General features: G+C 45.2%; 58 protein-coding genes (2 of these 58 running past the window's edge). 48 read left to right on the forward strand and 10 right to left on the reverse strand.

Features of this window, described 5'->3' with window-relative positions; genetic code table 11:
- The 30 genes from OO016_RS00730 to OO016_RS00875 form a co-directional block, all read left to right on the forward strand.
- On the forward strand, positions 1 to 48 hold the 3' portion of the coding sequence (locus OO016_RS00730; protein ID WP_266010107.1) for a hypothetical protein. Its footprint begins 135 nt before the window's first position; 48 of the gene's 183 nt are visible here — the last part of the coding sequence; its start codon lies off the left edge, out of view; it ends in the stop codon at positions 46 to 48.
- Between the two features lie 126 nt (positions 49 to 174).
- Positions 175 to 825 carry a hypothetical protein gene (locus OO016_RS00735; RefSeq protein WP_266010108.1) on the forward strand — a complete coding sequence of 217 codons (651 nt, stop codon included), beginning with the start codon at positions 175 to 177 and terminating at the stop codon, positions 823 to 825.
- 23 nt (positions 826 to 848) lie between these two features.
- Positions 849 to 1,724 (forward strand): DUF5694 domain-containing protein, encoded by an 876-nt coding sequence (locus OO016_RS00740; protein WP_266010109.1) that lies wholly within the window; start codon positions 849 to 851, stop codon positions 1,722 to 1,724.
- 102 nt (positions 1,725 to 1,826) lie between these two features.
- The gene (locus OO016_RS00745; protein ID WP_266010110.1) at positions 1,827 to 2,666 is read left to right on the forward strand and encodes a formylglycine-generating enzyme family protein; all 840 of its coding nucleotides are present in this window, start codon (positions 1,827 to 1,829) and stop codon (positions 2,664 to 2,666) included.
- 39 nt (positions 2,667 to 2,705) lie between these two features.
- Complete coding sequence (locus OO016_RS00750) at positions 2,706 to 3,566, forward strand: NmrA/HSCARG family protein (protein WP_266010111.1); 861 nt, start codon at positions 2,706 to 2,708, stop codon at positions 3,564 to 3,566.
- A 315-nt stretch (positions 3,567 to 3,881) separates the two neighbouring features.
- Positions 3,882 to 5,456: a TPR end-of-group domain-containing protein gene (locus OO016_RS14450; protein WP_266010112.1), complete on the forward strand. Its 1,575-nt coding sequence runs from the start codon at positions 3,882 to 3,884 to the stop codon at positions 5,454 to 5,456.
- Between the two features lie 139 nt (positions 5,457 to 5,595).
- Positions 5,596 to 6,297, forward strand: a complete 702-nt coding sequence (locus OO016_RS00760) for a hypothetical protein (RefSeq protein WP_266010113.1) — start codon at positions 5,596 to 5,598, stop codon at positions 6,295 to 6,297.
- A 46-nt stretch (positions 6,298 to 6,343) separates the two neighbouring features.
- Positions 6,344 to 6,916, forward strand: coding sequence for a sugar O-acetyltransferase (locus OO016_RS00765; RefSeq protein ID WP_266010114.1), 573 nt, complete (start codon positions 6,344 to 6,346; stop codon positions 6,914 to 6,916).
- An 11-nt stretch (positions 6,917 to 6,927) separates the two neighbouring features.
- The gene (locus OO016_RS00770) at positions 6,928 to 7,896 is read left to right on the forward strand and encodes an amidohydrolase family protein (protein WP_266010115.1); all 969 of its coding nucleotides are present in this window, start codon (positions 6,928 to 6,930) and stop codon (positions 7,894 to 7,896) included.
- Between the two features lie 12 nt (positions 7,897 to 7,908).
- Entirely contained in the window at positions 7,909 to 8,730 is an 822-nt protein-coding gene (locus OO016_RS00775) for a DUF3179 domain-containing (seleno)protein (protein WP_266010116.1), read from the forward strand.
- A 14-nt stretch (positions 8,731 to 8,744) separates the two neighbouring features.
- Positions 8,745 to 9,626 (forward strand): glycoside hydrolase family 16 protein, encoded by an 882-nt coding sequence (locus OO016_RS00780; protein WP_266010117.1) that lies wholly within the window; start codon positions 8,745 to 8,747, stop codon positions 9,624 to 9,626.
- A gap of 17 nt (positions 9,627 to 9,643) precedes the next feature.
- Positions 9,644 to 11,371 carry an amidohydrolase gene (locus tag OO016_RS00785; RefSeq protein ID WP_266010118.1) on the forward strand — a complete coding sequence of 576 codons (1,728 nt, stop codon included), beginning with the start codon at positions 9,644 to 9,646 and terminating at the stop codon, positions 11,369 to 11,371.
- Positions 11,372 to 11,515: 144 nt separating this feature from the next.
- Positions 11,516 to 12,172 carry a hypothetical protein gene (locus OO016_RS00790; RefSeq protein WP_266010119.1) on the forward strand — a complete coding sequence of 219 codons (657 nt, stop codon included), beginning with the start codon at positions 11,516 to 11,518 and terminating at the stop codon, positions 12,170 to 12,172.
- Between the two features lie 59 nt (positions 12,173 to 12,231).
- Positions 12,232 to 13,179 (forward strand): alpha/beta hydrolase family protein, encoded by a 948-nt coding sequence (locus tag OO016_RS00795; RefSeq protein WP_266010120.1) that lies wholly within the window; start codon positions 12,232 to 12,234, stop codon positions 13,177 to 13,179.
- 123 nt (positions 13,180 to 13,302) lie between these two features.
- The gene (locus tag OO016_RS00800; RefSeq protein ID WP_266010121.1) at positions 13,303 to 14,592 is read left to right on the forward strand and encodes a phosphatidylserine decarboxylase; all 1,290 of its coding nucleotides are present in this window, start codon (positions 13,303 to 13,305) and stop codon (positions 14,590 to 14,592) included.
- Between the two features lie 30 nt (positions 14,593 to 14,622).
- Positions 14,623 to 15,213, forward strand: a complete 591-nt coding sequence (locus OO016_RS00805; protein ID WP_266010122.1) for a hypothetical protein — start codon at positions 14,623 to 14,625, stop codon at positions 15,211 to 15,213.
- A 12-nt stretch (positions 15,214 to 15,225) separates the two neighbouring features.
- Positions 15,226 to 15,558 carry an antibiotic biosynthesis monooxygenase gene (locus tag OO016_RS00810; protein ID WP_266010123.1) on the forward strand — a complete coding sequence of 111 codons (333 nt, stop codon included), beginning with the start codon at positions 15,226 to 15,228 and terminating at the stop codon, positions 15,556 to 15,558.
- Positions 15,559 to 15,698: 140 nt separating this feature from the next.
- On the forward strand, positions 15,699 to 18,038 hold the full coding sequence (locus tag OO016_RS00815; protein WP_266010124.1) for a TonB-dependent receptor domain-containing protein: 2,340 nt from the start codon (positions 15,699 to 15,701) through the stop codon (positions 18,036 to 18,038).
- A gap of 179 nt (positions 18,039 to 18,217) precedes the next feature.
- Entirely contained in the window at positions 18,218 to 18,796 is a 579-nt protein-coding gene (locus OO016_RS00820) for a gluconate 2-dehydrogenase subunit 3 family protein (RefSeq protein WP_266010125.1), read from the forward strand.
- Positions 18,797 to 18,801: 5 nt separating this feature from the next.
- Complete coding sequence (locus OO016_RS00825; protein WP_266010126.1) at positions 18,802 to 20,385, forward strand: GMC family oxidoreductase; 1,584 nt, start codon at positions 18,802 to 18,804, stop codon at positions 20,383 to 20,385.
- A 15-nt stretch (positions 20,386 to 20,400) separates the two neighbouring features.
- Positions 20,401 to 20,838: a nucleotidyltransferase domain-containing protein gene (locus OO016_RS00830; RefSeq protein WP_266010127.1), complete on the forward strand. Its 438-nt coding sequence runs from the start codon at positions 20,401 to 20,403 to the stop codon at positions 20,836 to 20,838.
- Between the two features lie 33 nt (positions 20,839 to 20,871).
- The gene (locus OO016_RS00835) at positions 20,872 to 21,330 is read left to right on the forward strand and encodes a hypothetical protein (protein WP_266010128.1); all 459 of its coding nucleotides are present in this window, start codon (positions 20,872 to 20,874) and stop codon (positions 21,328 to 21,330) included.
- Positions 21,331 to 21,421: 91 nt separating this feature from the next.
- A complete protein-coding gene (locus OO016_RS00840; protein ID WP_266010129.1) occupies positions 21,422 to 22,138 on the forward strand; it encodes a class I SAM-dependent methyltransferase in 717 nt (238 codons plus the stop codon).
- Positions 22,139 to 22,200: 62 nt separating this feature from the next.
- Entirely contained in the window at positions 22,201 to 22,926 is a 726-nt protein-coding gene (locus OO016_RS00845; RefSeq protein ID WP_266010130.1) for a glutamine amidotransferase, read from the forward strand.
- 69 nt (positions 22,927 to 22,995) lie between these two features.
- Positions 22,996 to 23,490 (forward strand): rhodanese-like domain-containing protein, encoded by a 495-nt coding sequence (locus tag OO016_RS00850; protein ID WP_266010131.1) that lies wholly within the window; start codon positions 22,996 to 22,998, stop codon positions 23,488 to 23,490.
- Between the two features lie 10 nt (positions 23,491 to 23,500).
- A complete protein-coding gene (locus OO016_RS00855; RefSeq protein WP_369413816.1) occupies positions 23,501 to 24,121 on the forward strand; it encodes a TIGR04282 family arsenosugar biosynthesis glycosyltransferase in 621 nt (206 codons plus the stop codon).
- On the forward strand, positions 24,111 to 24,926 hold the full coding sequence (locus tag OO016_RS00860) for a purine-nucleoside phosphorylase (RefSeq protein ID WP_266010133.1): 816 nt from the start codon (positions 24,111 to 24,113) through the stop codon (positions 24,924 to 24,926). The genes OO016_RS00855 and OO016_RS00860 overlap by 11 nt, the downstream gene beginning before the upstream one ends.
- A complete protein-coding gene (gene arsM / locus OO016_RS00865; protein ID WP_266010134.1) occupies positions 24,923 to 25,888 on the forward strand; it encodes an arsenosugar biosynthesis arsenite methyltransferase ArsM in 966 nt (321 codons plus the stop codon). The genes OO016_RS00860 and arsM overlap by 4 nt, the downstream gene beginning before the upstream one ends.
- Before the next feature lie 46 nt (positions 25,889 to 25,934).
- The gene (locus tag OO016_RS00870) at positions 25,935 to 26,678 is read left to right on the forward strand and encodes a DUF547 domain-containing protein (protein ID WP_266010135.1); all 744 of its coding nucleotides are present in this window, start codon (positions 25,935 to 25,937) and stop codon (positions 26,676 to 26,678) included.
- Positions 26,668 to 27,372, forward strand: a complete 705-nt coding sequence (locus OO016_RS00875; RefSeq protein ID WP_266010136.1) for a TIGR04283 family arsenosugar biosynthesis glycosyltransferase — start codon at positions 26,668 to 26,670, stop codon at positions 27,370 to 27,372. The genes OO016_RS00870 and OO016_RS00875 overlap by 11 nt, the downstream gene beginning before the upstream one ends.
- Before the next feature lie 16 nt (positions 27,373 to 27,388).
- Here OO016_RS00875 and OO016_RS00880 read toward each other — a convergent pair whose 3' ends face one another.
- Positions 27,389 to 28,390 (reverse strand): glycoside hydrolase family 113, encoded by a 1,002-nt coding sequence (locus OO016_RS00880; RefSeq protein WP_266010137.1) that lies wholly within the window; start codon positions 28,388 to 28,390, stop codon positions 27,389 to 27,391.
- A gap of 121 nt (positions 28,391 to 28,511) precedes the next feature.
- Between OO016_RS00880 and OO016_RS00885 the strand changes: the two genes are divergently transcribed.
- From OO016_RS00885 to OO016_RS00955, 15 genes are all read left to right on the forward strand, one after another.
- A complete protein-coding gene (locus OO016_RS00885) occupies positions 28,512 to 29,858 on the forward strand; it encodes an NAD(P)/FAD-dependent oxidoreductase (protein WP_266010138.1) in 1,347 nt (448 codons plus the stop codon).
- A gap of 28 nt (positions 29,859 to 29,886) precedes the next feature.
- Positions 29,887 to 31,470: a 4Fe-4S binding protein gene (locus tag OO016_RS00890; RefSeq protein WP_266010139.1), complete on the forward strand. Its 1,584-nt coding sequence runs from the start codon at positions 29,887 to 29,889 to the stop codon at positions 31,468 to 31,470.
- Between the two features lie 80 nt (positions 31,471 to 31,550).
- Positions 31,551 to 32,240, forward strand: coding sequence for a glycosyltransferase family 2 protein (locus OO016_RS00895; RefSeq protein ID WP_266011912.1), 690 nt, complete (start codon positions 31,551 to 31,553; stop codon positions 32,238 to 32,240).
- Between the two features lies 1 nt (position 32,241).
- Positions 32,242 to 33,726, forward strand: coding sequence for a cellulose synthase family protein (locus OO016_RS00900; RefSeq protein ID WP_266010140.1), 1,485 nt, complete (start codon positions 32,242 to 32,244; stop codon positions 33,724 to 33,726).
- 90 nt (positions 33,727 to 33,816) lie between these two features.
- The gene (locus tag OO016_RS00905; protein ID WP_266010141.1) at positions 33,817 to 35,175 is read left to right on the forward strand and encodes an MptA/MptB family glycosyltransferase; all 1,359 of its coding nucleotides are present in this window, start codon (positions 33,817 to 33,819) and stop codon (positions 35,173 to 35,175) included.
- A 214-nt stretch (positions 35,176 to 35,389) separates the two neighbouring features.
- Positions 35,390 to 36,007: a GNAT family N-acetyltransferase gene (locus OO016_RS00910; protein WP_266010142.1), complete on the forward strand. Its 618-nt coding sequence runs from the start codon at positions 35,390 to 35,392 to the stop codon at positions 36,005 to 36,007.
- A complete protein-coding gene (argG, locus tag OO016_RS00915; protein WP_266010143.1) occupies positions 36,004 to 37,194 on the forward strand; it encodes an argininosuccinate synthase in 1,191 nt (396 codons plus the stop codon). The genes OO016_RS00910 and argG overlap by 4 nt, the downstream gene beginning before the upstream one ends.
- Positions 37,187 to 38,161, forward strand: a complete 975-nt coding sequence (argC, locus tag OO016_RS00920) for an N-acetyl-gamma-glutamyl-phosphate reductase (protein ID WP_266010144.1) — start codon at positions 37,187 to 37,189, stop codon at positions 38,159 to 38,161. Before argG ends, argC begins: the two co-directional genes overlap by 8 nt.
- Positions 38,162 to 38,192: 31 nt before the next feature.
- Positions 38,193 to 38,990 (forward strand): pyrroline-5-carboxylate reductase, encoded by a 798-nt coding sequence (gene proC / locus OO016_RS00925; protein ID WP_266010145.1) that lies wholly within the window; start codon positions 38,193 to 38,195, stop codon positions 38,988 to 38,990.
- Positions 38,991 to 39,013: 23 nt separating this feature from the next.
- The gene (locus OO016_RS00930; protein WP_266010146.1) at positions 39,014 to 40,141 is read left to right on the forward strand and encodes an aspartate aminotransferase family protein; all 1,128 of its coding nucleotides are present in this window, start codon (positions 39,014 to 39,016) and stop codon (positions 40,139 to 40,141) included.
- Positions 40,138 to 41,082, forward strand: coding sequence for an N-acetylornithine carbamoyltransferase (locus OO016_RS00935; RefSeq protein WP_266010147.1), 945 nt, complete (start codon positions 40,138 to 40,140; stop codon positions 41,080 to 41,082). Before OO016_RS00930 ends, OO016_RS00935 begins: the two co-directional genes overlap by 4 nt.
- A gap of 10 nt (positions 41,083 to 41,092) precedes the next feature.
- Positions 41,093 to 41,872: an acetylglutamate kinase gene (gene argB, locus OO016_RS00940; protein ID WP_266010148.1), complete on the forward strand. Its 780-nt coding sequence runs from the start codon at positions 41,093 to 41,095 to the stop codon at positions 41,870 to 41,872.
- The gene (locus tag OO016_RS00945; protein ID WP_266010149.1) at positions 41,869 to 42,963 is read left to right on the forward strand and encodes a M20 family metallo-hydrolase; all 1,095 of its coding nucleotides are present in this window, start codon (positions 41,869 to 41,871) and stop codon (positions 42,961 to 42,963) included. Before argB ends, OO016_RS00945 begins: the two co-directional genes overlap by 4 nt.
- Positions 42,964 to 42,993: 30 nt before the next feature.
- Positions 42,994 to 44,280 (forward strand): argininosuccinate lyase, encoded by a 1,287-nt coding sequence (gene argH / locus OO016_RS00950; protein WP_266010150.1) that lies wholly within the window; start codon positions 42,994 to 42,996, stop codon positions 44,278 to 44,280.
- 68 nt (positions 44,281 to 44,348) lie between these two features.
- Complete coding sequence (locus OO016_RS00955; protein ID WP_266010151.1) at positions 44,349 to 44,786, forward strand: BLUF domain-containing protein; 438 nt, start codon at positions 44,349 to 44,351, stop codon at positions 44,784 to 44,786.
- Position 44,787: 1 nt separating this feature from the next.
- Here OO016_RS00955 and OO016_RS00960 read toward each other — a convergent pair whose 3' ends face one another.
- Genes OO016_RS00960 through OO016_RS00980 form a run of 5 tightly spaced genes read right to left on the reverse strand, consistent with a single transcriptional unit; the run spans position 44,788 to position 49,627 of the window.
- Positions 44,788 to 45,615, reverse strand: coding sequence for a pseudouridine synthase (locus OO016_RS00960; protein ID WP_266010152.1), 828 nt, complete (start codon positions 45,613 to 45,615; stop codon positions 44,788 to 44,790).
- 51 nt (positions 45,616 to 45,666) lie between these two features.
- Positions 45,667 to 46,629, reverse strand: a complete 963-nt coding sequence (locus OO016_RS00965) for a carbon-nitrogen hydrolase family protein (RefSeq protein WP_266010153.1) — start codon at positions 46,627 to 46,629, stop codon at positions 45,667 to 45,669.
- On the reverse strand, positions 46,629 to 47,534 hold the full coding sequence (locus OO016_RS00970) for a geranylgeranylglycerol-phosphate geranylgeranyltransferase (protein WP_266010154.1): 906 nt from the start codon (positions 47,532 to 47,534) through the stop codon (positions 46,629 to 46,631). Before OO016_RS00970 ends, OO016_RS00965 begins: the two co-directional genes overlap by 1 nt.
- A 12-nt stretch (positions 47,535 to 47,546) precedes the next feature.
- Entirely contained in the window at positions 47,547 to 48,485 is a 939-nt protein-coding gene (locus tag OO016_RS00975; protein ID WP_266010155.1) for a mevalonate kinase family protein, read from the reverse strand.
- Between the two features lie 59 nt (positions 48,486 to 48,544).
- On the reverse strand, positions 48,545 to 49,627 hold the full coding sequence (locus OO016_RS00980; protein ID WP_266010156.1) for a diphosphomevalonate decarboxylase: 1,083 nt from the start codon (positions 49,625 to 49,627) through the stop codon (positions 48,545 to 48,547).
- Positions 49,628 to 49,722: 95 nt separating this feature from the next.
- Here OO016_RS00980 and OO016_RS00985 point away from each other — a divergent pair, with 95 nt between their 5' ends.
- From OO016_RS00985 to OO016_RS00995, 3 genes are all read left to right on the forward strand, one after another.
- On the forward strand, positions 49,723 to 50,196 hold the full coding sequence (locus OO016_RS00985) for a TspO/MBR family protein (protein WP_266010157.1): 474 nt from the start codon (positions 49,723 to 49,725) through the stop codon (positions 50,194 to 50,196).
- 137 nt (positions 50,197 to 50,333) lie between these two features.
- Complete coding sequence (glpK, locus tag OO016_RS00990; RefSeq protein WP_266010158.1) at positions 50,334 to 51,830, forward strand: glycerol kinase GlpK; 1,497 nt, start codon at positions 50,334 to 50,336, stop codon at positions 51,828 to 51,830.
- An 11-nt stretch (positions 51,831 to 51,841) separates the two neighbouring features.
- A complete protein-coding gene (locus OO016_RS00995; protein ID WP_266010159.1) occupies positions 51,842 to 52,570 on the forward strand; it encodes an MIP/aquaporin family protein in 729 nt (242 codons plus the stop codon).
- Positions 52,571 to 52,582: 12 nt separating this feature from the next.
- Here the strand turns inward: OO016_RS00995 and OO016_RS01000 are convergent, their stop codons facing one another.
- The 4 genes from OO016_RS01000 to OO016_RS01015 form a co-directional block, all read right to left on the reverse strand.
- A complete protein-coding gene (locus OO016_RS01000) occupies positions 52,583 to 53,332 on the reverse strand; it encodes a glycerophosphodiester phosphodiesterase (RefSeq protein ID WP_266010160.1) in 750 nt (249 codons plus the stop codon).
- 94 nt (positions 53,333 to 53,426) lie between these two features.
- Positions 53,427 to 55,298: an alpha-amylase family protein gene (locus tag OO016_RS01005; protein WP_439649294.1), complete on the reverse strand. Its 1,872-nt coding sequence runs from the start codon at positions 55,296 to 55,298 to the stop codon at positions 53,427 to 53,429.
- Positions 55,299 to 55,305: 7 nt separating this feature from the next.
- The gene (locus tag OO016_RS01010; RefSeq protein ID WP_266010161.1) at positions 55,306 to 57,210 is read right to left on the reverse strand and encodes a glycoside hydrolase family 13 protein; all 1,905 of its coding nucleotides are present in this window, start codon (positions 57,208 to 57,210) and stop codon (positions 55,306 to 55,308) included.
- Position 57,211: 1 nt separating this feature from the next.
- On the reverse strand, positions 57,212 to 57,671 hold the final stretch of the coding sequence (locus tag OO016_RS01015; RefSeq protein WP_266010162.1) for a glycoside hydrolase family 65 protein. The gene runs 1,847 nt beyond the window's last position; the window shows 460 of its 2,307 coding nt (coding positions 1,848–2,307); the start codon falls outside the window, past its right edge; its stop codon occupies positions 57,212 to 57,214.

Below are 57,671 nucleotides of genomic sequence, written 5' to 3' on the forward strand. Positions count from 1 at the left end.
GCTACCGCAAAGATTGATTTTCTGCTGGTTGTGGAAAAGACAGGATAGTCCTTTAATTCGGATTTGTTAACCATGGTGTAACAAATCATGGGGTTACTTGTCTTTATTTAAGTGGTGGGGTTGGCCTGTCCAATTCTCACTATTGTACTGATAACCAATTAAAACCACTACAGCATGTCATCTACTAAAAACGAGATCCACCAGATAGAAAAAATTGGGGCCATATCCGGAATTTTGTCAATTCTTATGTACTTCAGCGTTGCAGCCCTTTCATTTCTGCCTGACCCCCTCGCCAGGCTCATTGGATTTACCTTTCCCCTGCTCTGGATTATTTCATTCATGGGATTATACCATTTTCTAAAAAAGGAAGCCCACACGGCAACACTTGAGATAGCTTATATTTTTGGGATTATAGGGGGAGCTCTGGTATTGTCCTTAATAGTCGTACAGGTAGCCAACGGTATGTGGCATCAGGAAGCTTTGGAAACTGCCAGTTCGGAAGAGTCGAAAAAGTTCCTCAGGGCAACTTTCAGGGGTGCAAACAGGGTTCAGGCGGGGCTGGATGTTGCTTTCGACATATTCATTACCATTTCCTGGTTTTTGTTTGGAATTAACATTATGAGAAGCAAGAGCTTTAGTCTTGTCCTGGGCCTAGCTGGATGCCTACTTTCTGCGGGCTTGCTAGTTCTCAACATGATTACCTTCCCCACTGCGCCAGCGGAAGCCGGATTGTTTGACCTGGGGCCTTTTTTTGGTATTTGGGTACTGGTATTCTTCATTTGGTTTACGGTGGTTCTATATAAAAAGAAAAACAATACAGCCTAGACAAACACCAACCTCTATTCATTATGTTCAATATATCAAACAAAAGAATTTTTAATCTAAACAACATTTATAGTCTTTTCCTGCTATTTCTAATTGCGGCTTGTCAGCCCCAATCAAAAAAAGAAAAAACAAGGGAAATCAGCGAAACCATAACAGAAAGTGACGCCGCCAAGGTTACTGTCCTTGGCGTCTTTCACTTTGGAGGAAGTACGGGGGATATGGCTGCCATGCATATGGCCGATCCTTTTGGTAAACGCAGGCAGGATGATATTAAGGAAGTGGTTGCCCAGCTGGCCGAATTTAAACCTACCAAAATATTGGTCGAATACCCTAAAGAAAGACAGGCGCGTTTGGATGAACGTTATCATAATTACCTCTCAGGTAAGGATACCCTTAGGGTAAGTGAAACCCAACAACTGGGATTCCGACTGGCCAAACAATTGGGCCACCCTCAATTGTTTGCCATTGACTACAATGTTGATTTACCTTTTGAAGAGATCGTAGAATACTGCCAGCGGACTGGAAAAATGGGTGAGTTTGAGGAATTTGTTACCCAGATCAAAGATTATGTTGCAAAGGAGAATACCGTCCTGGACACCATGCGGATCGCCTCGTATTTCGCCCGAACAAATACACCAGCCATAGACCAGTTCACGAATGACGTCTATATAGGTAAGGCCTTGAGTTGGGGTGATAGTATCAACGAAGCTGGTGCCAGGGTTGCCTCCACTTGGTGGGAACGGAATTTTATAATTCTTAAAAACATGGCCGAAACTATTGAAAGCAAGGAAGACCGTATTTTAGTTATTATCGGCGCTGGCCATCGGGCCGTTTTACGAAATGCAATTATTGACCGCAGCGATATGGAATATGTGGAGGTTGCAGATTATTTGCACTGACCAATAACTCCTGCTACATGATTGCCATAAATACCCCACCACCGGTAATCATAAAACTTATACACTTATCTCAAAATAAGTCTGGCTTTATGTAAATTGTAAATGACAATATTACATGAAGTGGGTATTCACCGAATTAGCTTATCGATCATGGTACTGCTATTCTGTAATGGATGTAGTTATCAGGAAAGAACTCTGCCTGAACTGAAAGAGCCTGTTCTGGGCATGGAGTTCATTCTTATACCTAAAGGGGAGTTTCTGATGGGGGCCAATGAGTGGAGTGATGACACCTCTTCAACTCCAGTACATGAAGTCATCATTTCAGGTGATTTTTGGATGGGGAAAAAGGAGGTCACCCAAAGACAATGGCAACAAATAATGGGGGATAATGAATTACATCCGGAAAAGCCCTCACCTTTCCGAAATGAAGACCCTAATTATCCCGTGGTCTCTGTCTCTTACCTGGATGTGCAAACATTTCTGGGACGGCTTAATGATTTATCAGATAAATTTCACTTTCGTCTCCCTACAGAAGCCGAATGGGAATATGCCTGCAGGGCGGGAACAACAACACCATTTTCATATGGTATGCAGTTATCGGATACATTGGCAAATTTTAATGCCACAGTAGCGTCCGTATACTCAGCTTTTGGAAAATTTACAGGGCATCCTCAACCTGTGGGAAGTTATGCCCCAAATGACTGGGGTTTACATGATATGCATGGTAATGTTTGGGAATGGGTCAGCGACTGGTACGCTCCATACCCAGAGGAAGCCCTGACAGACCCTAAAGGCCCAGCAGACGGGACAGAAAAAATAATCAGGGGAGGCAGCTGGTATTTTGGAGCGGATAATGCAACGTCCTTTAAAAGAAAGACCCATGAACCCGGATTATGGGGGTTTTCAATAGGATTCAGGATTGTATGCGAAAAAAAGGATTGAATAATAAAATTCAATAAACCCACACTTAAACAACCAACCATGGAAAACAAAAAACGCGTCTTTGTAACTGGCATCACTGGCAATCAGGGCTCTGCCCTTACCCGGCACCTCCTCGATATGGGCCATAAAGTTATTGGCTTAACTCGAAATGTGAACTCAGAAAAGGCCCGGAACTGGAAAAAGCAGGGGGTTACTCTTGTTCAAGGCGATTTGGACTATCCTGCCTCCTTTGCCCAGGAAATGAACCAGGCCGATGCCATCTACTTTTTTCAGGCCTTGCAAAAAAAGAAGAGTGAAATACAACAGGCCAAACGGTTTATTGATGCATTGGAACAAGAGAAAAGCAACCACCTGGTGTACTCCTCGGTTGCCGGAGCAGATTTAAAAACAGGAATCCCCCATTTTGAAAGCAAGAACGAAATAGAGCATTACATCAAAGCAACTGGATTAAACCATACAGTCCTGCGCCCTGTATCTTTTTTCGAGAACGACCTTATCCCGCAGGCCGCCAGCAGTATCAGAAAAGGGAAGTTTACAACACCCCTGAAAAGATCCTGCAAACAGCAACTCATTGGGGTAGATCATATCGGAAAGATCGCCGCACAGGTAATTTCTCAGCCTGAGAAGTATTCAGGTAAAACACTGACTATAGCCACAGACCAGTATCAGATTTCAGATATCCCCAAGCTATATGCGGAAGCCATGAACAAACCCGTCAAGTACAAAAAGCTACCTGGTCTCATTGTTCGGTTGGCCATGGGTGCCGATTTGCATAAAATGTTTAGCTATATGAATAAGCATAATTTTTGTCCGACTGAGGACATAAATGCGGTTCGGAAAGAATTTGGTATTGAAGGGGATTATAAGAGCTGGGCTAAGCAACATTTTGGTAAGGGATAAGATTGATTTATCTTCGGAAAAGATCCTGTTTTTAAGCGTATATGACCCTTAAAACTTGAATTATGAGACCATCGCGGCTAATCGTAATTTAAGGCATATCCGTTTGCTTATTTTCCTAACTAAGCCTACCCACATCCGCGCTTTTCTATATCATTCCCATGGAAAATTATGCGTATCTTTAAGTGTAAAATAGGTGGAAAGGTTCAGGCTGCTCTTTTTCCCACATTAACCTCTTTAAGGCATCCTCTGCAAAAGGCACACCTGCGGTTTTCCTGACCTCAGACCTTATGTTCTGTTCATTAACTCGCTGGTTTCGTGAATTACAAAAAGTTCATAGGAGAGCTCAAAAGGCGGAAAGTTTTCAGATCTGCAATTACGTATTTGTTGGCAGCATGGGTTATTGCCCAGGTATCAGATGTGGTACTTCCTACCTTCAATGTTCCGCCTTATTTTATGAAGGTTTTGCTCTTTGGTTTGATTATTGGCTTTCCAGTCATCCTGGTGTTTTCATGGGTATATGAGATTTCCCCTAAAGGAATTAGAAAAACAAAGAATCTTCCCTCTGAGGAAACGGATACTAAGACATCAGGACCAGCAACCCTACATGCCAAAAAAAAGCTGGCAGTATTGCCCTTTCAGAACATAAGCCCCGGCGGAGACACCGATTATTTTAGTGATGGGTTGACGGAAGAGATCATTGTACGCCTGTCCGGAATTAAAGAGCTTGATATCGCTTCAAGGCGTACCTCCATGCAGTACAGAGATTCCGATCTGGACATTCACTCCCTGGGCATGGATTTAAACGCAAGATATATCCTGCATGGCACCGTACGCAAGAATAAGGACGACATAAAAATATCCACAGAGTTAATTGATGTTGAAAAGGATGCAGAGCTATGGGCGGAGATATACAGTGGCAAAATGACCGATGTGTTTGCCATCCAGGAAAAAGTAGCTAAAAAAATTGTGGCATCATTGCAACTAAAGCTGAGCCCGAAGGAAAAAAAAGCGCTGAACAAAAGAGCAACATTAAACAGCAAAGCCCACGATGCAAACCTCAGGGCCCGAGAGTTTCTCCTCAAATACACCAGGAGCTATCTCCTGCTGGCTGTTGATCTTTTTCAGGAAGCAATTGAGCAGGATCCTGAGTACGCAGCTCCTTATGCCGGTATGAGCGAAGCATGTGGACTCCTTTATGAAACACATGACCGGAACCCCAAATGGCTTGAGAAAGCAGAAGAATCGGCACTGAAGGCCCTAATTTACGATCCTGCTTCCTCTGAAGCTTACAGTGCGCTGGGATTGGTTTATTATAATAAAAAATTGCTCAATGAGGCTCTCATCGCCACCCAGAAGGCCATTTCCTTTGATACCGATAATTTCTTTGCTTATTGGATTCGGGGACGGCTCTACAGAATAATGGACAGGGACCATGAAGCTATAGCAGACTATAATAAGGTGTTGGAGCTATACAGCGATTTTCATTCCGCCTATGGGGACCTGCAAATGTCCTATGAAAAGTTGCAGGATAAAGAAAATCTGCAGAAAACCATAGAAAGGGCGGCATCATTCTATCCTTCTTATCTCAAGCGCAATCCGGACGACGCCAGGGCACACCAGTTTTATGCTTTTACCTTACAACGACTAGGGCGAGTGGCTGAGGCCAGAGATGAGATGTACAGGGGGATCGAGCAAAACCCGGACGACCCGATCATTGTCTATAATGCCGCATGCTTTTATGCCCTGATTGGCGATTATAAAGCGTCTATTGAAAACCTCAGGAGGGCCATAGATAATGGTTTTGGAAACTATGAATATATCCGGCATGATCCGGATTTATACTGCCTGAAAAACGAGCCGGATTTCATTGCCCTAATACAGGACAAATAGTTTTTTAAAAGGCTGCAAGCGCCACCTCGAATGGTTTCAACAGGTCTTTCCCTGCTACACCATATAAATTTGTTAACTTGAACGGAATAAAACATGGAATATGGCAAGCTGTGCCGTATCCAAGCCGACAACCAACCAAATGAACAAAGCAAAATTTTACGGAAACGCTTACATCTTTCTGGCCATCAGCCTGGTCATTATAGCAGTAGGTTTTAGTCAGTCCTACTTCAGCAAACTGGATGAAATGGCATTCCCCTACCACCTCCATGGGATAAGTGCCTCCCTTTGGATGATCCTGCTGGTAACCCAGCCTTATCTGTATAAAATCGGAAAGATCAAACTCCACCGCAAACTGGGGTGGGTCTCATTGATCCTGGTGCCCCTGATTGTGATAGGAGGAGTGATAATGATAAAATCGATGATAAACAGACAGGCTTTTTACCCTCCTGGTTCTGTCTATAAATTGGCATTTATTGATGTTGTTACACTGTCATCATTCATAGGAATCTATGCCCTGGCTATTTATCATAGGAAAAGGCTGAAGTTACATGCCCGGTTGATGATCATTACTATTTTTGGTCCTCTGTTGCCAGCATTGACCAGGGTTTTCTTTGTATTTGGCCTTGCTGATAATTTCAACTCAGCCCTCACCTACTCTTATTTAATAATTGAACTGGTCCTTCTCTACATAATTTGGCGCGAAAGAGAAGCTAAGGAAATGAGTGTTACCTACCTTCCTTTTCTACTGTTTATAGTGGTACAACACATACTAATGTATTACGCAGGTGGATGGGAATGGTGGGTATCGACCCTTAATTATCTTACCGGTTACTCTGGCTAATGAGGTTAAAATTGAACTTAGTTATACCTGATAGAACTTGATCCAAATGACTGAAAAAGATAAAATGCTCAATGGGGAAAACTACAATTCCAGGGATCCGGAATTGCTGGGTATATACCATAAGACCAGGAAACTCCTGCAGGAATACAATACCCTAGATTCTGAACTGACCGAAGAACGCGGGTACATTCTGAAAAGTTTGCTGGGTCAGGTAGGCAAAGGGGTATGGATTGAAACACCTTTCTTTTGTGACTACGGTGAAAACATCTCCATTGGAGCAAATACTTTTATCAATACCAACTGCATTTTCCTGGACAACAATGCCATTAGCATTGGAAAAAACGGACTTATTGCGCCCTATGTGCAGATCTATACAGCAACCCATCCACTAAAAGCCTCAGAACGGATCCTGAAAGATAAGAATGGATCCCGCTACCTCACTTCAACCAAACCCGTGTCCATTGGAGACAACGTCTGGATTGGAGGCAATACCGTTATCTTTCCCGGGGTGGAAATAGGGAACAATGTAACCATTGGGGCGGGCAGTTTAGTAACAAAAAGCCTGCCGGATAATGTACTGGCCTTTGGGAACCCCTGCCGAATTATAAAACAACTTTAAACCAACACAATATGAGACAGTTTCACTTATTTATAATCCTCGCTATATGCCTTATACTGGGCTGTAAACAAAATGTACCTTCGGAAAACGCTGAAAAGGCTACCAATGAAATCTATACCGGTCCTATTATCGATATGCACTTGCATGCCTATACAGAAGGCGACGGTATGCTGGGGATTACGCACCCCCCTACCCTTCGCAAACAGACTTTCCAGGGAGCAGCCACTGCAGAAGAACTCAAAAAAGAGGTCATGGCAAGATTTGAAAAATACAATATTGTCAAAGCTGTAGTTACTTCAGGAGAGCTCTGGATAAATGATGCCCCGGACAAAATTCTGATTGCGAAAGCCAATCAGCCTGCAGATACGCTTCGCCAGTGGCACGAACAGGGCAAATTGCAAGCCATTGCGGAAATGGCGCCCTTTTACGGTGGTATAAGGGCAGACAATCCCTCTCAACTACCTTATTTCAAACTGGCCGAAGAATTGGGCATCCCGGTGGGGTTCCACATCCTGCCTGGTGGCCCTAATGGCGGCTTCCACCTCATGCCGCAAATGCTCGGGGGCATGCGCGTTTACAATGCAGAACCCGTTCAACTGGAAGAAGTTCTGGTGAGCTACCCCAATCTGAGGATCTATGTAATGCACGGGGGCTGGCCCTATGTGGAAGATATGAAAGCCCTGATGTATGCCCATCCTAATGTATATGCCGATATTGCGGTAGTGAACTGGATACTGCCGGAAGAAGAACTATACGCTTTTCTAAAACCGCTTATCACAGCTGGTTTCGGAGATCGCATCATGCACGGCACAGACCAGATGGTATGGCCGGAAACCATGGATGTGGCCATAGCCTCCATCAACAATGCCGATTTCCTTTCCCTGGAAGAGAAAGAAGATATCTTCTATGACAATGCAGCTACCTTTTTAGGGCTGAGCGAGGAAGAAATTGCTAAACATAAGAGCAAGCAACAGGAGTAAAACAAGCCATTAATGAAATCAACTATATTCATCACATGCCTGCTTCTCATGGCAGGCTGCAAGCAGCAAATCAATACCAAAACAGGAGAGGAAAACAGTGAAAAATCCACAGAGGAGGTTAAAAAAAAGCGACCAGTTTCCATAGAGAATGGTAAATTCTTCGAGCAAAATGGACAGAAAATGCTCTACGGAGGAGAAGATCCGGACCAGCATTTCAACATAAGTGGATATTCCCTAAAAGATGAACAATTTCATTATGGCATAGGCAGGGAAGCCTTTCCGGCTTTACTGCAACCGGAATTCATCACGGTAGAAGAAGCCAATGAGGTCTGGGCAGACAGTACGCGCTTTCTCGTGGCCTATGCGGGAGATGAAGTAAAGGCCTATTCCGTGCCAGACCTGATCCGGCACGAAGTGGTCAATGACGAGTTAAACGGACAACCAATAATGGCCGTGTATTGCATACTGGCCGATCTCGGGGCTATTTATGAGCGTAATTACGGGGATACGGAGCTAACCTTCGCCCTGAGCGGATATACCTATTACGATGAAGAAGTCTGGGATGGCCTGGATGGATTCATCCTCTGGGACCGGGAAACTGAAAGCCTCTGGTGGCCATTAATTGGCAAAGCAGTTTCTGGTCCTTTGAGAGATGTAAGACTCCTTGAAATGGACAACAACAAATGGAAGGACGTAAAATGGAAGGACGTAAAAGAAAATTATCCGACTGCACAGGTCTTGAAATCAGGGCAGGACTTTGAACGGCCCACACAATGGCCTGCCCTGGAAGATGTAACTCAAATCAGGGAAAAGTATATCAGCAATAGTGAATAATTAAGTAAGACATAATGAATAAATATCTTACCTCTTTTGTAATTTGTGCTCTGTTGATCCTTACCTCCTGCAAGGACAACAAAAAAGAAAAACCAGTCGATCAATCAAACCAAATTGATGAAATGACCTATACTTCAGGTGAAGAGAAATACCAACCGGGCGACAATTGGAAGCTAGCCTGGGCCGATGAATTTGAATCTGAAACCATTAACCCTGCGAACTGGACTTTTCAGGTTGAACCGGCCGGCCGTTTTAACGACGAATGGCAACGCTATACAAACAGCAGTGAAAATGCCTACATAGAAAACAATCAGCTGGTGATTAAGGCTATTCACAAAAGCGATGAACACGGTATGGATCAATACACCTCGGCTCGCCTGAACACCGCTAATAAACAATCCTGGAAATACGGAAAGATAGCCGCCCGGATCAAACTTCCTTATGGGGAAGGTATCTGGCCGGCCTTCTGGATGCTGGGAGCAAATATAGATGAGAACGGCGGTGATACCCCCTGGCCACAGTGCGGGGAAATCGACATCCTCGAATTATACGGTTCCAAGGATGACGGCGCTATTGAAGTAAACCTCCACTATGCAAATAAAAAAGGAAGGCACGCCAGTATGGGTGCAGTAACCTACGAACTGCAGGAAGGCCGGTTTGCCGATGATTTCCATATCTTTGAGCTGGAATGGGACCCTAAGAAAATCTCATGGTTTATGGATGGTAAAGAAATCACATCCTTTCCCATTGACTCCGAAGAACTGTCGGAATTCCACAAGGAACACTTCCTGCTACTGAACATCGCCGTAGGCGGAAAATGGTCTGGCAGGCCCGATGATACGACTACCTTTCCGCAATATATGTATGTAGATTGGGTAAGGGTATATCAGAAATAAAATCAAAAACAAAAAAGATGCGATCTCGAAATTCCTTTAAACTGTCGGCTGTACTGGCAGTAATCCTTTTAATAGGTTGTTCAGGACCAGACAAAGAATCTGCAACACTGCTGATTCATGGCGGACCAATCTATACCGTAGATACCACTCAAACCATCGTAGAGGCCGTTGCGGTCAGGGATAACCTTATTCTGTTTGCCGGCAGCCTGGAGGAAGCAGAAATGTATAAGACAGACCAAACCCAGGTGATCGATCTGGAGGGAAAAACCATGACCCCCGGGTTAATTGAAGGCCACGGTCATTTTATGGGGTTAGGCTACAACGAGTTATCGCTGGACCTCATCAATACTACCAGCTATCAGCAAATAATTGATGCCGTTGCTGAGAAAGTGAAAACGGCAGAACCCGGCGAATGGATCACCGGTCGCGGATGGCACCAGAGCAAATGGGATTCTATCCCCGCAGATACGGTTTTAGGTTTCCAGACCCATGACCGGCTCAGCGAGGTTTCCCCGGACAACCCCGTCTACCTGAGGCACGCCAGCGGGCATGCGGGCTTTGCCAATGCCAAGGCTATGGAAATTGCCGGGATACAGGTGCTCCCTCGTGAGGGAATAGACCAGTTTGAGGTAGAAGGTGGAGAAGTCATTCGGGATGCCCTGGGGAGGCCTACAGGAGTATTCAATGAGCGAGCCCAGACACTTATCACCAAGCATATACCCGCCAATACTCCTGAGACCGATAGGCAGGCTTTTGAACTGGCCGTAGCCGCCTGCCATCGACATGGAATAACCGGATTTCACGATGCCGGGATTGGCAGGGGGACTATTGCGCTATACGAAAAAATGAAGGCAGAGGATAAAATGAAGGTACGAATGTATGCCATGCTCACCGGCTGGGATAAAGAACTGCTCAATGAATGGTACGACCGCGGTATGATGGTAGACCCGGATCACGAATTTACCATCCGTTCCGTAAAGCTGAACTGCGATGGCGCCCTGGGGTCCAGAGGAGCCTGGCTGCTGGAGCCATATTCGGATCGTCCCGGTCATTACGGGCATGAAACCCTGCCCATGGAATTCGTAGCAGAAAGTGCCCTGAATGGATTGCAACACGGATTTCAGATCTGTTCCCACGCCATTGGCGACAGGGCTAACAGGGAGATCCTGGATCGTTATGAAGCCGCTTTCGTAGAATTCCCGGAACTGGCCAATGATCACAGGTATCGGATAGAACACGCCCAGCATCTCCACCCCGATGATATTCCAAGATTTGCAGAACTGGGGGTAATCCCAGCCATGCAGGCAGTACACCTCTCATCAGACAGGCCCTGGGCTATTGACCGCCTTGGGGAAAAACGGATCGTAGAGGGGGCCTATATGTGGCAGGCTTTGCTGCGGAGCGGCATTCCCATTGTTAATGGCACCGATGTGCCGGTAGAACCCCTGAATCCCATAGCCAGCTTCTATGCCAGCGTGAGTCGCAAAACATTGAAGGGCACGCCGGAAGGAGGCTACGAACCTGAACAGAAGATGACCCGTGAGCAGGCCCTGCGATCCTACACCCTGGATGCGGCCTATGGGGCATTTGAAGAAGACATCAAAGGTTCTATCGAGCCTGGAAAGCTCGCCGACTTTGCTATTTACAATCAGGACCTCATGCAGGTACCGGAAGACAAGCTGCTGGAAACAGACGTGATTATGACCATTTTTAATGGCGAAGTGGTTTTTGAAAAAGAAGATTAAGCTAGCTGAATACATGGCAAAATCTTAAGGAATAAGGGCCATTATAACTGTAGAATTTCGTAAATTGTATATCTCTTTAAAGACATGGTAATCATGTCTTTAATTCCACAATTAGCACCGGCGATTCCTTAAAATATAAGTATCATGTCTGCAGAAATCGTAATCATTCTAGTAGGTGCCTTGTTAATCCTGCTATCGATCAGCCACAACATTAAGATTAAAGACGCCCCTCTGAACTTGATTAGCCCGAAATTAAGGGTACCCCTTGGCATTATTGGGGTTTTGTTGTTCATCTATGGCGGTTTCTCATATGGCACGGTAAATGTTCCCGGTCCGCTGGAGCAGGCCACGGTAGAAGAAATGAAACCGGTTGAATACCCGGTAAAAAGTGTGCAGGTGCTTTCTCCTATTGCAGGAGATTCCGTCAATTGCCGTATTTTAACCAAAGGGGTCTACCCGGAAGGTCACAATAAAGATATCTGGGTACTTCTCAAACCCTCTGATGGTTTTTATTATCCTCAGTCCGACCATACCAATACCTCCTACAAAAGAGACGGGGAATGGCAGGTAATTACCCGCTTTGGCGGAGATGAAGGCGAGACTTTTGAGGTCATTGTATATGAAACAGATGCCACTGCTACTGAATTCTTCAGTACTACTATTGCAAACTGGAAAGCAGCCAATTCCTATCCGGGTCTGAAACTCGAAGAAATTCCTGCTAGTGCCACCGTACTTGAACGCTTAAAGGTTATACTAAATAAGAACTGCAGGGGTGCTCATGATACCCCTAACACCCTTTGAATCTGCTTATAAATTTGATCCATTAAAGCATACATTGACGTAAATCAAGTTAGCAAAAGATGATAGGAATTGACAAACCTCTAAAGACCTTCCTGTCGTTAATATGCCTTTTCCTTTTAAATACAATTAATTCTCAGAAATACGGGAGTCACCAGCAGGATGTAATATATGGTTATAGAGATGGGATGGCCCTGGTTATGGACATTTACTATCCCGGAGACAATACATCAAAAAGCGGGATAATAGTGCTGATGTGTGGAGGTATGAATTCAAGTCCGTTGTGGTCTCACCAGGCTGGGGAACGACCTGATATTCAGCACCTACTGGAAGAAGGGTTTGTTGTCTTCGCTACCGCCCTTAGTAGTCAGCCTAAGTATACGACAGACGAAAGCAGCTCAGACATACCTCGTGCTGTAAGGTTCATTAGATATAATGCAGTGCGTTTAGGTGTACATCCAGATAGGATTGGCGTAATGGGTTATTCGTCTGGTGCACATGTAGCCCTGATGGCGGGACTGGCTTCTCCTCCCCCAAATCCTGAAGCTAAAGACCCGGTTGATCGGATATCTTCAAAAGTACAGGCAGTGGTAGCCTATTCTCCCTCGACGGACCTTCTTAATTTCGGTAAAACCAATACTTCCATTATAGATCATTTCAGTTCTTTTGGATATTATCTGGTAGCTCCTTTTGACTATCATGAATGGAATCCTGAGTCATATCGCTTTGAGCGCGTGGAAGAACCTCAAAAACTACGGGAATATTTTGAAAAAAATTCTCCAGTGTCCTTCGTTTCTGCGGATGATCCCCCCGTTTTATTAATTCACGGGGAACAAGATAAGTTGGTGCCCATACAGCAATCAGAAATTCTGGTTAAACTCTTGAAAGAAGCTGAGGTGACCCATGAACTTCACGAAATAAAGGGAAGAGGACATGGATTAGCTCCGCAATCGAAAGAGGAATCCCTGAAGGCCCTGGAGTGGTTTAAAAAGTATCTAAACCAGGATTAAGCAATAAACCTCTAACTTTAAACACTGTAAACGCTTTTTAACTTACCCGGTCATTTGGCATATTCCAATTTTCAGAGGATTACACAGTCCTAATTCCAACATTTAATAACTAAACAAGCCGAAATGAAATCTCTGCAAAATAAACTCTTCTACATTCCCCACTTTTTTGTGGGCTGCATCCTAGTTCTAGTAGTCTCCTGTCGCAGCGAAGTAAAAATATCTCAGTATAACCCTGCCACACAGCAATTGATTACACTGGTAGAAAGCGATCCCGAATTGAAGTCGATGCTGGAGGCATCCCTGGAAAAAGCCAAACAGATCAATCCGGATCCCAATACCAATCCGGCACAAAACCTGGAAGAATACTACGCATTTGTTTCCTGGGCCGAAACTTCTATGCCCTGGGCCTTACTGCAAAAAGAGGAATACCCGGAGATTTTTGATAATATCTTCCAAAGCCTATGCGCTTTCTATTTCCTGGTAGACCAGCCCCTGGCCGAACTCGAAGGAAAAGGACTGGTTAACAACTCCCTTCAGTATACAGAACCCTTTGCCTCCTGGTTAATGGAATTCAGCAGATCCTGGGGCAACTTCCTGGATAGTGAAGCTTCATGGAATGAGGAATATTACCAGATGGCCCTGAACGATCCTAATTTCGGCTTACAAAATGGCTGGTACGAAGACCCATCCAACTGGACCACCTTCAACGAATTCTTTTCCCGCTACCTGAAATCACCGGAAATGCGGCCAATTGCCGCTCCGAAAACAGATTCCATTGTTGTTGCCTTTGCGGATTCCGAACCACAGGGAGTATGGGCCATTGACAGCTTGTCCCAGCTGGTTGTTGAGGATGGGGTTCCCGTAAAATCGGCTACCATTAGGTCCATATCCAAATTAATTGGGGAAGATTCCGAATATAAAGATGCCTTTGCTAATGGCACATTCACCCACTCCTTTTTGAATGTAAACGACTATCATCGCTATCATTTCCCTGTGGGGGGAACCATCAAAGAAGCCCGGATCATAAAGGGGATCAATCCCCCTGGTGGCGAACTCAAATGGGATAGTGAAAATAAAAGGTATGCCTTTAACCCGGCAGCTAAAACCGGATGGCAATCCATCGAAACCCGGGGTTGTGTTATTGTGGAAACCCAGGATTACGGATTGGTAGCACTGCTCCCCATAGGCATGGCTGCGGTGAGTTCTGTTAATCTTGAAGATACGGTGGTTCCGGGAGCCAGGGTGAAGAAGGGAGATATGCTGGGTCATTTTGCCTTCGGCGGATCTGATTTTATCGTAATTTTCCAAGAGGGGGTCACCTTTACGCTCGATGCCCCTGTGCAGGAAGGAAGCGAATACTACCAGCATATCCTGATGGGGGAACGCCTGGGCTATCTCAGTAAGGAACAATAAAGTACCGTCAACTTATAAATATGTACCGATATGAAACTAGCAAAAATATTCTGGTCCCTGGGAAGCCTGCTAATTAATGTTACCATCATTATTTATATTGCCCTCTCCAGCAAAGCCCCACAGGACATTGTAGAGCGATATGCCTACATAAACAGCAACTGGGCCTTATACGGGGCGCACTGGAAAGCGGAGTTTTTATTTATGACCCTGATTGCCATCGGGGCTGTATTTTTTGCAGCAAGATTCAGGAAGATAAGCTGGTCAGTCATTGTCGTTGGGCAGCTTATCCTGCTGCTTACCTATCCCATTATGCTCGGAGGGTATCAGAATACACCATTTGAACTGGCCGAGATGGCTAACCAGATGGCTACAGTGGTTTTTGTTTTTGGAAATCTCGTATTCTTTTCCGGTTTGCTGCTGTTGTATCGGGAAGACGGATTGCTAAAAAAGTGGTTACGGATCGTTGCCATGGGGCTGTCGGGGATTGGCGCACTAGTTTTCCTAATCACTTTTGCCGGAGTTATCAGTTGGAAACAGGCAATGATGGCGGGGCCTCTCATAAACATACTCTACCTGATCAATGCCTACTACGGATTAAAAATTGGGGCAGATGAAAAATAAATCGGTAATATAATGGCCACCCACCAAAAAATCATCCGGACCTGGAGTGGATGGACCACACTTGAAAATGCATCGGCTTACGAAAAGTTTCTTGTAGAAGAGGTTTTCCTTGATGTAAAAAAGAAGGGAGTAGACGGACTGGAAAAAGTGAGCATCTCCACCCTTACTCATAATGAGGAAGTACAATTTTTCCTTGTTCTTCAGTTCAGTACCCTTGAAGCTGTAAAGAAATTTGCAGGAGAAAATTATAAAATGGCCTATATCCCTGAAAAAGCAAAGCAGCTTTTAAAACGATATGACCATACAGCCAAACATTTTGAATTAAAGCAGGAGCTATTGCTATAAACCCTATCTTTTCAATATAAAATAACCACCAACCATCCAACCCAATGCCTTGTTTTAAAATACGGTACTTTATTCTTCTGTGCTGCTTTATTTGCCCCCTCGTTGTTCCTGGGCAGAATGCAGTCGATGAAATAAGAGGCGTGGTAAAAAACGGGAATGGGGATTTTATTGAACTGGCCACCATATCACTATTCCGGGAAGACAACCGTTTTGTCAGCAGCACCATTACCGACGTCCAGGGTGAATTTATTCTTGCCGATGTGTCGCCGGGTAGCTACAGCATCCGAATAGATCATTTGCTTTATGCCGCCTATGAGAGTGAAAGTCTGATTAAGATCGCTGGCAGAACCCTGAACCTGCCAGATATAATGCTGACCGAGAACGTCAGTGAACTGGACGAGGTAGTGCTGGTAGATCAAAAGGAGTTTATCCAGGTAAAGGCAGATAAGATTGTCTTTAACGTGGCAAGCAGTCCCAGTGCATCGGGAAGCAATGGGTTGGACTTACTGAAAGTGGCCCCGGGAATTACCGTGGATTTTGATAATTCCATATCGCTTTTGGGTAAAGACAATGTTCAGGTGTATCTGAATGGGGTGCAATCCCGCCTGGCAGGGAGTGACCTCGTCAATTTTCTGCAAAGCCTGACCTCAGATACGGTAGAGTCCATTGAAATCATTTCCAACCCTGGAGCGCAATACGAGGCAGAAGGAACGGGAGGGATTATCAATATCCGACTTAAAAAATCCGTTGCCCGGGGATTAAATGGCAATGTCACTTCCAGTTTTACCAAAGGGGAAGAATACCGGTACAGCAATAATGTTGTGTTGAATCTCGGTGGGAGCAAATTGCAAACCAGGCTGGATGTTACCCAATCCCACAACAATTCACTACGGATCTTTGATGATCGGATACAACAGAACAATGCTGTCCTTTTCGGGCTATCACGCGAAAACCAGATACAGGATGGATTTAATATAGGCTTGGGGCTGGAATCACAGATCAGTGAAAAACACTATGTAGGCCTGGAAGGAAGAGCTATTTTTAATGATACGGAAAACCGACTTGTGAATTTTACCGACATATTCACAGTAGAACCACCTGAATTCACAGAAATTCTCTTTTCCCGGGTACAGGCCAAGGGCAACTCCGCAAACTACCTTTTTAACGGCTTTCATTTATGGAATTTTGAGGACGAAAGCTCCATCACCACCAACATCAGTTTTGGGACATACAACAGCGACCAGATTACCTTGCAGCCCAATACTTATTTCGAAACAGACGGCACCACAGTGATCAACACGGAAGACAGCAGGTTCGATGCCGATACAAAAATTAATTTATGGTCTGTTAAGACCGATTACCAGAAAAGCTGGGAAACCGTAAGTCTCTCAACTGGATTTAAATATGCCCAGGTTAAAACCGACAACAGTTTCAACTTCTTCAATTTTGAAAACAGCACCCCTGTTTTTGACCCCACACAAAGCAATGACTTTACCTATACCGAAAATGTTACGGCAGCCTATGCCAACCTCAACTTTAAGATAAGTGAACATCTCTCCCTCAATACCGGCTTGAGGATGGAACACACGGAATCACGGGGACAACTCTTTTCTGAGGTGGAGACGGCAAATAATGACGTTTCCCGCAGCTATACAGATTTCTTTCCCAGTTTAGGACTGTCCTTTGACGACCAGGAAAAACACAGTTTCAGCCTGGGCATCGGAAGGCGTATAACCCGACCGGTTTACCAGGACCTGAATCCTTTTGAACGCCCCAATAGTCAGCTGGTCATCTGGAAAGGCAACCCTTTCCTGAACCCTAATTACATCATGAATTACCAGGGCTCTTATGCCTATAAACAAAAATTTGTCTTAACGGCCTATTACAGCGAAACCACGGATTTCTTTTCCAGGATCGTGGAAATTACAGGGGAAGAGACCTCTCAAATCATCCCTAGGAACATGGAAAAGGCAACCAACCTGGGTGCATCCCTAAGTGTTCCCCTAAAGCTCACTGAAAAATGGGATGTGCTGTTGTTTGGAAACCTCTTTCAGGAAACCTTTAAGGGCGATGTGGAAAGTACCTTTATTGACCTCTCCAACTGGCAGTGGGATTATCGCATTCAAAATATCATTAGCCTCCCATCAGATTTTCTGCTGGATATTACCTTCACCCAGCGCAGCCGGTGGATCTGGCGGGGTTCCGTTTATATAAAGGGTACGGAAGGACTAAGTTTCGGTATCCGAAAAGACTTCTTTGATAAAAAATTACAACTTCGGATTACCGGGGCCGATATCCTCCGCACAGAAAGCGACCTCCCTTATACATCGGATTACGGTGGGATAGACCTGGATGGTGTCTACACGGCAGACAACAGGCGTTTTGGTATGGGGCTGACCTATAATTTTGGCGGCAGCAAAACCGAAAGTAAAAGGAAAAAAGGCGCACTGGACGAAGAATTAAAACGTATACAGGATTGATATTAGAAATTTTAGCGTTCAATAAAATTTTAATCTTTCAAGATGCGTATTATACCTGATCCCTTACGAACATAATTAACATATTCGATGTGGTCTAAAAACAAGATAAAGTCTTACCTCTATGAAGGAAGAATCCATAATATTCCTAAATTGGAGGACATCACCCAGAAAACCAACCAATGAAAAACGATAAGAACTTGTCCAGAAGGGAGTTCAGCAAGGCGGTAATTTCTGCTCAGCTACTATTAGCCTCCGGATTTTTAACCGTACACCTGGCATGCAAAGGGAATAAGGATTCTAAAGCCGGGGCAATCTTTAATCCTTCACAAAAAGAGACCTTAAGTCTTGCCACGGATGAAATTATCCCGGCAAACAAAAATATGCCTTCGGCCTCCGAGGTTGGAAGCCTTCAATATGTTACCAGTATTATTGAAGAAATGCCGGAGCTCGCCCCATTATTTAATAGCCTGATTGATGAAATTGAAAGTCAGAGTGCAAATACCTATAAGGCAGCCTTCGCAAGTTTAAACCGGGAACAGCGAATCGAAGTTTTGAAAAACCTGGAACAATCTTCCCCTGAACTATTTAACATTCTTAAGGACTTCACCTATGAAAGTTACTACACCAATGAGAAGGTGTACAGCCTGATTAAATACGAGCCGCACCCTACCGGTACCTCCGGACCAGATATGGAACCTTTTGATGAAAAATTATTGGAAAGGGTAAAAAACATACCTCCCATGTACACCAAGATATAGGGATTATGCAAAACAAAGAGATAGATGTATTAGTTATTGGCGCTGGCGCGGCCGGGGCAGCCCTCTCCTGGAGATTAACGGAAAGAGGGGCAAAAGTGGTCTGCCTGGAACAAGGTGGCTGGATAGATCCTTTAACATTCCCCTCCTTAAAACCAGATTACGAAATCCAATTGTCAAGGGGTGATTTTAACTTAAGTCCTAATATTAGAAAGCGTCCCGAGGACTATCCGGTAACAACGGGCGGGGAAAATCCTCCATTTGTAATGATGTTTAATGCAGTGGGAGGTTCTACCATTCACTGGCAGGGACTTTTCCCGAGGTTCCATCCTTCAGACTTTAAGGTTAAAACCCTGGATGGAGTTGCAGATGATTGGCCAATAAGCTACTGGGACCTGGAACCATATTACGATTTGAACGACAGGATGATTGGTGTGTCTGGTGTCTCTGGTGATCCTGCTAACCCTCCGCGATCACCTCGCCAAATGCCTGCATTGCCCATTGGTAAAATGGGGAAAACCCTGGTTAATGGTTTTGAAAAACTGGATTGGCACTGGTGGGTTCAGGACCAGGCCATAAATTCCAAACCTTACAATAACAGGTCTCCATGTATGCTTCATGGTAAATGCATGTTTGGATGTCCGATGGGAGCAAAAGCATCTACAGATAGAACGTATTGGCCCCTGGCTATTCAGAAAGGTGCAGAAATAAGACCCTGGTCCAGGGTTAAAGAAATAACAGTTGACAAAACCGGCAGGGCCAAAGGAGCTATATATTTTGATCAAGACCACAACATCCAGGAAGTCACAGCCAAAGTGGTGGTGGTTTGTTGCAATGGCATTGGAACCCCAAGACTTCTGTTAAACTCAAAGTCCAGCCTGTTCCCGGATGGACTTGGCAATTCCAATGGCCTTGTTGGTAAAAATTTCATGGTGCATCCAACTCACTTTATCTCAGGTATTTTTGATGAAACCCTGGACGGCCATATAGGTCCAATGGGCAGCCCACTGTTTAGTCAGGAATTCTATGAAACGGATGAAAAAAGAGGATTTAAAAGAGGATATATGATGATTGGTGAGCGAACATTTGGCCCTCTTTCACAAACTGCCTCAATCCCATGGGGCAATAAGCATCATGATGAATTCAGCAGGGTATTTCCCCATCAGGCGGGCATAACCATTGTTGCCGATGATCTACCTGAAGAAACCAATACGGTAACCCTGGATGAAAAGGAAACAGATTCTAATGGTATTGCAGCTGCCAAAGTCACCTACTCCCTTTCTGAAAATTCCAAAAAAATGCTGGCCCATGCTGCGCAGAAAGCAACCGAAGTACTGGAAGCGTCCGGAGCCAAAGAAGTCGTGGTACCTCCTCCTACAAATTTAGCACATCTTATGGGTACTGCCCGGATGGGCACCAGTGATAAAAATTCAGTGGTTAATGCTGATAATCAAGCACATCATATAAAGAACCTTTTTATTGTTGATGGAAGTTCTTTTACGACTGGGGCTGGTGTTAATCCCACTTCAACAATTATGGCTCTGGCGTTACGGGCAGCAGATAAGATATGGGAAAGGCGTAGGCAGTGGTAACTCATTTACGGTGTGATGGATTACCAAAAGCTCCATGAAATCCTGAATGTGATCCAGGAATTTGCAGCGGCAAATGAGCAGATCCTGGCCGTTGGATTATGCGGTTCCTGGGCACGGGGAGCAGCCAATAGCGACTCCGATATTGATTTGTCCTTCATTTGCCGGGACAAGGAATTTTTCAAGACTACAGCCTGGCTCCAAAAGATCGATTTTAAAATAATAAACAGCAACATAATACGATTTGAAGACCAGAAATATGGTGTTGTCTGGTCCAGGCACGTTTTCCTTGAGGATGGAACAGAAATTGAATTTTCATTTGCCGATACCTCCTGGGCTAATATTGACCCCCTGGATACAGGGACGGAAAAAGTAGTGTCTGATGGATACAGAATCCTCTACGATCCACACCAATTACTGAAAAGACTGCTGCAAAAAGTTAAGGCAAAAACATAAATTCGCATTATCAGTTTATTCCCTTAGATAGATATGAAAAGAACAAGCTATTGGTTTATTGGCGCCCTGATCGTTTTTTGTCTGGCCTGCTATTTCCTGGTCACAGGATCTTCAGTACTGCTCCTTTCCCTTTCTGAATCGAACAATATCCCATTGGGCACCATTATCACCTGGTTGGGTATTATTTCCATTCCGCTGCTCTTTTATTTTGGGGTAAGGAGGTTAAGGGACCCGATAACCAAAACAGAAAGGGTTTTCAGCATACTCTTAAAACTTTCTATCTGCCTGGCCTTGCTATGGGTGCCTATCAGTTACCTGCTTGCTGGAAATTTATCATTCAGTTTTTCCGAAAAAGCTACATTCCAGGGAGGACAGCTGGCCATGAAGGCCTTCTGGTTCAACGCTTATTTTACAGCAGCAGCACCAGTGGTTCTGGGAATTATGTTCGGGTTGATTTCCCTGTTCCAGAAAAAACCAGGCAACCAGAATTAAAGTTGCAGCTTAGTTAATCCAACTCTTAAGACTATTATAAATTGGCCTGGCATGTAAAGGGAGTTCCCTAATTTTAAAACAAAAACATGCTATGTATAATTTAATCCGAATACTTCTTGTCTGCAGTCTCGCCCTTCCTTTGGGCAGCGGCCACGCCCAGAACAAAACAGAAGGCCATTATACCTATAGATCCGGAGACTGGAACGGGATTGGCAAATGGTATATGGGTCGTGAGATTGCGCGGGTAATGGGGTACCAGGGGATGAGCTGGCTGGAACGCCCGGAAAGGGAGAAAGAGGAAAGGACCTCTTTGCTACTAAAAAACATGAATATTCGCCCGGGAGATGCCATCGCGGACATAGGAGCAGGATCAGGGTACCACGTATTTAAAATGGCTGATATGGCTAAAGACGGTGTGGTCTATGCAGTGGATATACAGGATGAAATGCTGGCCGAGATCAGACGAAAGATAAAAGATGGTGAAATTACCAATGTACAGCCCGTAAAGGGAAGTGAAAAGAGCGTAAACCTGCCCGAAAATTCCGTGGATAAAGTCCTAATAGTGGATGTATATCACGAGATCAGTTTTCCAAAGGAATTGAGCGCCTCGCTCTACAAGGCCATGAAGGCAGATGCCAAACTCTACCTCATTGAATACCGCGCAGAAGATGCCACAGTCCCCATAAAAAAGATCCATAAAATGTCCGAAGAACAGGCTGTCAGGGAAATGGCGGCTGCAGGCTTCAGGCTTGAGGAAAATATTGGGAATTTACCCTGGCAGCATTGCATGGTTTTCGTAAAAGAATGAGCCTTGAATTATCTGTTATTTTCCATGGGTAACGTATCTTAGTCCTAAGCATCATTATTTCCATGAAAAAGATTCTCATCTTACAAATGCGCCCGGAAGATGCCACGGCAAACAGCGAGTTTGAAGCCATCATGCGTGTTGGCGGACTAAAGCCGGAAGAAGTACAGCGCGTAAGGCTGGAGCAGGGGATCCCCGACATCAAACTGAAAGACTATGCAGCCATAATCGTCGGAGGGAGCCCTTTTGACCTGAGCACCCCTCCAGCTGACAAAAGTGAAACCCAAAAAAACATTGAAGCCTTTTTCAACAAACTTTTAGAGGAAGTTGTTCAGGTAGACTTCCCCTTCCTGGGCTGCTGCTCCGGGAACGGATTACTGGGAAAATTCTGTGGGGTCTCAATCTCCCGCACCTACTCAGAACCTATAGGCAGTGTAATGATCTCTGTAACCGAAGAGGGTGCGGCAGACCCTTTGTTAAAAGGACTGCCGGATAGTTTTTTGGCAAGGGTGGGGCATAAAGAAGCCTGTGATACCATCCCTGATGAAGCCGTTCTGCTGGCCACCTCAGATCCCTGTCCGGTACAGATGTTTCGGATTAAAAAGAATATCTATGCTACGCAATTCCATCCTGAAGCTGATGCCCATGAATTTATTATGCGGATTAAAACGTATAAGAATTTTGGATACTTCCCCCCGGAACAGGCAGAAGATCTGATTGCAGCTGCTTTGCAAATTAAGACGCCTAAACCCAAGGAAATACTAAAGCGTTTTGTAGCAGCCTACAAATGATAAATGCATGATTTTGGGGATCCCTCTTACTAAAATGATACATTTGTTTTTCCTGTAATCTGACCTCATATGAGAAAATGGCTGGTTTTATTGCTCCTTCCCCTTATGGCCTCATGCCCGGGTAAACAAAGTATGGAGAGTGTACTGGACCTTTACAACAGTGAGTCTGTGCCCTATATTCAGGTCGACAAACTGGCTGAAGGAACAGAATATATCCTTTTAGATACCCGGGAAAGTGCAGAGTTTCAAGTAAGTCACCTGGACAATGCCCAATGGGTGGGTTACGATCAATTTGATATTGAGGAATTCCTTAAAAAATACCCGAATAAGGATGAGGCCCTGGTAGTATACTGCTCTATTGGGGTTCGTTCCGAAGACATTGGGGAGCAATTGCAGGATGCGGGTTATACCAACGTGAAAAACCTGTATGGTGGCATATTCGAATGGAAGAACAAAGGGTACCCTGTTGTGGATACGCTGAAGGAAAAAACAGAAAAAGTACACGCCTACAGTAAGTATTGGGGCCGGTTACTGACTAATGCCGAAAAAGTGTATTCGCCTTAATACTCGTAAATTGGAAAAGGATAACCTGCTGCTTATTTTCACAAGAAATCCGGAACTGGGTAAATGCAAAACCCGGCTTGCATCCGTAATAGGTAACGAAAGTGCCCTTGAAATCTATAAATTCCTGCTGGCTCGGACATCAGAAATTACAAAGGGTCTGGAAGCAGATAAGGCCGTTTTCTATTCCGATAATGTGGTGGTGGATGATCTCTGGGACAATCAACATTACAACAAAAGGGAACAGCGGGGTCAAGACCTTGGGGAACGTATGCTAAACGCCTTCCAATGGGGCTTTGAACAGGGTTATCAAAAAATCCTCATTATAGGCAGTGACCTGTACGACCTGAGTTCGGAAGACCTGAAAACAGCATTTAAGGCACTCGAAAAGAACGAGTTTGTAATTGGCCCTGCTTCAGACGGAGGCTACTACCTGCTGGGGATGAAACAGCTGAAAAAAGAGCTTTTCCAGGATAAATCCTGGGGAAAGGCCTCTGTTTTGGAGGATACGCTGAAAGATCTTAAAGGTCAAAGCCTGCAACTCCTGGAGATCAGAAATGATGTAGACCTTTACGAAGACATAAAAGACATAGATGTATTCCAGAAATTTCTAAAGAAAACATATGACCAGTAAACAACTACAGGAGTCTGTTTCCTACCTGAGAAAAAAAGGGTTTGAAAATCCGGAAATCGGAATCGTATTGGGAACCGGTTTGGGACAAATGGTAGACGAGATAGAATCACCTATTGTTGCTCACTATCACAATATTCCATTCTTTCCGCTGGCCACAGTAGAATTCCATTCAGGAAAGCTGATTTTCGGTACATTGATGGGCAAAAAGGTAGTAATGATGTCCGGACGTTTCCATTTGTATGAGGGCTATGCTTTTACCGATGTTACATATCCCATCCGGGTAATGAGGCTGCTGGGAATACAAAAGCTCTTTATCTCCAATGCCGCCGGAGCAGTAAACCTCAACTTCAAAAAAGGAGATATCATGCTGATAGACGACCACATAAACCTTCAGGGTGGCTCCCCTTTGGCCTTTAAGAATGTGGCGGAATTCGGGGATCGATTTGTGGATATGAGCCAGCCCTATGATGTGGAAATGAAGAAAAAAGTAGTCGAAATAGCAAAAAAGGAAAACATTTCACTACAGCAGGGTGTATATGCTGCAGTAGTAGGTCCACAACTGGAATCCAGGGCAGAATACCGCATGTTGAAAATAATAGGCGCTGATGCCGTAGGAATGAGCACCGTACCCGAAGTAATTGTTGCAAACCACTTACGATTGCCGGTTATAGCGGTATCCGTTCTAACGGATGAATGCGATCCGGATAATCTTGAGCCAGTCAATATCAAAGAAATACTGGATGTAGCGGCCAAAACGGAGCCGAAAATGATAAAACTATTTAAAGAACTGATCAGAGAACTATGAGTTATTTAGAAACTACCAAAAATGTTTATAAAGAAGCTGCCCTGACCCCGGACGTAGGCTTGTGCTGTACAACCAATCCCGTATGGCAGTTCCCGGGTTTGTCCATTCCAACAATTATGCAGGAAATGAACTATGGCTGTGGCAGCACCGTATCTGCACAAGACCTCATCAACAACCCAAAGGTTCTTTACGTAGGTGTTGGCGGGGGAATGGAACTGCTACAGTTCTCCTATTTCTCCAGGCAGAAGGAGGGCGTAATTGGGGTTGACCCGGTTGATGAAATGCTTCAGGCCTCCAGGGATAATTTTAAGGTGGCAGAATCTGAAAATAAATGGTTCAAAAGCGACTTTGTAAAACTCATTAAAGGTGATGCCCTTGATCTCCCAATAGAAAGCGAGAGCATAGATGTGGCGGCCCAGAACTGCCTGTTCAACATCTTCAAGACCGAAGACCTCAAAAAGGCAATCGGTGAAATGTACCGGGTATTGAAACCCCATGGCAGGCTGGTTATGAGCGATCCGGTCTGCGATACTCCAATGAATGATGAACTGCGCAACGACGACAGGCTCAGGGCCCTTTGCTTAAGTGGGAGTATCCCCGTAAAAGAGTATATCAAAATGCTAACAGATGCGGGATTCGGGACTATTGAGATTCGGGCCAGGCGTTCATACAGGGTGCTCTCCCCCAATCACTACCCCACGGATGAGCTGATCCACATAGAATCCATTGAGATAGCGGCGATCAAAGATCCCATGCCGGAAGACGGCCCTTGTGTATTCACGGGTAAAACGGCCATTTATTATGGGGATGAGGAATACCTCGATGATGGAAAGGGACATGTTTTGGTCCAGAACCAGCCCCTTGCTGTTTGCGATAAAACGGCGGCTGCACTGGCCGAGGCCAGTAACCAGATCCACATCAGTGAAAGCACCTGGCACTACAATGGTGGTGGATGCTGCTAAATGTTTACAGTAAAAAGCCAAAAATAATTAGCTGCAGGGATATTCTATGAACCAAAAAGGAATTTACTTTCTTCTTTTTTGTGTGTTTTTTAATGCATTCTCACCTTTATCCCTTACTGCCCAGGATACAACCGAAAAAAGCACTACAATCAGCCATAAGCTTTGGGGAGAGCTTTTGGAAAAACACGTAGATGAGCACGGCAATGTAGATTATTACTCGTTCAGGAAAAACATCGATATCCTGGATAAATATCTGCAGTACCTGGCATTAAATGAACCACTGGACAACTGGAGCAGAGCAGATAGCCTGGCATATTACATCAACCTCTACAATGCTGCCACGGTGAAACTCATTTTACAGCATTACGCGGTGGGCAGTATACAAGAAATAAAACAGCCCTGGGGCAGAAAATGGATCAGGGTAGGCGAGCATGAGCTTTCGCTCAATCAGATTGAGCATAAGATCTTAAGAAAAATGCATGAACCGCGAATTCATTTTGCCATCAATTGTGCTTCTGCCTCCTGTCCGAAATTGCTGAACATCCCCTTTGCAGCCCAAAACATAGAAGAACAACTGGAACAGGCAACCCATGCATTTATCAATGATCCTCAAAAAAATCAAATCAACCCGGATAGTATTGTGCTTTCGGCCTTGTTTAAATGGTACAAAAACGATTTTACGGAAAATGGGAGCTTACTGGGTTATATTAGCAGGTATACCGGTATATCCTATCCGAAAAATGCTAAAATTAAATACCTGAAGTACAACTGGAGTCTCAATGCACAGTAACCAGCCCCAAATCAGTGTCATTATACCGGTTCTTAATGAGGAAGACCTGGTAATAACACAGCACAGGGCTATTAAGGAAGCCTCCACTACCAACAGGCCGCTTGAGATTATTTATGTAGACGGGGGAAGCACGGACCAGACAATAGTCAAAACCAAAGAACTGCAGGCTCGATTATTGCATTCAGACAGGGGGAGGGCAAAACAAATGAACCTTGGAGCAGAAGAAGCAAGAGGTGATATCCTGTATTTCCTGCATGCAGACACATTACCTCCAAAAGGCTTTGACCAGTCCATTATCGACGCGGCTGATAATGGCGTAAAAGCAGGGTCTTTCCGAATGAAATTTGATAGCAACAGTACCTTTTTGCGCTTTTTTGCCTGGTTTACCCGCTTTAACCATTGGCTCTGCAGGGGGGGTGACCAGTCGATCTTCATTAGCAAGGACTATTTTAAAACCTCCGGGGGGTTTGATGAGGACTATATGATTTATGAAGACCTCGAGTTTATAAAAAGGCTTTACCGCCAGGGTCTTTTTAAAGTGTTGCCGGATTACGTGGTTACCTCGGCTCGTAAATACAACCAATTAGGAAAATACCGTTTGCAGTATCACTTTGCAGTCATACACCTTAAAAATTACCTGGGTAAATCTCCCGAAGAAATATATGACTATTACAAACGGTACATTCAGTCATAACAGGCCATTGGTAATCCTAAAAAGCCTTATAAAAAAGGCGGATTATTTCTTCAGCCGGCTTGTTCTGTGGCGTAAAACGGTTATCCTGATTTCCTCCGGCTCTGTCGTGGTGAATAAACCATTTCCAGATAAATCCCCCGGCAAACCAGTCTTCTGACCAGAATTCTTCAAAAATGGCCTTTTTGGCATTCACCTGACCCTCCAGATTTACAGCCTCTTCAGTGCGGTCTACCAGCCAGGGTTTCTTTGCCGTGTAATCCATACTTCGATACCCAAATTCCGTAAATAGAATGGGCTTTCCGGTCTGTTCGGCGATTTCCTCGATTTTAGTTTTCCAGGGTTGCCAGCCAGCTTTCAGGGCTTCTACTGAGGGTGTTTTTTCTTCTGAAAGGGGAAAATAGGCGTCAATGCCAACATAGTCCAGCAAGGACCAGAAAGGTGTCCTTTTGTATTCGTCCCAGTTTGCGGCATAGGTGAGACTACCCTTGTATATATTCCTGATCTTCCCCACCAGTTGAGTCCAGAATTGGGGACGGGCCTTTATAAATTCTTCCAGTTCTGTGCCAATGCAAAATATCTCTACCCGCGTATCCTGGGCCAGTTGCGCATAGGTAAGTATAAACCTTTCATAAGATTCCTCCAGGATCTTCCAGTCGTCCTCGGTAGCCATCCTGAGGTCTCCTGTAAATTCCCCTCGCCAGATCCAGATCTGGGGTTTCAGCATGATCTTAAGCTTGTTGCGCCTGAGCAGCTCAATGTATTGCCTGGCACCCTGTTTAGTTTCACCAAACCACTGACGATCTGTGTCAAAAATTATTTCAGGTGAAGAGAGATTGCGGATAAACCCGAAAGGCATAACCGCCGCATGATCGGCAAAAACATCCAAAACAGCCTCCACATGCTCCTGTGAAGCTTCGTCACGGGAAGCAACAAAACTTACCCCGTTTATCTTACCCACAAACTGACTGCTGCATGACATGTGCAGTATAAATACGATAAGTAGTCCTAGCTTTTTCACGATCTTACCAGAGGATTCCTACCAAATTTAGGAAATCAAAAAAAAACAGAAAGTTAAAATTAGGCTTGCTGTTAAGTTCTTAACTTTAGGAACGACATAAAGAAAACAACCCAGGGAAGGCATGGAACACATTATCATAATTGGTAACGGCATCGCAGGAGTAACCGCTGCCCGTCATATCCGCAAATTATCCGACAAGCGAATAACCATCATTTCGGCAGAAACGGATTATTTCTTTTCCCGGACAGCACTCATGTACGTATACATGGGCCACATGAAATTTGAACACATCAAGCCTTATGAAGACAGTTTTTGGGACAAAAACCGCATAGATCTTGTACGGGGCTATGTTACCCGGGTTGATCCGGAGAAGAAAACCCTGACAGTAGGAAGTTCAAAGGAGTTTAGTTTTGATAAACTTATTATTGCAACTGGTTCCAAACCCAACAAATTTGGCTGGCCCGGAGAGGATTTAGAAGGTGTACAGGGATTGTACTCCAAACAGGACCTCGACCTCCTGGAAAGCAATGCTCCCAACAATCAGATTTGCAAGCGAGCCGTAATTGTTGGAGGAGGACTGATCGGGATAGAACTGGCAGAAATGCTAAGGACAAGGAATATCCCGGTTACTTTTCTGGTCCGTGAAAAGAGTTTCTGGGATGGTGTATTACCCGATGGTGAATCCCAAATGATCAATGAGCATATCAGGGAACACCATATTGATCTGAGGCTGGGAACTAATCTGGTGGAAATACTCTCTGATGACCATGGCAGGGCAAAGGCCGTTGTAACAGATAAAGGGGATACCATTGCCTGTAATTTAGTGGGGCTTACCCCGGGCGTAACCCCAAATGTGGAATTCCTAAAAGATTCCGGCATTGAACTGGGACGGGGGGTTCTGGTTAACCGGTACCTGGAAACCAGTCGCCCTGACATCTACGCAATCGGGGACTGTGCCGAACAGCGAAGGGCGATCGACAGGAGGCGCCCCATTGAAGCGGTCTGGTATACGGGCAGAATGATGGGTGAAACCCTAGCCCAAACCATTTGCAATAATCGTATTCCATACAACCCCGGACACTGGTTCAACTCGGCCAAATTTTTCGACATCGAATACCAGACCTATGGCTGGGTTTTCAGCAACCGCAATAAATCTGAAGATGAATTGCATTTTCATTGGAGGCATACGCAGGAAAAGGTCTGCGTAACCCTGGCATACCAAAGAGATAATCGTCAATTTCTTGGGATTAACACCTTTGGAATCCGGATGCGGCATGAGGTCTTTGACCGGTGGCTGAATGAAAAACGTTCCGTGGAACACGTTATGGAATACCTGGCCGATGCCAATTTTGATCCTGAGTTCTACAAGACTTATGAAAAGCAGATCCTGGACCATTTCAATAAACAAATGGGAACACAATTAAAACCGGCTAAAAGAAGCCTAAAGCGAGTATTTCAACTATCGTAACTCCGATCTAACCCATAATCAGAACACGATGAGTTCACCTGACAAAAGCATGGCCCTGACCGGGCAACCCCCAAAAGCCTTATCGCTGCCCCAGCGGTTAGCCACCCTCATTGGGTTCCTGGGCCTTGCCATACTGTTTCTGGCAGCCTTTGGAATAAACTTCCCCAATAAAGGACTTTGGATGAGCTTATCCACCATCCTGTTGTTTGCTGGTATAATCTGGTATACGGCCCTGAGCTATGGGCAAAAAACCAAAGGCATTAAAAATGACGGGGTCTGGTTTAAATCTATTTCCAGTATGGGGTTCTGGGGCTGGATAGCAGGAATAGCCATAACTTCCTTTTATATAATCCTCTACTTCTTTCCGGAATTCCTGGGGCTGGTCAGGGATGGGAAAAATACAGGTGTTATTGCCCTGTTTGACCCACTGAGCCGGGCACTAAGCGGGAATCCGGCCAGCCAGTGGTTTGTTTACGGCACACTTTACACTGTGGCCATACTGGCCTTTGGCATCAAATTTATCTGGAAATACAGGCACAACCGCTATGAGATCATTCGAACGATCAGTGTGATGTTCTTTCAGACAGCCTTTGCCTTCATCATACCGGAAATCATGGCCCGGCTTAATGGTTCTATTCCCTATTACGACCTGAAGAATATTTGGCCCCTGAACTACTACAATTTTGAACGATATCGGATAAACGGGTTCATCAGTTCAGGAGATATTGGCCTCGCACTGCTCATCTTCGGGGTTCTGTCTGTTTTTGTCATCTCCCCCATCCTGACATACCGCTATGGCAAGCGCTGGTATTGCTCATGGGTTTGCGGTTGTGGTGGACTTGCGGAAACTGCGGGGGATGCCTTCAGGCAACTCAGCGACAAGACTGTCAGAGCCTGGAAGATTGAACGCTGGGTAGTCCACAGCGTGGTCGTTTTCGTAACCCTGATGACCACTGCCGTGATCTACTCTTATCTGGGCAATGATACGAGTAAATACTGGTTAACAAAGAGCAGCTTCCTTACAGGGGTTACCGTGCTGCTAACCCTGGTATTCGGCTGGGCGATGCTTTTCAAACGCAAACAGCTGCAGAAAGATGCACAGTATGGGGCTATTGGGTATTTTGTAGTGATACTGGTTCTGATCGCCCTGCATCAATTCAGCGGGGAAGGGAACATCTTCCTTTTCAAATCGGAGACACTCCGGAAATCCTACGGGTTCCTTATCGGAAGTATCTTCTCCGGGGTTATAGGAACCGGTTTTTATCCCATATTTGGCAATAGGGTCTGGTGCAGGTTTGGCTGTCCCATGGCAGCTATCCTCGGTTTCCAGCAAAAACTGTTCTCCCGATTCCGGATAACTACAAACGGCGGACAATGTATTTCCTGCGGGAATTGCTCTACCTATTGCGAGATGGGTATCGATGTCAGGGCTTACGCCCAGAAAGGTGAAAATATCGTTCGTTCCAGTTGTGTAGGCTGTGGAATCTGCTCGGCAGTATGTCCCCGTGGTGTGCTCAAACTGGAAAATGGTCCGCTCAAAGGACGTATTGAAGCCAATCAGGTATTGCTTGGTAACGATGTGGATCTCATGGATCTTGTTAATAGGAATTAAAAGGCTTTTTAGCCTACGTCGGCTCAGGCGAGAAGATAATCCCTACTTTTGTGCCTTTCAGAATTTATCCCTACTGGGACATGCATGACATTCGTGTAATTATACCCGCATTCAACGAGGAAAAGTCCATTGCCCAGGTAATTGGAGCAATCCCCGACACGGTAAATGAAATTATCGTCGTTAACAATAATTCCACAGACCAGACAGCCAGTGTTGCCGCAGAAGCAGGGGCTACCGTGCTAACTGAAACCCGAATGGGTTATGGCTATGCCTGCCTCATGGGGTTAAATTATGTGGATAAACAATCCAAAACACCTGATATCATCGTATTTATCGACGGAGACTATTCAGATTATCCGCAGGAACTTCCCAAAGTGGTGGCTCCCATCATAAAAGAAGGTGTGGATTTTGTGATTGGTGCAAGGGTAAAATCGCTTAGGGAAAAGGGCTCCATGACACCTCAACAGGTGTTTGGTAATTGGCTGGCCACCACTCTGATGCGACTGATGTACGGGGCAAAATTTAGCGACCTGGGACCCTTCAGAGCTATTCGATACGATAAGCTGAAGGAGCTGGGAATGCAGGACAAAACATACGGCTGGACCGTGGAAATGCAATTAAAGGCGATTAAACATCGTTTGGCATATGTCGAAGTACCAGTGCGTTACAAAAAAAGAATAGGCATCTCCAAAGTGTCTGGTACTGTAAAAGGTACTATATTTGCCGGCGTAAAAATATTGGGTTGGATCTTTAAATACGGTTTTAAATAATATGGGACTAACGATTTCTTATCTTGTCATTGCGATCTACAGTATCGCCCTGATCCTCATCTTTCTGTATAGTCTTTCCCAGTTGAACCTGCTGGTAAACTACCTCAGCAATAAAAGACGCAACCAGGAAGCCCCTAAATTCAACTTGCTGGATCCCAAGGAAATTCCGTTTGTCACCATTCAGCTCCCTATCTACAATGAAAAGTACGTTGTGGAGCGCTTACTGGACAATATTGCTAAAATAGAATACCCCAAAAGCAAGTTGGAAATACAGGTTCTGGATGATTCTACTGACGACTCCGTAGCAGAAACAGCAACACGTATCGAGGCCTTACAAAACACTGGGCTGGACATTCAGCATATTCGCAGGGAGAACCGTGAAGGTTTCAAAGCCGGCGCCCTTAAAGAGGGGCTCAAGATAGCCAAAGGGGATTTCATTGCCATTTTCGATGCAGACTTCCTCCCGGACAGTGACTGGTTGAAAAAGACAGTGATCTATTTTAAGGATGAAGAAATTGGAGTGGTCCAAACCCGTTGGGGACATATTAATCGGGATTATTCGACCCTGACCCGTATACAGGCTTTTGCCCTGGATGCACATTTTACCCTGGAACAAGTGGGCCGGAATTCTAAGGGGCATTTCATAAACTTCAACGGTACGGCAGGAATATGGAGGAAAACCTGTATCCTGGATGCCGGTAACTGGGAAGGTGATACCCTCACAGAAGACCTGGATCTGAGCTATCGTGCCCAGTTGAAGAACTGGAAATTCAAATACCTGGAAGACGTGGAGACCCCGGCGGAATTACCGGTGGTTATAAGCGCCGCCAGGTCCCAGCAATTCCGATGGAACAAGGGAGGGGCAGAAAACTTCAGGAAGACTGTTCTTAGTGTGATCACTTCCAAAAACATCCCGTTCAAGACCAAATTCCATGGGGTAATGCATCTGCTGAACAGCAGCATGTTCCTTTGTGTATTCATGGTTGCTGTACTGAGTATCCCTATGCTTTATATCAAAAATTCGTACGGCCACCTGGGCTGGATTTTCGAGGTTACCAGCTTTTTCATTGTAAGTACCATCATACTCTTCATTTGTTACTGGTTTACTTACCGAAGCATACAGGGGAGCAGCTTTGATCATTTTGTGGACTACATAAAACTATTCTTTACCTTTTTCTCGGTTGCACTTGGATTTTCCTTGCACAACACCGTTGCCGTACTTGAGGGGCATATGGGCAAGCGAAGTGAGTTTGTGAGAACGCCAAAGTTCAACATCAACAGTATCACAGACAGCTGGAAAGGAAATAAATACCTGACCAAAAAACTTTCTCCGAACATGATCCTGGAATTCGGGCTGATGCTTTACTTCCTTTTTGGAATGTACAGTGCCATTCCCCTGAATGATTTTGGTTTGTTCCCATTTCACCTGATGCTTTTCCTCGGATTTGGATTTGTGTTTTTCAAATCCCTGACGGCTAAAGCCTGATAATTACTTTTTGACAGATTTAGGGGCCAATTGTTCTGGCACCGTTCAGCAATTTTTCAGTTATTTGTAGGACGACTTAGCTGACTGAACTTGCTGAAATCACTACGCAAATATTGGAATCTGCATAGGCTCTCTATACTGATCATCCTGGCTTCAGTTATATTTTATTTTGTATTTGCCTATCAACTGGAACGTCAGGACTTTCCAAAACTATTAGGCCTCTACCTTGCGCTTTTTTTCTTTTGCTTTAAGCTGATCCAATTTGAAAAATGGAATTTCAAACTGCTACTTGTAGCAGGAATCCTTTTCAGAGTGGTATTTCTCTGGTCAGAACCCAACCTTTCCCAGGACTTTTACCGCTTCCTGTGGGACGGGCATCTCTGGATTCTGGGCGGCAACCCTTACCTGAATACCCCTGATGAACTTATGGCCATGGGTGGTATGCAGATCCCGAATGCTTCAGTGCTTCACGAAGGCATGGGAGCGCTAAGCTCTCGGAACTACAGTAATTATCCGCCCCTTAACCAGTTGTTTTTTGCACTGGCCGCCCTTTGGGGAGGTAAGAGTATAATGGGAACCGTTATAGCGAGCAGGCTTATCCTCATTTTTGCAGATATTGGAATCTTCTATTTCGGGAAAAAGCTGTTGTTGTTCCTCAATCGTTCCCCCCATCTGATTTTTTGGTATTTCCTGAACCCGCTGTGTGTAATAGAACTCACAGGAAACCTGCATTACGAAGGACTGATGCTGTTCTTTTTCATTTGGGCCTTATATATGCTCGCCGTAAACCGATGGGTCCCTGCGGCATTGCTCCTGGGAGCATCTATATCCATAAAACTGATCCCCCTGCTATTCCTTCCTCTTTTCCTGAAAAATTTGGGCTGGCTTAAAAGCCTTGCTTTTTACAGCCTGGTTTTTCTACTTGCGGGCATTTCGTTGATGCCTTTCTACACTGCTGAATTCTTTCCAAATTATACGGCTACTTTGCGTCTCTGGTTTTCCAATTTCGAATTCAATGCCAGTCTGTATAATCTCGCAAAAACCATAGGTTACCAATTCGATATCAGGTCCTGGGAGCTGATCAGAGTTTACGGAAAAATAACACCATTGATTACAGCATTAACCGTATTCTTGCTATCGTTTTTGAGGAAAAGAACACTTGGCGTATTGCTGGAAAATATGCTAATTGCCATCAGCATCTTCTATTTTATGTCCCCTACGGTACATCCCTGGTATATAATATTTCCGCTGGCCATATCCCTTTTTACAAATTACCGCTTCCCAATCCTCTGGTCTGCCCTCGTTATGCTGAGTTATTCTGCTTATATGCACCCTCAGGTAAAAGAATCCATGCTAATGCTCTCCATTGAATATATTATAGTATTTGGTTTCCTGTGCTATGAATTATTCAGGCATAAGTCCTATAAATCCTTATTTCAGAAAAATTAAGAGGGCTTCTTTGTCAGTTCAGTAGATTTTGTACATTTGGAGGAGCATGAAAAATAAAGCGCACATAACGGTTTCTTTACACGGCCTCTTTCGTCCGTTAGCTACTCCGCGCAACCGCCGCCCGTAAGGGTGTAATTCTGTCATGGGAAATAGGTGAGTCCATTTCCGCAAAATCTTCCGATCCTTTTTAGTTTTAAGTTCAAATCGAAAAGCAATGAAAATTGTAATTGCTAACGAATCTCATATAAAATACGCACAAGTCATCAGCGATACCATTACGGAATCTGCAAAAGTCAGGGGTACGGGAATAGCCCGGCGAACCCCTGAGTACATCATAAAGCGACTGGAGAATGGCAATGCGATAATAGCTCTTGATGGTGATAAATTTGCAGGCTTTTGCTATATCGAGGTATGGGGGCATAAGAAGTTTGTTGCTAACAGCGGACTTATCGTTCACCCGGATTACCGCAAACAGGGCCTGGCCAAAAAGATCAAGAAAGCCATCTTTGATCTATCGAGGAAAAAATTCCCGGATGCCAAGATATTTGGTATTACCACTGGTCTTGCCGTTATGAAAATGAACTACGAACTGGGCTACAAACCAGTTACATTCTCCGAACTGACAGATGATCCGGAGTTCTGGAAGGGTTGTCAGACCTGCAAGAATTTCGACGTGCTTACCCGTACAGATCACAAGATGTGTCTGTGTACAGGCATGCTTTACGACCCAAATGACAAAACCAAGATCCAAAAATCAAAAGGACCAGGTAAATCCATAAAATCACTGAAAAATATCAAGACTAACCTGTTCTCAAAAAAAGACAAGAAATGAAAAAATTGGTATTAGCCTATAGCGGCGGCCTGGACACTTCCTATTGTGCCATACACCTTTCCAAAGAAAAAGGCTATGAAGTACATGCCGTTACCGTAAATACCGGCGGATTCACTGAAGCGGAAATATCCGAAATAAAAGAAAAAGCACTGCAGTTAGGAGCAAAGTCCTATAAAGCCATAGATGCCGTTGGAACGTTCTACGATAAAGTGGTTAAATACCTGATTTATGGCAATGTCCTCAGAAACAACACCTATCCCCTGTCCGTCAGTGCAGAGCGGATAGTTCAGGCCATGGAGATCGTAAACCATGCCAAAAGTATTGGTGCCGATAGTATTGCTCATGGAAGTACAGGGGCCGGGAACGACCAGGTCAGGTTTGATATGATTTTTCAAATACTGGCTCCGGAAATAGCAATAATTACCCCCATCAGGGATATGCGACTTTCCAGGCAGGAAGAAATCACCTACCTTCAGGAACAGGGTATTGACTACTCCTGGGAAAAGGCAAAATACTCCATAAACAAAGGGCTTTGGGGCACTTCGGTTGGTGGAGATGAAACCTTGAGTTCTCACCTGCCCTTGCCCGATGAGGCCTTCCCAAGTCCCCTGCAAAAAGAAGATCCCGGTCAAATTAAACTGAGCTTTAATAAAGGAGAATTGGCTGCCCTGAACGACGTAAAAGGCAGCCCGGTTGAAATCATAGAGAAACTAAGCAATCTGGCATCTCAATATGCTATTGGGCGGGATATCCATGTTGGTGATACTATTATAGGGATAAAAGGTCGTGTGGGTTTCGAAGCTGCCGCCCCGCTGATAATCATCAAGGCCCATCATCTGCTGGAAAAACATACACTGAGCAAATGGCAACAGTATCAGAAAGAACAACTGGGGAATTTTTACGGTATGCTGCTGCACGAAGGAAACTACCTGGACGAGGTAATGCGGAATATTGAGGCTTTTCTTGAAGATACGCAGAAGAATGTGAGTGGAGATGTATTTATAAGCCTCCATCCATACCGGTTTGAGTTGGAGGGAATCTCCTCGCCCCACGATCTTATGAATGCCTCTTTCGGAAGCTACGGTGAATGGAATGAAGGCTGGACCGCTGAAGACGCCAAGGGATTCATCAGGATCCTTTCCAATCCGGGAAAAATAGCTAACCATGTAAATAATAGTCATGATTAAGGTAGGAGTCATTGGAGGTTCTGGGTATACCGGAGGCGAACTTCTCCGTTTGCTTTCAGCCCACAGCCAGGTAGAACTCAGCTTTGTTTACAGCAGAACACGGGCAGGCAAACCCGTTTCCAGTGCTCACCCAGATCTTCTTGGGTTAACTGATCTCAGGTTCAGTGGTGAGGTACAGCCCGATGTAGACCTGGTCTTTCTTTGCCTGGGACACGGGAACAGCAGAAAATTCTTAGAGGAACAAATATTTAGTCCGGAGACAAAGATAATTGACCTTAGCAGTGATTTCAGACTTAAAGAAGACTGTTCCTTTAACGGACAACCTTTTGTGTATGGACTGCCGGAGCTTTATAAAGAGCAAATTCAACAGGCCAGCTATATAGCTAATCCGGGATGTTTCGCCACTGCAATACAACTGGCCCTGCTCCCCATGGCCAGGATGGGTATCCTGACAGGCGATGTGCATGTCAATGCCACAACGGGCAGTACGGGGGCTGGAGTAGTTCCTTCAGAAACAACACATTTCAGTTGGCGTAACAATAATGTTTCCTGGTATAAAGCCTTTACGCATCAACACCTGGATGAAATAGAAGAGAGCCTGGACAATGAACAAACCAACAGGGGGGACTTACTTTTCCTACCTGTTCGCGGAAACTTCAGCAGGGGGATTTTTGCAACTGCCTATACGCGGTATAATGGTGATCAGGACACTGTAGTAAACCTCTTCAAAGATTACTACCGCGAAGCAGCTTTTACCCAAATAAGTGAACATCCCGTTCATTTGAAACAGGTGGTCAACACCAATCAGTGCCATTTGCATGTCCACCTAGGTGAAGGTGTACTCTTGGTGACATCAGTAATTGATAACCTGCTGAAAGGGGCATCCGGACAGGCGGTACAGAATATGAACCTGATGTTTGGGTTTCCCGAGACGAAAGGCCTAAACCTGAAAGCAAGTGCGTTTTAAATAGCTCCCCTAACCTCAAAAAACAAACAACATGAAAATAGCAATAATCGGAACTGGGAATTTGGGCAAATCCATTGCCAAAGGTATCCTCCACAGCAACGGGGCTACCAAAATGTATCTCACAAAAAGACACCCCGATAGTATCCGCGATTTTGAGAAATACGGAAACGTCAAGGTCACTGCGAACAACAGGGAGGCTGTGGCCGATTCGGACATTCTGATCTTTGCCGTGCAACCAGGTCATTTCAGTGATATCCTGCTTGAAATAAAGGACCTGCTCACAGACAAACATGTTGTTATCTCTACGATCACGGGCTTTAGCATAAAAAGAATTGAAGAGTTGATCGGGAAGGAACACTATATAATAAGGAGTATGCCCAATACAGCTATTTCAGTTGGAAAGTCCATGACCTGTCTCTGCGGCAATGAAGCAGGCCAGAAACGTATCGATCTGGCAAAAGCCATATTTAACAGAATGGGGCATTCCCTTGAAATCCCGGAAGAACAGATGCAGGCAGCCACAGTAATCTGTGCCAGTGGCATCGCTTTCTGGATGCGTTTGATACGGGCTACCACCCAGGGAGCGATCCAACTCGGATTTGATGCCCGCGAAGCCCAGGAACTGGCCATGCACACCTGCGACGGGGCAGCTGGACTACTAATAGCCTCCGGCAACCACCCGGAACAGGAAATAGACAAGGTTACCACTCCTATGGGTTGTACTATTCAGGGATTGAATGAGATGGAACATCAGGGCCTGTCTTCTTCCCTCATCAGAGGTATTGTCGCTTCATTTGAGAAGATCAATGATTTCAAAATCAATTCGTGAGACCCTAATAACAACTTTGGCAAATGAAACTTTTTGATGTCTACCCCCTTTATAAAGTTACGCCGGTCTCAGCCCGGGGAATCACTATCACGGATGAAGATGGGAAAGAGTATCTTGATTTTTACGGGGGCCATGCCGTGATTTCAATAGGGCACTCCCACCCCACCTATGTGAGCCGGCTGAAAGCGCAGTTAGATAAAATGGGCTTCTACAGTAATTCTGTTGCCAATCCCCTTCAGGAAAAACTGGCCTACAAACTCTCCAAAATGGCACATTGCGAACAATATCAATTGTTCCTATGCAATTCCGGGGCCGAAGCCAATGAGAATGCTTTGAAACTAGCTTCTTTTCATACGGGTAAATCCAGGGTCATTGCCTTTAACAATAGTTTTCACGGAAGAACTTCAGCAGCAGTTGCCGTTACCGACAACCCTAAAATAACTTCCCCACTGAACAGTCAGCACCAGGTGACTTTCCTTGATTTCGAGGACAGGGAATCTCTGGAAAGGGAATTGGCAAAAGGAGATGTCTGTGCCGTTATACTGGAAGCTATACAGGGGGTTGGCGGACTGGATCAGCCTTCCACAGCCTTTTACCACTTCCTTGCAGAAAGCTGCAATAAGCATAAGGTTATGCTCATAGCAGATGAGGTGCAATCCGGTTTCGGAAGAAGCGGGAAATTCTTCGCCTTTCAACATTATGGGGTGGAACCCGATATCATAAGCATGGCGAAAGGCATGGGAAATGGCTTTCCGGTTGGGGGGATCCTGATACATGAAAAGATCAGGGCTTCCTTTGGGATCCTTGGAACGACCTTTGGCGGAAACCATCTGGCCTGTACAGCTGTCCTGGCAGTGCTGGAAGTACTGGAGTCTGAAGACCTGATTGCTAATGCCGCCGCTTTAGAAGGTTTTTTCAGGGAAGAGGCTGCAAAAATTCCACAGGTAAAAAGGGTCAAAGGGCGCGGCCTTATGCTGGGTCTTGAATTCGATTTTGAAGTAGCGCCTTTGCGCGAAAAACTGATTTATGAACACCAAATATTTACCGGGGGCGCGAAAGACAGGCATGTATTGCGAATTCTGCCATCGCTGGGAGTAAAACGCGATGAACTCCAACAATTTTTTATCGCACTTAAAGCCGCGCTTTCATGAAACACTTTACCTCTGTTTTAGATATACCATCCCTGGGCAACTGGCTTGAAGATGCAAAAGCTTTAAAAAAGGATCCCAGGGGGCACTTGCATCTGGGAAAAGGCAAAACCCTGGGGCTATTGTTCTTTAATAATAGCCTTAGGACCCGCCTAAGCACACAGAAAGCAGCCATCAACCTGGGTATGGATGTGATGGTGATGAATTTTGGCAAAGAAGGCTGGGCACTGGAATTTGCCGATGGTACTGTAATGAATGGCCAAAGTGCCGAACATATCAGGGAAGCTGCACGGGTAGTATCTCAGTATTGCGATATTTTGGGAATCAGGGCATTTGCTCAATTAGAAAACAGAGAACTGGACGAGTCGGAACCTGTCCTTAACGGATTCCTGCAACATGCAACCATACCAGTTGTCAATCTGGAAAGTGCATTAGGGCACCCCTTGCAAGCCCTGGCCGATGCCATTACCCTGGAAGAAAACCGCATTAAAAAACAACCCAGGGTGGTGCTTACCTGGGCACCTCATCCCAGGGCCCTGCCACATGCCGTTGCCAATTCATTTGTACAAATCATGCAACGCATGCCTGTGGACCTTTCTATAGTGCAACCGTCAGGCTACGAACTGGATAAGTCCATCATAGGGAATACCCCGGTTTATTTCGATCAGGCAAAAGCACTGCAAGGGGCAGATTTTGTCTATGCCAAAAACTGGAGCAGCTTTGAGCAATACGGGCAGGTGGTCAGTGAAGATCAGGACTGGATGGTTACAAAGGAAAAGCTCGGGGATGCGAAATTTATGCATTGCCTTCCCGTAAGGCGAAACGTAGTGGTGGAAGATGCCGTGCTTGAAAGTGAACAATCTTTGGTGATTCAACAGGCAAATAACAGAACTTATTCGGCTCAACTGGTGCTGAAGAAATTACTGGAAGGACTAACGCTGTAATAATTTAGGAATGAAGAGGGAACTTAGCATTGTAAAAATTGGCGGTAATGTAATTGAGAATTCCAGTGAACTCAACAACTTCCTGAGGCTTTTCAGCGCCCTGGACACGCATAAAATACTGGTTCACGGGGGTGGTAAGAAAGCCACGGAAATCGGGCAAAAATTAGGGATTAAGTCAAAAATGATTGAAGGCAGGCGCATCACCGATGCGGGCAGCCTTGACGTGGCATTGATGGTTTATGCCGGCCTGGTAAACAAGAAAATAGTAGGTACATTACAGGCTATGGATTGTAACGCCCTGGGTTTAAGCGGTGCCGATGCCAACCTGGTACAGGCATACAAAAGACCGGTAACTAAGGTAGATTTTGGTTTAGTGGGAGATATTAGCGGGGTCAACGCATCAGCATTAAAAAACTTTCTCGAGATGGGTATGGTTCCTGTTTTTTGCGCTCTGACCCACGACCAAAAGGGGCAAATGCTTAATACCAATGCAGATACCATAGCAGCAGAACTGGCCATTGCCCTGAGTTCAAACTATAAGGTTACCCTATATTACTGTTTTGAAAAACAGGGAGTTCTTATGGATAAAGATGATGAGCAGTCTGTTATACCCGATATCAATTGGACTTCATACCAGCAGTTGATTACTGACCGCATTATAACGGATGGGATGCTGCCAAAAATGGAAAATAGTTTCAGGGCGCTTAAATCCAAAGTAGCGCGGGTCTGTATTGGAAATATATCCATGCTGGAATCCGGCAAAAGCCTTTATACAACCCTAAGCTTATGAAAAATGAACTGCAAATACTGACAGAAAAGGCGCTGGGGCTTCTTAAGGACCTGATCTCCACACCTTCTTTTTCATCTGAGGAAGAAAACACCGCTGAAGCCATTGAACTCTGGTTCCACGAATTTGGAATACCCGTAAAGAGATGGCACAACAATGTTTATGCTTTTAACAAGTATTTTGACCCATCTAAACCCACCCTGTTGCTTAATTCGCATCACGACACGGTAAAGCCCAATAAAGCATACACCAGAGATCCATTTCATCCACATATTGAGGATGGGAAATTATACGGCCTGGGAAGTAATGATGCCGGGGGCAGCCTTGTTTCTCTTATGGCCACCTTTGTGCATTTTTATAACTGGGAAAATCTCAGCCATAATCTGATCATTGCAGCTACAGCTGAAGAAGAAACGGCCGGTGACAAAAGCCTCAGGGGATTGCTTCCTCACTTGCCTGAGATCGCCGTGGCTATTGTTGGTGAACCTACACTGATGCAGCTCGCGGTAGCCGAAAAAGGACTTATCGTCTTTGATGCTGAGATCAAGGGAACCCCATCCCATGCCGCACATCCAAATAACAATAACTCCATCTACAACAGCATTCAAGTACTGGAATGGTTTAAGAATTATAGGTTTGAAAAGGTTTCGGAAGTCCTCGGGGAGGTAAAACTAACCGTAACCCAAATCAATGGAGGCTCCCAGCATAACGTGGTTCCGGCTAAAATTGATCTGGTTATCGATGCAAGGGTCAATGATTGTTATTCCAATGAAGAAATTGCCGAAATCCTGGAAAGGGAAGCGCCCTGCGCTATAAAACCACGATCGCTACGCCTGAATTCGTCATCGATTAGTCGGGACCACCTTTTGGTACAAGCCGGAATTGCACTGGGAAGGGAAACCTATGGTTCCCCAACATTGTCGGACCAGGCAGCACTGGATTGCCAGTCACTGAAACTTGGTCCGGGAGACAGCACCCGCTCCCATTCTGCAGATGAATTTATCTATGTACGTGAAGTGGAAGAAGGTATTCAACTCTATATTAATTTGCTCCATAAGTTTTTGGAAAAACCAGAACAATCATTAGACTTATGAGCATTACCTCGAAAAGTAAAGAAGCAGGATATGAAACTATGGGATAAAGGACAAAGCACAGATAAAAAAATTGAAGCCTTCACGGTTGGAAATGACCGGGAACTGGACCTGGTCCTGGCGTACTATGATGTAAAAGCCTCAATGGCACATGCAAAGATGCTGGCCAGGGTTGGCCTGATCTCCAGGAAAGAAGGAGATGCGCTCCTGGAAGAGCTGAAAGCCATTGAAAACTCCATTGAAAAGGGTGAGTTTACGATTGAAGAAGGTTTTGAGGACATGCACTCTAAAATCGAATACCTGCTGACCCAAAAACTTGGGGATACCGGGAAAAAAATACATACGGCCCGTTCCCGCAACGATCAGGTACTGGTTGCCATGCAACTTTACCTGAAGGATGAAATTAAGTCCATTGAAACCGCCGTATCTGAATTATTTACGCTCCTTATAACTCTTGCGGAAACCCATAAATCTGTCCTGATCCCTGGTTACACGCATCTGCAGATTGCCATGCCTTCATCTTTCGGTTTATGGTTTTCCTGTTATGCGGAAAGTCTTATTGATGATATCCACTTATTGAAAGCTGCCCGGAAAATTACGGACCAGAACCCATTGGGAAGTGCAGCGGGCTATGGAAGTTCATTTAACATAGACCGTTCATATACCACGGAATTAATGGAATTCGAAACCATGAAGTACAATGTGGTAGCAGCTCAAATGGGGCGCGGTAAAGTGGAAAAATCTCTGGCCTTTGCCATGGCCAGCCTGGGGGGTACCCTTAGCAAACTGGCTATGGATTGCTGCCTGTATATGAGTCAGAATTTTGACTTTATTTCTTTCCCTGATCAATTAACTACGGGGAGCAGCATAATGCCACATAAAAAAAATCCGGATGTGTTTGAACTGATCAGGGCCAAATGCAACGTGCTTCAATCCCTTCCCAATACCTTGATCATGCTGACAAATAACCTGCCTAGTGGCTACCATCGGGACCTGCAGCTGTTAAAGGAAAATATACTCCCCGCTATTGAAACTCTGAAGAGTTGCCTGGAGATCACCACCTTCAGTATGGCACAGGTAGAAGTGAGTCAAGATATTCTGAATGACTCCAAATACGATTATCTGTTCAGCGTGGAAAACCTTAATGCACTGGTTAAGGAAGGGATGCCCTTCAGGGATGCCTACAAGAAACTCGGAAAAGATATTGCCAGTGGCAGTTACCAGCCAAACAAGAAACTGGAACATACCCATGAAGGTAGCATTGGAAACTTATGCCTTGGGGAGATAACCCGAAAAATGGAGCAGGCACTTAAAGGATAAGATAGAATTTATAGGGAGAAGGAGCCCTGAAATTTTGTACTTTTCCTTTTAGAAATAGTTTTATAAATATGTTCGCACTCGTATACAGGTCCAGGGCTGTTCCGGGATTTGGCCCGGTACAAATACAGGAAATGCTTGAAAAAGCAAGGCCCTACAATTCAGAACAGGGCATTACAGGATGTTTGCTTTTCCACGAGGGCGAATTTTTACAGTATCTCGAAGGCAATCAGATTCGGGTCCTGAAACTGTTTGATAAAATAAAAAATGACCCGCGCCATACGGATATGGAATTAATATCCCATGGCAATAGACCGGAAAGGTGGTTTAAGGACTGGGAAATGGCTTTTGAAGATTTTTATGGGGATAATGACCAGATTTCTTATTTAAAGTTGCTGGTTGAAGGTCATCTGGGGGATCTGGAAGTAAATATTTCCGATCCGGCTGTGTATGCCTTTTGGGAAAATGTAAGCCGTATGCTTCGCGGCGATTTGCAGGCCAGCCCCTGACCTACTGAATCATTTTCAGGTTGATCACTTCCTGAGGAGTAAGATGCCTCCAGTGGCCCCTGGGAAGATCTTTTTTAGTGAGGCCCGCAAACACTACCCTGTCCAGTTTAACAACTTCATAACCAAGGTGTTCGAAAATCCGCCTCACGATACGGTTTCTACCACTGTGGATTTTAATTCCGACTTCCCGTTTGGGCGCATTCTTGATATAACTAACCTCATCTACCACAACAGGACCATCCTCGAGCTTCAAGCCTGTCCGGATCTTCTTCAAATCCTCGTCTTTTAGGCTTCTATTCAACTCTACATGGTAAATTTTCCGTACTCCATGCCTGGGGTGGGTTAATTTTTTGGCCAGGTCCCCATCATTTGTGAACAACAATAAACCTGTAGTGTTTCGATCTAGTCGGCCTACCGGAAGCAAACGGGCTTTTGATGCACTGGAAATCAGTTCCATTACTGTCCTCCTGCCCCTTTCATCACTGGTGGTAGTAATGAAGTTCTTGGGTTTGTTAAGCAATACATACTCCTTCTTTTCCGGATTGAGCAACCTGCCGTCAAAACGAACCGTGTCACCAGGCTTCACTTTATATCCCATTTCGCTAACCACCTTGTCATTAACAGTCACATTGCCGGCTGCGATATAAGTATCTGCCTCCCTTCTGGAGCAAACGCCGCTGTTGGCTACATATTTATTCAGACGGATAAGACCGGAATCTTCGGGTTTCCCTGATGGCCCACCCTTTGGTTTAACGGCTTTTCGGGATCCTGCATTACCTTTCTGATGCTGGGGTCTACCCGATTTATAATTCCTTCTGGGCTTTTCCATTATTCTGTGTTAAGGGGGCAAAGGTAAACAATACCCCTGATTCTGTTTACTTTAAAGGGGATTATCCGCTTTGTCTTTCAGGGTTGATTGACGTTCCCTGTTCAGGTGAAGTTGGGTAACATCCGGCCTTGAATAATGCCCTGCAGGATCAAAATTCTGACGTTCTTCAAAAACACGGTTAATATCCAGGCTGGCGTAGAGTATGCCCTCATCATCCACTACTGGTTCAAGTATCCATTCACCATCCGGTCCTGCAATACAGGAACCACCATTGGCCATTACTTCAGGTGTATTTTGTTGTAGTACATCCAGATAGGGGGTATCCTTGGGAAAATCGGACTTCCTCATAAGGGAAGAAACAGAAATCACATAACTCCTGGATTCCCTGGCGATGAATCGGGTAATATCTTTGGTGTTATTCAGGTTGCCAGGCCATACCGCAATATGGAGGTTTTCGCCCTGTGCATAGAGTGAAGCCCTGGGTAATGGCATCCAGTTTTCCCAGCAATTGAGTCCCCCCAGGGTATATTGCTTCAGGGAGTGGGTCCTTAACCCATGCCCATCCCCCGGAGCCCAGGTTAAACGTTCGTCATAAGTGGGTTGCAGCTTTCGGTGCACAGACCTGATTTTTCCTGTACCATCAATGTAAACTAAAGAGCAATACAAACTGTGCCCTCCGCGGTCCAAGGGCCTTTCGATAATCCCGAGGTATACAGCCAAATGCAATTTAGCCGCGAGATCACAGACCCGACCAAGTTCTCCGGCTTCCAGTGTTACTGCATTGCAACTATAGTGAGCGTGCAGCTGTTTATTTATCTTCAGGTCCCAGCCGGCACCATTGGTATAGGCCAGCCAAAAGGGATATCCGGGTAATAAAGCCTCACCAAAAACCAGTAATTCCGCTTTGTTCGAGGCGCCCTCTTCCATACAGTCCATTATCTTCTGCGTGGTTGCAGCCTTATCCAGCCATACCGGCGCAATCTGGGCCAGGCCTACTTTGAGGTAATTATCCATTAAAATAACCTGTTAAGTACTAAATCTATATCGATAAGCAAGATACTGAATACACCAGCTACTATGGTAAACTTAAGTATGTTATGAAGCCAGATGTAATGCTTTTTTCCTTCTGCCTTCCAGAGCAGGATAAGGAAAAGAATTAACAGCACTATACTTGCCATAAAATACAAATACATATATCCCACATCAAATTTGCGGATCAGAAGCAAGGCAGGCACCAGGGTAAGCAGGATCAGGAACATAATGGTTACCTTGGAAAAAAGGGTTCCGTACAGTATCGGAATTGTTCGGTAGGCCTGTGCAAGATCACCAGCTATGTTTTCCAGGTCCTTAACCATTTCCCGGGCAAGGATTAGCAAAAACAGGAATATCGCGTGCACAAATATGACCGTTTCAAAATTCCTGTAGTAAACGAAGACCGCAAAGAACGGAGTAATCGCCAGTGTAGAAGACACCAGGTTCCCAATAAAGGGAATGCGTTTCAGTTTATGTGAATACAACCAGATGCCAAAAATATAGGCCAAAAAGAACACCGAGGCCCGGAATGAAATGTAACTGCCCAGCAATACCGCTAAAAAGTTGAGCACAAAATATGCCGAAAGTTTGGTTCGCTGGCTCACCAGGCGATCCAGCATGGATTTATGTGGTTTATTGATCAGGTCCTTCTCCGAGTCGTAGAAACTATTGATGATATATCCCCCCGCTATTACCAGGGCGGAAGCCAGTACAAGCACAGACAAGCTAGGGTCCAATACCACTTCTCTTAGCGGCAGGTCTGGCGAGAGAATAAAAACCGAAGCCAGGTATTGTGCCAGGATGATCATCAATACGTTGTACCCCCTGACAATAGAGAAAAGGCTCAACATCTTGAGCAACAAGAGTCTGTTTCTTCTGCTAAGCATAAAGAGGGGTATTTAGAAGGTATATACCACTTCAAGGGAATGCCCTTTCAGGGCCCTGCGCGCTTTTTCGATATCCTGTGTAAAGCCAAGGATATAACCTCCACCCCCGGAACCACAAAGCTTCAGGTAGTAATCATTGGTTTCTATGCCCTGCCTCCAGAGTTGATGAAACTCCTTGGGTATCATAGGCTTAAAATGATCGAAAACCACATGGGAAAGTTCCTTGAGGTTGCTGAAAAGTGACTTGATATTGCCACTTATAAAGTCCTCTACACAGGCATCCGTATGTTTGATAAACTGGTCCTTAAGTACGGTACGGAATCCCTCATTTTTGAGCTTTTCCATAAATATTTCCACCATGGGAGCCGTTTCACCCGTGATCCCGCTGTCTAAAAGAAATACAGCCCCCGTACCCTGAAGGTTCTGAGAAGGGATACTGGTAGATTCCACATGGTCCTGGGAATTGATAAGGATAGGCAGACTTAGGTAGCTATTCAAAGGATCAAGCCCGGAAGATTTGCCGTGGAAAAAAGATTCCATTTTACCCAGAATCTCCTTGAGTTTAAGTAATTTCTCGCGGGTAAGGTTCTCAAGGACGGTAATTTTGTCAAAAGCATAACGGTCATAAACTGCAGCAACAAGTGCCCCGCTGCTCCCTACCCCATAACCCTGAGGAATGGAACTATCAAAATACAAGCCCTCTTCTATATCGCCCAGAAGGCTTTCCATGTCAAAAGTTACCAGTTGAGGTGATTCCGTTTGAAGTTTTTTAAGATGTAAGGCGAAATTATACAGGCTTTGATTGGATTTTTGGGCTGTGCCATCCAGGTCTGCTGACTTCTTAAGGGCCCCCTTGAAGAAATTATACGGGATCGACAGGCCTTTGGAATCTTTAATGATCCCATACTCACCAAATAACAGGATTTTGGAATAAAAGAGCGGGCCTTTCATATTATTTCTGGCGTAATGCTAATTCAAATTTACATTTTATTTCCAAACGGGCTCATGCCTTAGGAAATTTTGGTGCCTTCACCAAGCTGGTCGCAAATATACTGTCCGTTTTCGCAATACGCAACTAACTCATTCTTAATAAATTGTAAAACTTTCTCCTTATTCTGGCCTGGATATAGCAGATGTACATTGGCCCCTGCATCCAGTGTAAAACACAGCGGCAGCCCTGTATTGCGCCTGAACTCCCATACCTTTTCGATGATGGAGAGCGTATTTGGTTTCATCAGGATGAAGTAGGGCGAACTGGTCATCATCATAGCGTGAAGGGTCAGTGCTTCGCGCTCAACAAGGTCCACGAATGCATCCAGGTCACCGCTAATCATAACCTCTTTTATCCTTCTTAGATTACTGTGTGCCTGCTCAAACCTTTGTTTTGCAAAGGGGTGGCCTTCCATAAGCTTGTGGCCAACCGTACTGCTCACCTGCTTCTGACCGCGATGCACCAGCAGAATGGTATCCTGGTAATCCTGAAAAATTTTGGCAATAGTATCGGGAAAGGGAACCCCATATAAATCAGAACTGCCTGGAATATCTGCATGTTCTCCCCAAACCACAAGGCTTCCTGATATGCTGCGGCAGGCACTGCCGGAACCCAATCGTGCCAGGAAAGAGGATTTTAGGTTCGCAAATTGCCGGTCCATTTCCGGATTATGCCTTCTTTCCAGTTCAACAAGGCTGCTGGCCAAAGCGGCCATGGCGCTGGCCGAAGAAGCAATCCCGCTGCTATGGGGAAAGGAATTGGAAGAGGAAATCTTCAGATGGTAGTTTTTGAGGAATGGCAAATACTTAGCGGTCCTGTCAAAAAAGGTCTGAAGCTTTGGCTCAAAATCGGGTTTGGGTTTTCCTTCAAAAAAGAATTCAAAGGACGCTTTTCCCGTTTTAGCTGGCAGCGCATTGTACTCTACAGTGGTAGACGTTGCACAGGTATCCAGGGTAAAACTTATGGAGGGATTGGCCGGAATCTGATCGGGGAATTTCCCCCAGTATTTGACGAGCGCAATATTGCTTGGAGATTCGGAATGTATTACCCCTTGATCTGTAGGGTTAAACAGGTCGGACGGAATAAAGTCCTTCTCAGTCATTTTGAATTGCATTTTTGCAAAGATAGCCTTTAGCGGACTTTGCTTTTGACACCTATTAAATTATTTTGCTATTTTAGGGTGCAAGCCAGCCAAAATTGAAAAAACAGGTCTTCTACATATCCATTTCCGTGGGAGTGTGCCTTCTTATTGGGTTCTTATCCGGATTTGCCACCCAGAGCTCTGTTGGCGATTGGTATGCAACCCTCAATAAACCCTCTTTTAATCCCCCTAATTGGATTTTCGGCCCCGTTTGGACTTTGCTATATATTATGATGGGGGTATCGGCTGGTATAGTATGGTCAAAAGGCTTCTACCATAAATGGGTAAAGACAGGGCTCTATCATTTTGGGTTTCAATTGCTTTTCAATGCTCTATGGAGCGTGGTTTTTTTTGGATTTCAAAGTCCTTTCTGGGCGCTCCTGGTGATCCTGGTGCTCATGATGCTCATCCTGGCAACCATACGCTGGTTTAATATTGTGAGCAAAACCGCAGCCTACCTGCTAATGCCTTATTTCCTGTGGGTATGTTTTGCCTCCCTGCTCAATTACCGCATCTGGATGCTGAATTAATGGAGTGTAAAGACTAGCATGTCAAAGGAACAGATCGGATACATTCATGTTCAAAAGCCGATACTCATTATGAAGAATCGATTAAATAATTTACATTTAAACCAGAGCACAAAGACCAAACCAACATCTCCGGATTAATGGAACACTACATCTTGGCCCTTGATCAGGGAACGACCAGCTGTCGCGCCATAGTCTTTGATAAGCAAGGACAGATCATCTCTACAGCGCAGGAAGAATTTACTCAGTATTTCCCGAATCCCGGATGGGTTGAGCACGACCCTCTTGAAATCTGGGCAACCCAGTCAAAAATGGCCAGAAAAGCCCTTGAAGAAAAGGGGATCAGTGCCTCTCAAATTGATGGAATTGGCATTACCAACCAACGTGAAACTATAGTTGTATGGGAGAAAAAGTCGGGGAAACCTGTCTATCCGGCCATTGTCTGGCAGGATAAGCGTACGTCAGATTATTGTGATCAGTTAAAATCAGAGGGGTACGAGGAACTCATCAGAAACAATACCGGCCTGGTAATAGACGCCTATTTTTCCGGAACCAAGGTAAAATGGATCCTCGATAATGTGGAAGGTGCAAGGGAGAGGGCGAAATCAGGGGAGTTGCTCCTGGGAACCATCGATACCTGGCTCATTTGGAATATGACCAAGGGGGAACTGCATATAACGGATCCTACCAATGCCTGCAGAACGCTTTTTTTCAATATCAATACCATGGATTGGGACGAGGATTTACTACAATTGTTGGATATCCCGAGGAAGATGCTCCCCAAAATACGGCAGTCCAGTGAAATATACGGGAAGAGCTCCAGGGAATTCCTGGGTGAAGCGGTGCCCATTTCAGGTATTGCGGGCGACCAGCAGGCGGCCCTTTTCGGGCAGATGTGCACCCAAAAAGGCATGGTAAAAAACACCTATGGAACAGGTTGCTTTATGCTAATGAATATTGGCGAAACGCCTATTGTTTCCGAAAATAACCTGCTGACTTCGGTTGCCTGGCAGATTGGTGGGAAAACCCAGTATATGCTTGAAGGAAGTATATTCATAGCAGGGGCGGTTGTGCAATGGCTTCGCGATAGCCTTAAGATCATTGAACATTCTTCGGACGTGGAAGCACTTGCCACTTCTGTTCCCGATTCGGGCGGGGTGTATTTTGTACCGGCATTTGCCGGACTCGGGGCTCCTCATTGGAATCAAAAGGCTCGTGGAACCCTTTTTGGCTTAACCCGGGGTAGTACAGATGCGCATATTGCCAGGGCCGCACTGGAAGCAATTGCTTATCAGACCCTGGACATCGTTAAGGCTATGGAGGCCGATTCCGGGATAGCTATAGGTGAATTAAGGGTAGATGGGGGAGCTACCGTAAACGACTTATTGATGCAATTCCAGGCCGATGTCCTGAATACGGTAACCGTACGCCCCAAAGTGGTGGAAACCACGGTTATGGGTGCAGCTTTTCTTGCCGGCTTAGCCGTAGGTTACTGGTCAGACCTACAGGATATTGAAAAAATATGGGAGGCAGAAACCTCTTTTACCCCTACTTCGGAAAGAGCGGGGATTGAAGCAGATATAGCGGGTTGGTACCGCGCAATTAAAGCACTGGAATTCTGGAGTAAATCCATTTAAACTATTCGAATATGGAACCCATTTATGCCGAAATAGTAGGTACTTTTTTACTCATGCTCCTGGGTTGCGGGGTTAATGCCAACGTGGTACTGGAAGGCACCAAGGGACAGGGAAGTGGCTGGATCGTAATTACCACAGGATGGGCCTTTGCCGTCTACATTGGCGTATTGGTAGCCGCACCCTACAGCGGGGCACATATAAACCCGGCCGTAAGCATAGGTCTGGCCTTTGCCGGGGAATTCCCCTGGTCTGATGTTCCCGCCTACGTGGGGGCACAGTTAATAGGCGCATTTGTTGCAGCAGTGGTTGTGTGGTTACTGCACAAAGACCATTTTGATGCCACTCCCGAACCTGCCAGAAAGCTGGGCGTTTTTTCTACATCACCAGCCATCAAAAATACTCCTTTGAATCTCTTCAGCGAGATAATCGGAACCTTTGTACTCCTTTTTGCCGTATTGTATTTTACAGATGCGACCCTTCAGGATACAGACCAGATCATAGGTCTTGGTTCACTGGGAGCCCTTCCTGTGGCACTCGTGGTTTGGGGCATTGGGCTTTCCCTTGGCGGAACCACCGGATATGCTATTAATCCAGCGAGGGATCTGGGGCCGCGTATCGCCCACGCTGTACTGCCTATTAAGGATAAAGGCGGGAGTGACTGGGGTTACAGCTGGATACCCATCTTAGGTCCCATTATTGGGGCCGTTGTAGCCGCTTTGCTGTATTTATTCCTCTCCTAAATATACTTTTGCCTATCGGGGCACGCGTTCCGGGTAATCGCTTATAATACCATCCACCCCGAGCTCAATCAGGTTTTGAATCGATTCCTGATCGTTTACCGTCCAGGTATAGATCTTGAATCCTGCCTTGTGCATTTCTTCAATATTGGAAGCATTCAATCTGCGATAATTCGGGTTGATGGCAACAGCCCTGAGTTCCTGTGCCATTGGAATGGCTTTTAGTGGATCTGATTCGGTGAGTACCGCAATGGGAACTTCAAGGTTCAATTTGCGCATCTCCCTGAGCTCATCCCAGTTAAAACTTGAAATCACAAAATTATCCCATGTCCAGCCGTGATCTTCCACAAAATAGCTCATGATATGGTTAACCTGCTCGGCAGTTCCCGCACCCTTGAGTTCAATGTTGAGATCTGCTTTTTTGTCTATAAGGCTTATCACATCCGCGAGCAAGGGAATCTCATGACCTCCTTTAAGTTCCACCTTTCTGAGATCCGTCAAATTGAATTCCTCAATATACCCTGAAGCATTGGTCAGGCGTTTCAATTTCTTATCGTGGAAAACAACAATTTCTCCGCTTTTAATCCTGAAAACATCTATTTCGATCATATCCACCCCCAGGTCGAGCGCCTTCTGAACAGATGGCAGGCTATTCTCCATTTCATGCCCTTTTGCACCGCGATGCCCGATTACCAAATAGTCCTGCCCCATTGAATTACAAGCTACCAAAAAAAACAGTATAAAAATTAACGAAAGTTTACGCATGTCTGACTTTTTAAGTGTTCGATCAAAACTACAATTAGAATAGCTCACCCTCAGGCTAAGCGCTTCAGATTTAATGCTTTCTTAACCCGGGTCTTTAATCCCCTACAGCATAAATATAGGACTGAAGTGGTTCGAGTTTGACCGGAATATGTCCAACACCTTCCTTTATTTCCAAAACATTCTCTTCTCCATACAAGGCATCCCGAACGGAGTAGGTGCCATCTTCCAATGCCCAGTTTTGGACAATGTGGCCTGGGATTTTAAGATCACAATCATAGGAGCGTTCAGCGTCAAAATTGCTGATTACCACCAGCTTTTCCCTTTCCGACCATCGGACGTAAGAAAGTAGCCTGTGGTCATAGCCCGGTGTGTGCTCTTTATTGTAAAAATGGATTTCCTCATAGGCTCCCATTAGGGCTTCACTTTTTACAGTGAAATTGAGGAGGCGCTGGTAGAAATCCCGTAGGGCCATTTCCTTTTCAGACAGTTGACCACCATCGAACTTTTTGTTATTTACCCATCTTTGGTGTTGGGGCACCCCGATATAATCAAAAATAGAGGTCCTGGTCGGACTGCCAAACCCAGCCCTTTCTGCACCCGGTTCCCCCACTTCCTGTCCAAAATATACCATGGTAGGGGAAGTACTGATTGTAGCGGAGACTACCATGGCTGGTTTTCCTTTTTCCGCATCCCCTGCAAAATCCGGACTGGCTATTCGCTGTTCATCATGGTTTTCCAGGAAATGCAGCATGTGGTGCTCAATGTCCATAAGTCCTTTCTGAACAACAGGAATATGGTCTGTCCATCCATGCCCCTGCATAATATGCTTGATGCTGTCATACAATTCTACCTTATCATAGAGGTAATCCATTTTCCCTTTTTTGATGTAGTCCCTGTATAATGAAGGGTTATACACCTCGGCAAGCAACAGGGCATCCGGGTTCTTCGCTTTAATATGAGAATTGAGGTAGCTCCAGAATTCTACCGGAACCATCTCGGCCATATCAAAACGGAAACCATCTACTCCCATTTCCTGCCAGTACCAGGCTATGTCCCGGAATTTTTCCCAGGACCCCGGAACATCTTTATCCTGCCAGAACTGATAATGTACATTGTGGTCTTCTTCATCTATTCCCTGAGGCAAGGTATCGAAGTCGTAGGATCCATCCGGGCGAACCCCATAATTAATCTTCACTGTTTCATACCAATCGTTGAAATTGGGTTTGGCCAGTCGGGAACCATTACCGGTCCATTTGGCGGGGTTTTCATCAAAATATCCATCGGATAACGGATGTGCATCTCCTCCCAGAGGTTTGAATTCTTCCGGAATATCGGGGACCTGAAAAGCCTGATCCGGGATGTAGTAAAAATCGTTGTCCCTTTTATACACCAATGTTACATCATCATCTGCCCCGAAAGGTCGTTTGCCTTCCGGTGTAGAGGCTCCCTCATAGTTACGGGCTACATGGTTGGGAACTATGTCGATCAGCAGTTTTAACCCGGCCCTGTGCGTACGTGCAATCAATTCCTGGAATTCTTCCAGGCGTTTCCCGGGATCATTTGCCAGATCGGGATTCACATTGTAATAATCCTTTACCGCATATGGCGATCCTGCCCTGCCCTTGACAACATCCGGATCATCTGCAGAAATACCGTATTTGCTGTAATCGGTTACCAGGGCATGATGGGGCACCCCGGTATACCAAATGTGTGTAACCCCAAGCCCTTTTATTTCCTCAAGGGCCTTATCCGAAAAATCCGAAAATTTCCCCACCCCGTTCTCCTCAAGTGTTCCCCATGGGGTATTGGTAGTATTGGTGTTGCCGAACAGCCTGGTAAATACCTGATAAATGACCTTTTTACTCTTAAATTGCATCTGTTCCTCTTGTTTTTGATCTGAAGTTGTTTTCGGACTCTCCGCACAGGAAGCCAAAAAGCAAAGTAGTATTATAGCCCATAAACGCATAAAGCTCTTATTTCACATTAGTGAGTATCAGGGCATCCCTCTCCTTCAGCAGGAGACTGCCCGTCCAATCAAGAATTTCTCCTGAAATTATGTTGCGCATCCGTTTTCCTTCAAGGTCCATTTCTGCGAAGCGGGATAAATCCAGTTCAACCGTTTTTTTATTTTTATTCAAGATTAGCACCACCTTACTATCCCCCAGAAATCGAAACAGCACATAAACCCCATCATTGGGGGCAAAATGTTTTGTACGTCCACCATGCAGGACTTTTTCTTCCTTGCGGAATTGCAGGATTTTTTTCAGGAATTGCTGCATTTCCTTTTGTTCCGATGTTAGCCCTTCCCCTGTAAAAGCATTTACGGAATCCCCTTCCCAGCCTCCGGGAAAATCGGACCGGATCAGCCCATGACTATCCGGTTTTGCAGTATTTTCCATCAGGATCTCCGTGCCGTAGTATACTTGGGGTATCCTCGGTGCAATGAGCACAAAGGCCAGTGCCATTCTGGCAAGCACCGGGTCTTCATTTACCTGGGTAAAAACACGGTCCATATCATGATTATCAGCGAAGAGCAACAAATCCTCTGGGGTTGCATAATGGAAGTCATTTGCCAAAGCCTCATACAACCGGATCAGCCCGCTATTCCAGTCTTCCTCTTCCACGAGTGATTCCACCAGCGTACGCTGCATGGGAAAATCCATTGTGGACTTCAAATAAGACCGGTACCCGTCTTTGTTTGGCATCCCATCCTGCCAGTAAGCCACTAGCAGGGGGTTGTAACTCCATTCTTCTCCCACTATGGAAAAATCCGGGTACTCTAGCATGATGCGTTTTGCCCAGCTGGCCATAAAGTGTTTGTCCGGATAAGGATAAGTATCCTGGCGTATTCCACCAAGGCCCAAAGTCTCAATCCACCAGATACTGTTTTGTATAATGTAGTTGGCTAAAAAAGTGTTCTCCTGATTTAGATCGGGCATGGCCGTTACAAACCACCCGTCAACCATAAGATCTTTATCGTACCTAGATGCATAGGGGTCCTGGTGCGTGGTCCTCCTGTGGTTGGAGGTTTTTACGTCTTTACCATTTTCAAAGGCAGACTGGTCGTTTATCCAGTCCGAAAAGGGCAGGTCTTGCATCCACCAGTGGTAAAGCCCGCAATGGTTGGCCACCTGGTCCATGATGAGTTTGATTCCTTTCTCCCTTGCTTTATCTGCCAGCTCACGGTAGTCCCCCAATGTTCCGAACCTGGGATCTACCCGGTAAAAATCTGTTATGGCATAACCGTGGTAGGATTGTTCCGGCATATCGTTTTCAAGCAGCGGACTGGGCCAGATGGCTGTAAATCCCATATCGGAAATGTAATCCAGATGGTTGATGACACCCCTAATATCCCCTCCGTGCCTGGCGTAATCATCTTTTCGGTCTATAGCTTTCTCACGCATAGCGGGCTCCTCATCATTATCCTTAACGCCATTGGCAAAACGATCAGGGGTAATCAGGTAAATGGCATCCTTCGCTGAAAAACCGGTAAAAACCGAGGAATCATGTTCGCGTTCCCGCAATTCATATGTAAATGTACGGGGAGCTTTGCCAGGCTGCTCCAACTCAAACTCCAGCTGGCAGGCTGGAGTTCCCTCTTGGATTATAAGGTCCAGAAACAGGTAATTGGGACTATCAGCTCTGTGTATTGCCTCCAGGCTAACCTGAGAATGATCTAGTTTTGCGCTACCCTGCCCTATTCCATCCCCATATAGTAGCAGTTGCAGCTTCTGGTCTTCAAACCCCACCCACCAGTTGGGTGGTTCTATCCGCTCTACCTGGGCTAAACCCATATTCACAGCTGAAATGAAAACAAAGAACAGAAACCCATAACGGGAGAACTGAGAACACCCCTGGGATTCTGATCCTTTACCCATCTCATGCGTAGGTTACTGCGTTGGAGTTCAACACCAGTCGTTTTCCGTTTACCCGAATGGACATTTCCTCAGCTCCTTCCAGTTCAAATGAAGAGCCGGATTTCGTAACATTGACCGTAATGATCCTGCTGCGGAAATTGATCTTAAAGGAATAAGATTCCCATTCTTCAGGAATGCGAGGATTAAAGCTGAGTTTATCGTCCCGGATACGCATCCCGCCAAAACCTTCCACCACGCTCATCCAGGTACCCGCCATGGAGGTAATGTGCAGGCCTTCTTCCACCTCCTTGTTGTAATCGTCCAGGTCCAGGCGGGAAGTCCTCAGGTAAAACTGGTATGCCTGATCCATCCTGTCCAGTTTAGCCGCCTGTATACTGTGTACACAGGGAGACAGGGAAGACTCGTGCACAGTGAATGGCTCATAGAAATCGAAATGCCTTTCCAGTTCATCCAATGTAAAG

It is taken from the genome of Lentiprolixibacter aurantiacus (genome assembly GCF_026241225.1).
GTDB lineage: Bacteria > Bacteroidota > Bacteroidia > Flavobacteriales > Flavobacteriaceae > Lentiprolixibacter > Lentiprolixibacter aurantiacus.

What these genes read in the sequence shown, in the direction of transcription:
- OO016_RS00760 (WP_266010113.1), top strand. Translation starts at nt 5,596, where the DNA reads ATGAACAAAGCAAAATTTTACGGAAACGCTTACATCTTTCTGGCCATC.
- OO016_RS00765 (WP_266010114.1), top strand. Translation starts at nt 6,344, where the DNA reads ATGACTGAAAAAGATAAAATGCTCAATGGGGAAAACTACAATTCCAGG.
- OO016_RS00820 (WP_266010125.1), top strand. Translation starts at nt 18,218, where the DNA reads ATGAAAAACGATAAGAACTTGTCCAGAAGGGAGTTCAGCAAGGCGGTA.
- OO016_RS00955 (WP_266010151.1), top strand. Translation starts at nt 44,349, where the DNA reads ATGTTCGCACTCGTATACAGGTCCAGGGCTGTTCCGGGATTTGGCCCG.
- OO016_RS00830 (WP_266010127.1), top strand. Translation starts at nt 20,401, where the DNA reads ATGGATTACCAAAAGCTCCATGAAATCCTGAATGTGATCCAGGAATTT.
- OO016_RS00775 (WP_266010116.1), top strand. Translation starts at nt 7,909, where the DNA reads ATGAAATCAACTATATTCATCACATGCCTGCTTCTCATGGCAGGCTGC.
- OO016_RS00845 (WP_266010130.1), top strand. Translation starts at nt 22,201, where the DNA reads ATGAAAAAGATTCTCATCTTACAAATGCGCCCGGAAGATGCCACGGCA.
- argB (WP_266010148.1), top strand. Translation starts at nt 41,093, where the DNA reads ATGAAGAGGGAACTTAGCATTGTAAAAATTGGCGGTAATGTAATTGAG.
- OO016_RS00790 (WP_266010119.1), top strand. Translation starts at nt 11,516, where the DNA reads ATGTCTGCAGAAATCGTAATCATTCTAGTAGGTGCCTTGTTAATCCTG.
- OO016_RS00805 (WP_266010122.1), top strand. Translation starts at nt 14,623, where the DNA reads ATGAAACTAGCAAAAATATTCTGGTCCCTGGGAAGCCTGCTAATTAAT.
- OO016_RS00875 (WP_266010136.1), top strand. Translation starts at nt 26,668, where the DNA reads ATGCACAGTAACCAGCCCCAAATCAGTGTCATTATACCGGTTCTTAAT.
- OO016_RS00895 (WP_266011912.1), top strand. Translation starts at nt 31,551, where the DNA reads ATGCATGACATTCGTGTAATTATACCCGCATTCAACGAGGAAAAGTCC.
- OO016_RS00745 (WP_266010110.1), top strand. Translation starts at nt 1,827, where the DNA reads ATGACAATATTACATGAAGTGGGTATTCACCGAATTAGCTTATCGATC.
- OO016_RS00750 (WP_266010111.1), top strand. Translation starts at nt 2,706, where the DNA reads ATGGAAAACAAAAAACGCGTCTTTGTAACTGGCATCACTGGCAATCAG.
- OO016_RS00740 (WP_266010109.1), top strand. Translation starts at nt 849, where the DNA reads ATGTTCAATATATCAAACAAAAGAATTTTTAATCTAAACAACATTTAT.
- OO016_RS00780 (WP_266010117.1), top strand. Translation starts at nt 8,745, where the DNA reads ATGAATAAATATCTTACCTCTTTTGTAATTTGTGCTCTGTTGATCCTT.
- glpK (WP_266010158.1), top strand. Translation starts at nt 50,334, where the DNA reads ATGGAACACTACATCTTGGCCCTTGATCAGGGAACGACCAGCTGTCGC.
- OO016_RS00795 (WP_266010120.1), top strand. Translation starts at nt 12,232, where the DNA reads ATGATAGGAATTGACAAACCTCTAAAGACCTTCCTGTCGTTAATATGC.
- OO016_RS00930 (WP_266010146.1), top strand. Translation starts at nt 39,014, where the DNA reads ATGAAACTTTTTGATGTCTACCCCCTTTATAAAGTTACGCCGGTCTCA.
- OO016_RS00935 (WP_266010147.1), top strand. Translation starts at nt 40,138, where the DNA reads ATGAAACACTTTACCTCTGTTTTAGATATACCATCCCTGGGCAACTGG.
- OO016_RS00960 (WP_266010152.1), bottom strand. Translation starts at nt 45,615, where the DNA reads ATGGAAAAGCCCAGAAGGAATTATAAATCGGGTAGACCCCAGCATCAG.
- OO016_RS00885 (WP_266010138.1), top strand. Translation starts at nt 28,512, where the DNA reads ATGGAACACATTATCATAATTGGTAACGGCATCGCAGGAGTAACCGCT.
- OO016_RS00860 (WP_266010133.1), top strand. Translation starts at nt 24,111, where the DNA reads ATGACCAGTAAACAACTACAGGAGTCTGTTTCCTACCTGAGAAAAAAA.
- OO016_RS01010 (WP_266010161.1), bottom strand. Translation starts at nt 57,210, where the DNA reads ATGGGTAAAGGATCAGAATCCCAGGGGTGTTCTCAGTTCTCCCGTTAT.
- OO016_RS00975 (WP_266010155.1), bottom strand. Translation starts at nt 48,485, where the DNA reads ATGAAAGGCCCGCTCTTTTATTCCAAAATCCTGTTATTTGGTGAGTAT.
- argC (WP_266010144.1), top strand. Translation starts at nt 37,187, where the DNA reads ATGATTAAGGTAGGAGTCATTGGAGGTTCTGGGTATACCGGAGGCGAA.
- OO016_RS00945 (WP_266010149.1), top strand. Translation starts at nt 41,869, where the DNA reads ATGAAAAATGAACTGCAAATACTGACAGAAAAGGCGCTGGGGCTTCTT.
- arsM (WP_266010134.1), top strand. Translation starts at nt 24,923, where the DNA reads ATGAGTTATTTAGAAACTACCAAAAATGTTTATAAAGAAGCTGCCCTG.
- OO016_RS00835 (WP_266010128.1), top strand. Translation starts at nt 20,872, where the DNA reads ATGAAAAGAACAAGCTATTGGTTTATTGGCGCCCTGATCGTTTTTTGT.
- OO016_RS00910 (WP_266010142.1), top strand. Translation starts at nt 35,390, where the DNA reads ATGAAAATTGTAATTGCTAACGAATCTCATATAAAATACGCACAAGTC.
- OO016_RS01005 (WP_439649294.1), bottom strand. Translation starts at nt 55,298, where the DNA reads ATGCGTTTATGGGCTATAATACTACTTTGCTTTTTGGCTTCCTGTGCG.
- OO016_RS00850 (WP_266010131.1), top strand. Translation starts at nt 22,996, where the DNA reads ATGAGAAAATGGCTGGTTTTATTGCTCCTTCCCCTTATGGCCTCATGC.
- OO016_RS00970 (WP_266010154.1), bottom strand. Translation starts at nt 47,534, where the DNA reads ATGCTTAGCAGAAGAAACAGACTCTTGTTGCTCAAGATGTTGAGCCTT.
- proC (WP_266010145.1), top strand. Translation starts at nt 38,193, where the DNA reads ATGAAAATAGCAATAATCGGAACTGGGAATTTGGGCAAATCCATTGCC.
- OO016_RS00900 (WP_266010140.1), top strand. Translation starts at nt 32,242, where the DNA reads ATGGGACTAACGATTTCTTATCTTGTCATTGCGATCTACAGTATCGCC.
- OO016_RS01000 (WP_266010160.1), bottom strand. Translation starts at nt 53,332, where the DNA reads ATGCGTAAACTTTCGTTAATTTTTATACTGTTTTTTTTGGTAGCTTGT.
- OO016_RS00810 (WP_266010123.1), top strand. Translation starts at nt 15,226, where the DNA reads ATGGCCACCCACCAAAAAATCATCCGGACCTGGAGTGGATGGACCACA.
- OO016_RS00965 (WP_266010153.1), bottom strand. Translation starts at nt 46,629, where the DNA reads ATGGATAATTACCTCAAAGTAGGCCTGGCCCAGATTGCGCCGGTATGG.
- OO016_RS00770 (WP_266010115.1), top strand. Translation starts at nt 6,928, where the DNA reads ATGAGACAGTTTCACTTATTTATAATCCTCGCTATATGCCTTATACTG.
- OO016_RS00735 (WP_266010108.1), top strand. Translation starts at nt 175, where the DNA reads ATGTCATCTACTAAAAACGAGATCCACCAGATAGAAAAAATTGGGGCC.
- OO016_RS00840 (WP_266010129.1), top strand. Translation starts at nt 21,422, where the DNA reads ATGTATAATTTAATCCGAATACTTCTTGTCTGCAGTCTCGCCCTTCCT.
- OO016_RS00995 (WP_266010159.1), top strand. Translation starts at nt 51,842, where the DNA reads ATGGAACCCATTTATGCCGAAATAGTAGGTACTTTTTTACTCATGCTC.
- OO016_RS00800 (WP_266010121.1), top strand. Translation starts at nt 13,303, where the DNA reads ATGAAATCTCTGCAAAATAAACTCTTCTACATTCCCCACTTTTTTGTG.
- OO016_RS00825 (WP_266010126.1), top strand. Translation starts at nt 18,802, where the DNA reads ATGCAAAACAAAGAGATAGATGTATTAGTTATTGGCGCTGGCGCGGCC.
- argH (WP_266010150.1), top strand. Translation starts at nt 42,994, where the DNA reads ATGAAACTATGGGATAAAGGACAAAGCACAGATAAAAAAATTGAAGCC.
- OO016_RS00980 (WP_266010156.1), bottom strand. Translation starts at nt 49,627, where the DNA reads ATGACTGAGAAGGACTTTATTCCGTCCGACCTGTTTAACCCTACAGAT.
- OO016_RS00870 (WP_266010135.1), top strand. Translation starts at nt 25,935, where the DNA reads ATGAACCAAAAAGGAATTTACTTTCTTCTTTTTTGTGTGTTTTTTAAT.
- argG (WP_266010143.1), top strand. Translation starts at nt 36,004, where the DNA reads ATGAAAAAATTGGTATTAGCCTATAGCGGCGGCCTGGACACTTCCTAT.
- OO016_RS00785 (WP_266010118.1), top strand. Translation starts at nt 9,644, where the DNA reads ATGCGATCTCGAAATTCCTTTAAACTGTCGGCTGTACTGGCAGTAATC.
- OO016_RS00890 (WP_266010139.1), top strand. Translation starts at nt 29,887, where the DNA reads ATGAGTTCACCTGACAAAAGCATGGCCCTGACCGGGCAACCCCCAAAA.